This is a genomic window from Chitinophaga oryziterrae, from assembly GCF_009758125.1.
Lineage (GTDB): Bacteria > Bacteroidota > Bacteroidia > Chitinophagales > Chitinophagaceae > Chitinophaga > Chitinophaga oryziterrae.
Window position 1 is genome coordinate 173,014 of record NZ_WRXO01000012.1, and the last position, 57,671, is coordinate 230,684.

The following is a 57,671-nucleotide window of genomic DNA, read 5'->3' on the forward strand; positions in this document are numbered from 1 at the left end:
ATAAGACTAGGGTCTATCTTTCTTTCTGATAAAGGAATTGGATATAAAACATCCGTATTTTGCCAGTTTTCTCCTTTAATAGATTTTAGGATGACAGCAGCTTGATTTGTTCTTTTTAGATCAAACCAGCGATGTCCCAATTCTGCAAAAAATTCAACACGATTCTCTTGAGCAATAGATTTCCGCATCATTTCTTGATTTAATGCAGCAGATAAATCCGTCAAACCTGCTCTTGCACGAATAATATTTAAGTCAGAAACCGCCCCCTCTAAATTATTCTGTTCTGCTTTTGCCTCTGCACGTATAAGATACTGTTCTGAAACTCTTAATAAGGTATAATATTCATTAGTGCTACCGGACGTTCCCTGCCGGATTTTATATTTGGAAGGGTAATAATATGAAGGCGAGCTTCCACTAATACCAACCCAGACCGTAAGCCTTTTATCATCTTTTTCAAATGATCCTAATAATTGACTGGTAATGTAGTAGTTGGGATAAGAAGAGCCTCTGGGAACAAAGTTAAAGGCCTCACGCGTTGCATAAGGAGATCTATCAGCTGATACTTGCAATTGCCAAATAGCCTCATTATTATTCTTTAAAAAGACATCATTTAAATTATCTTGAAGTGCATAAAGATCTGTTTTAGAAATTACTTTATCAGACTCTATCTCAGCATTGTTCCAATTTCCAGTATATAAATAAACCCTCGCCAATAAAGCAGTGGCTGCCCAAGAAGTTGCCCGAATCCTTTCACCATTAGTAATACTATAATCTTGGGGTAACAAAGTTTGCGCCTCTTTTAGATCAATTTCAATCTGACTGTAAATTTTCCCTACAGGCGAACGTTGCAAAAGGTTATTTTTTGCCCAAGCAGTATTAGTGACTAATGGAACATCTCCAAATAAATTGACTAAGTAGAAATAACTAAAGGCTCGCAAAAATAGCGCCTCTCCTCTCAGTTGCAATTTAATTCTACTTGTTAAAGTAGTAGATTCAGAAACCCCTTCCAAAACGGCATTAGCTTCATATACGGTATTGTAAATTGACGACCAGAATTGATTATATACAAATCCATCTGTTTCTAATAGATTATTGGTTTGGAATGGATCTAGGGGATCACTCAACGGGATTAATTCATCTGCAGAACTCCCACACAGAGAAGATAAAGACGTATTTACAAAATTATTCCGTCCCTTGTTGTAACTCAGATTACTATAAACTCCAGTAATAACAGCAATTGCGTTCTCATCTGTACTAAACGCTTCTACCGAAGTAAGACTATCAACGGGTTGCGGAATGTCTACTAACTTATCACAACTATTAAAAAATACAAAAAAAAGTAACAGAATTAACCTTGTAAAGACACTATTACTTTTAATGAATTTCATGAGCAAATAATAAATGCTCTTAAAACCTTTATTATAAATATTTTTATATTTCATTATTACTAGGTTTTAAAAATTAAATTTGATACCCCCAACTATAGTTCTGGCTGGAGGTAGGCCTCCAAAATTCTGAGTTTCAGGGTCTATTCCTTTATACCTTGTTATGACAAATATATTATTAGCATGCAAAAACAAGCTGCATCCTTGCATACTTAGCTTGCTCACATAGAGAAATGGTAGATTATACGATAAAGAAAGATTAGATAATCTAATAAATGACGCGTCAGTATATATACCATCAGACACGCTAGTAAACTGTCCATCAGACAATTGGGGTTGCGTAGTAAATCGAGCAACGTGGGATATATCTCCAGGATTTTGCCAACGGTTTAATACTTCTATGGGTTGATTACTATTTATTGAACCAGGAAAGTTACCAAAAGCAGTACCATTAATGCCAACCTGTTTCTTAAAATTAAAAAACATACTTAGCTGAAAATTTTGATAGCTAAAGTTCATTCCTACCCCTCCAAAAAAATCTGGACTGATCTTCTTAATATAAGCATCATCAGAATTCCCAGAGTAGTCAATACTAATTTGGCCATCTTTATTTTTGTCTTCAAATATATATTCACCGGTTTTAGAATCTACCCCAACATTATGTAGAAGTCTGACAATATTTAACGGCTGCCCTATAACGAATTGTCCAACGTAAGGAGATAATTCAAAATTAGGGTATGAGAGCAATCTATTTTTATTGAGGGAGATATTAAAATTAATAGACCAATTAAACTTTTTGGTTTGAATAATGTTCCCATTTGCCGAAAACTCCCATCCAGAGTTTTCAACTAATGCGAGTGAATTAGCAATGACTTTAGTAAATCCAGTGAATATTGGAGTAGGATAATAAACAAGTTGGTTACCACAGCGATCTCGATAATAAGCAGCTTCAATATTAATACGATTTTTAAAAAATCCCCCGTTAAATGCTGCTTCCATTTTTTTATTAACTTGCCAACGATAATCAGGATTACTATGTTGGATAGGAACGACGCCAGCAACATTACCATATGAAGGGATTCCATTTGGAGAAAATCGTGTCAAGTATTTGTAATCTCCAACTGCATCACTACCTGTAGTCCCATAACTCATTCTCAATTTACCAAAGCTTATAAAGTCAACATTATTCTTAAACCAATCTTCTTCGGTAAAAATCCAAGCGACACCTACTGATCCAAAGTTTCCGTATTGCTTGCCAACTCCAAATCGGGATGAGCCATCTCTACGCCCTGAAATATTGAGCATATATTTATTCTCCCAATTATAATTAATTCTTCCAAATATTCCTGCATAACGATATTGCCCTGAATTTTCCTGACTTGACTGACTAGTGGCATTAGAAAGAGTTTTCATTGCCTGATCACTAGTATATCCATCACTTGAAATATTCAACCCATTAGTCAATGTTTGTTGATTAGAAGCACCCAGTAATATTTGAAACTTTCCCTTATTAATAAATCGCTCGTAAGATAGTTTAGGTTCTATTATCCAATTTCTATTACTATTATATCCCCAACCAGCATCTCCTGTCGATCCATTAAGAGGATCCTTAGATGTAAAAAGATTAAGCTGTTGTTGATTTGCCTGAGCTACATTGTAACCAAAACTTGTAGAAAACATCAGTCCTTTCATAATAGTATAGCTTAATGATAAACTACTATTAAGAAAATTAGTTTTAGCAATATAAGGCTGCTTAAGACCTGCAAATGGGAAAGCATTTCTAGCATCTCCATTTTGCCCTCCCCAGCCATCATAATTCAGGTTCCCGGCAGCATTATAAATGGAAGGCGCATTTGGTGCGTAGGTAATATTGCCAGGAAGATTAATCATATTCGATTGCGTAAGGGAATATGAACTTATTAAAGAAACACTAAACCGTTGATTTAATGATTTGTGGGTCAGATTTAATGAAAGGGCCGCCCGTTGATCAGCTCCACTCACTGTTAATATATTAGTTGTATGATTGTATTCTGTTCCAATTCTGAAGGTAGTATTCGCATCTCCTCCCGAAAGACTTCCTTGCAAATCAATAGTCTTACCAGTTCCCCCATAAAGAGCCCTTTGCCAATCAGTATAACGAGTTGTATCCCATGAAAGATCATAAGCATTCTCAGATGAAGGAACAATATTATCATTTTTGTAAGCTTCCTTTCGCATAGCCAGATATTGCTGTGTATTGAGCATATGATAGAAACGCGTAATACTTGATGTTCCTTCTTGTATATGAAAATCCAACTGTGTCTTACCTGCTTTTCCTTTCTTTGTTGTGATAAGAATAACTCCGTTGGCCCCCCGTGAGCCATAAATAGCAGTTGCATCCGCATCCTTTAACACTTCAATACTCTCAATATCACCAGGATTTATATTAAAAAATGGACTTTGACCGCCAGCCGGGCCAGTTAATCCATTTTGAAGATAACCGACTGAACCATTTTTGTAACTTGATCCCCCATATAAATCAACTATAGTTAATGGTACACCATCAACTATATATAATGGATCAGAAGGGAAATCTCCTATTGTTCCTCTACCCCTTAATTCAATTTTTACGGGCGCACTAGCAAACCCATTTTTCTGATTAATATCTAACCCCGCAATTTTCCCCTGCAACGCAAGTAATGGATTCATCACTGGTTGTCTTTCGATTTCTTCAGCAGTAATTCGTCCAATATTTCCTGTATTTAGTCTACGTGTTGTTGTTCCGTATCCTTGAATGATTGTCGCATCAAGTTCACTAATATTTTTTTTAAGTACTGCGAGTATCTTCTTTTGTCCCTTAATAGATAATTCAATTGTTTCAAAACCTGTGTAACTAATTACGAGGCTGGCATTCTCTGGTATTGCTGCAAGTGAAAAATTGCCCGATTCATCAGTAATCACGCCCCTCTTTGTCATTTTTACGACTATATTAGCAAATGGCAACGCCGTTCCCTTATCATCCGTTACCTTTCCAGAAATAGTTATCAGCGATACCACCGGATCCCCCAAATTAACAGGCTCCTTTACCGGAGCCTCGATAAAAACCCTTACTACATTTCCCTTCTTACTCCACTTCACAGGCTTGTTATAAAACAGTTTATTAAGTACCTCTTCCAACATCATCTCCTTCACATTAATACTCACCTTTTCGTTGTCATCAATCACTGCCAAGTCATACATAATTAGAACATCTGTCTGTTCTTCAATTGCGTGAAAAACATTTTTCAACGTCTTGTTACTCACGTTGAGAGTAATCTTTTGTTCTTGTCTGGAAGCAAGCACAGGAAATGATAAAAGCAGTAGCAGAGTAATAGGAATAAAGAGCTTCCGATAATGAGCCCGTAATAGTAGAATGCATTCCATGTTTAGCAATTAAGTAGTGAATAAACGGAACATGACATAAGGTGTACTTTTAAAGCAATGCCGACACGTTAAATATATTGACACGATTTAAAGAAGGACGCACTATATCCAATCTGCTTTTTTTTACGGCTTAATATTCCGGTAACATTGAACCATAGCAATTCTTAATGAATTGTTAAGCGATTGGGACATGTAAAACAACGCTGCTTAAATGAGTAATATAAGACACACAAAATATTGGCTATTAACCTTGTATTAACCAATTACTCATAACTGTATTGTAAATTAGTACCAACAAATATGAATATCTATTATGACTCCAGATTATAAAGACGATATTCTATTACTTAAACAACTGAAAGCAAAAAACATTCAGGCGTTCAAGTATTTGTATACTCATAATCGTAAATGGCTATACGTACTTGCCGTTTCAATATTGAAAGATAAACGGGAGGCGCAAGAACTTGTACAGGAACTGTTCATAGACTTCTGGCAGGAAGCATTACATCAGCACATCACTTCTTCTATAAAAAGTTATTTATCTAATGCTATAAAAAATAAAGCTTACAATTTTACCAGAAATGATGGCATTCATAAACAAAGAGAAAACGATATCTCTTTATCTAATGAATTTATATTACCCGCTTAAAACCCCAAAAGGAGTTAACTCTCAACTTTCCGAATATCCCTTATCAGGAGCACAAAACTAACGAGCATGAAGACATTAAGAACGACACTAAAAGAAGCCCCATATAGTGCTAGTTTTTAAAAACCGTGTCAATAAGACTGTAAATGACCCAAAAATACGATATTGATTATTTGTTTGCTGGTAAGGTGGCCGGTTCCCTCAACAATGACGAACTTCTTGAGATAGGTATGCTTATTAGTCAGGATGAAGCCATTCGTTTAAGATGGAATGAATTTATCGCATCGCTACCCGAAAACAACGAGCTGGTTCCCCCAAAAGACTGGCTGGACCTGACAACCATGTTTCAGCAGTCAGATAAAGGATGTATGCACAGAACGCTTTTAAAAAAAATGGTGTTAGTGAGCATACTGGCAGTCATTTGCATAACCGTTTATTTATACTCCCCTAAAAAAACAACGACCAACACCATAAAATTACAGCTCGCTAATGGTCAGGTGATAGACCTGAATAAAGTAGAAGACATTAACACCCAACTAAACAACACCAACAATACCTTATCATACAAAGATGGGAGCACAGGTATGAACAGCCTGACAACTCCTGTAGGAATAGATTATAAAATCAGGCTGAACGATGGTACTGAAATATGGCTGAATGCATTGACACAATTAGACTTTCCTTTTGCATTCATAGGGAATACAAGGGAAATCACCATCAATGGAGAGGCTTATCTTAAAATAGCGAAAGACGAAAACAGGCCATTTATCATACATTTGCCACATAATGATATAAAAGTATTAGGCACAGAATTTAATGTAAACTCTTATGATTCTGGAATAGTAAAAGTATCTTTGGTGGAAGGGGCATTGAACTTATTGCAAGGTGAAAAGACCATCTCTGTAAAACCGGGCATGGAAGTAATAGCTGATGGAAAAATCACCTTGCACAATTTTGATGAAAGACAAGTGCTTGGCTGGCGAAAAGGAATGTACTATTTCTATGATGCTGATCTGAAAGAAATTTCCAAAGTACTCCCACGCTGGTTCGGTATAACAGTAGTAATAGATACCCCCACTATTATAAATAGAAAATTCGCAGGCGTAGTTGATAAGAACCAACCCATAGAAGTATTTATCGATAACCTAAAAACGGTCGCCAATATTGATTGTTTCTACGATAAACCGCAAAACACCCTTCATTTCAAATAAGCAGAAAGATAAAACAATCCCACCCCCACAATTGTTATAACAACACTGGAAAATACCAGTCTCAAAAATGTACAAAAAAGACAATATCACTTTTGAAGAAATACCTTTTAGCTTACCCGCACTCATCAGCTCGATAAAATCTTCTTTTGAGAACGTAGCAAAAGAAAAGGGAATACGCTTAAGAGTAAGAAGGGACATAGAAGTGCCGGACCTTGTCATAGGGGATCCTTTAAGGCTGACAGAGGTATTGAATAAGCTGGTCAGTAATGCCATGAAATTTACAGAGGAAGGATCCGTAACAATGGATATATCGCTGAATAACGTCACGCCCGCCCAGGTATATATCGATTTTTCCGTAGAAGATACAGGTATCGGGATCGAGGATTCCCAGAAAGAATACATCTTCAGCGGAAGTTTATCCACTACCAAACAGGTACTCTTATTACAGGACAGTGACATTAGTTTTCATAGTATTCCCGGCACAGGTTCTATATTTTCCTTCTGCCTGCCATTTAAAACCATAGAAATCCCTTCCGTAAAAAGTATGACACCAGATAATTTCGCAGGCAAGAAGGTCCTCCTGGCAGAAGATGACGCTATCAACAGAATGATAGCCACCAAATTTATGCAAAACTGGCTGCTGAAAGTGGATTACGCCGTAACAGGAAAAGAGGCCGTAGCTAAAGTTAAAAAGAACAATTATGATCTGATATTGATGGACCTCCAGATGCCAGGATTAAACGGATATGAAGCCAGTCAGCAGATAAGAGCTTCACAAATAACAACGCCCATCATTGCCCTCACCGCACATGCCGTCTCAGAGATCAAAAGCAAGGCGATACAAGCCGGCATGAACGACTGCCTGGGCAAACCCTTTTTCCCCGATGCGCTGTTCAAAATACTGTCTCAATACCTTATTGAATAAAAATCTCCCGGCAAGACCTGCCGGGAGATACAAATAAATATCAGAAATTTATTTTACCACATCTTCCAGCTCAATATCCCCATCATCAGCATCGCTCTCTATCAGCGCATCCTGAATCTTCACTGTATCTGCCTGTAAATTATGTACCTGCTTTTCTTTGTTCTTATTTACCTGCTGCTTCAATACATCTACGCACTCACTCACCGACGTCTCAAAATAAGTACTATGCTTCTTTACAAACAGATCGTTTCCCGGGATCTCCAGACGAATCTCACAATAGTTATTCTCCGGATCTGATTCAGCACCCTTGAACAGGATCACATTTGCTCTTACAATCTTATCACTTTTCACCGTTTTCAGCTTTTCTGCTATAAAACGCTCAATGGATTCACCTGCCTTAAAGCCCAGTGATTGAATGATTATATCCATAATTATACTTTTATATAGATAGAAACACTAATTATGCCAATATGTTTGTGCCAACACCCGATAATTTCTATCATGATCCTGAACCACATAGAGAAATGACAAAATTACTTCATGAAAAAATTCAATAATATTAGAGTTATTAGTATTTTACAATCGATTGAAAACCCGGAATAGAGAAGACCATAAAAGAGAAACCTTACCCTTAAAATAGAACCATTATGAACAAGCTTTATGCCTTTCTGGCAACCAGCGCTATATGCGTTGCCAGTACCCTTGTGCAGGCTCAGAACAAGCCCTTCCCACAAGCAATTTCCTATCCGAACTGTATCAAGCCCAGCAACGCGACCCAGACAGAGATGAATGCCAGCGTAGCCAGCTACTACACCTACTGGAAAGCCAAGTACCTGAAAAACGACCTGTCCTCTCTCCCCGGTGGCTACTACATCAAAGGAGAGATCAGCGGCGATGCCGAAGGGTACACTCCTCTTGGCACTTCAGAAGGTCACGGTTATGGCATGGTAATCACAGCCCTCATGGCCGGTTACGATCCTAACGCCCATACCATCTACGACGGCTTGTACAAAACGGCCCGCGCCTTCCACAGCTCTATCAACTCCAACCTCATGGGATGGGTAGTGGCTGATGCCAGCAGCGCTCAGGGTCATTTTGATTCTGCGACCGATGGTGATATGGATATCGCTTATTCCCTCATCCTGGCGCATTACCAGTGGGGTTCTGCCGGTACCATCAATTACCTGGCTGAGGCCAAAAAGATGATCACAAACGGCCTTAAAGTGGCAAATGTGACTTCTACCAACCGCCTCAACCTGGGCGACTGGGATACCAAAAGCGCGTTGAACACCCGCCCTTCCGACTGGATGTTAAGCCACATGCGGGCTTTCGGTCAGGAGACAGGGGACGCTACCTGGGAATCCCTCATCAATAACCTGTACACCGTGTACAACCAGTTCAGCACGACCTACTCCCCTTCTACCGGTCTGATCTCCGATTTCGTGGTGAAAAACCCACCGGAACCTGCGCCGGCAGACTTTATCGATGAAGGCCCTCAAACAAATGAGTACAACTACAATGCCTGCCGCGTACCCCTGCGCGTGGTAATGGACTATGCACTGTATGGCTCTTCCAACGCATACACGCTCTCCAATAAAATCGCTTCCTGGATCATCACCAAAAGCGGTGGTAATCCTGCCAATATCAAAGACGGCTACAAATTGAACGGTACCGTGTCCGGTACAGATCCTGAAGCTGTGTTCGTAGCACCTTTTGTTGCGGCTTCCGTGGTAAACAGCAATAACCAGGCATTCCTGAACAGCGGCTGGACCTTCCTCAAAACAAAGAAGTCCGGCTACTACAGCGATACCTACAGCCTGTTATGCCAGCTCTTCATCTCCGGTAACTGGTGGAAACCAGAAGCTGGCGTAGTGACGCCTGCCTGCACCCCGGCTTCTGCCAGCAGCGATGACGGTAACGTAGCTACCAACGTACTCGATAACGACCTTACTACCCGCTGGTCTGCCAGTGGGGACGGTCAGTACATCCAGTTCTGCCTGAACACCGCTACCGCTGTAAACGGTCTTGATATTGCCTTCTATAGCGGAGATACCAGAAAAGCATCATTCGACATCCTCACCAGTACAGACGGTTCCGCCTGGACTACCGTAGCTGCCGGCCTCCAAAGCAGCGGTACTACCACCGCCCTGGAAACCTTCTCCTTCGCGACCACCACCGCTAAATATGTGAGGATCCTCGGACATGGTAACAACGTAAACGCCTGGAACAGTATCACCGAAGTAAAAATTAAGACGGTATCAAACACCGTTCAGACTACACTTACTTCTGTAAAAGATGCGTACGTTAGAAATGGCACTTATGCTGACAGCGCTTATGGCGCCAGCGATCCATTACTGCTTGCTACTAAACTCAATACAGCTGCCACCACTGGCTATGACAGACAAACATACCTCGGGTTCGATCTTAGCAGCATCTCCGGTACAATATCAAGCGTAGTCCTGAAAGTATACGGTAAACTGGAAGATCTCCGCACCACAAATATCCCCGTTGGCGTATACGCTGTATCCAACACTACCTGGACAGAAGCCTCGCTGACATGGAATAACAAACCGGCTGTAGCTGCAACTACATTAAGCACGGTTACACTCACAGATTCACTGTCCCGTTATTACAACTGGGATATCACTGAATACGTGAAAAGTGAAAAAGCAGCCGGCCGAAATGCCATCTCCCTGGCGCTGATTAACCTGGCTATCAGCACACCAAGACTGGTATGGAACTCAAAAGAAACCGGTAATAATACGCCACAACTGGTAGTAACAACTATCCCTGCTGCAGCTAAAACAGCCGTTGCTAAAACCAATGAGACCACTCAGCAACTCAGCGTATATCCAACACCGTTCAACAATAACGCAACTGTTGCATTCACGCTGAAAGATGCGGGTTTAACCACATTGGAAGTATACGATGTAAATGGTAAACAGGTAGCAGTTATAGTAAGAGAAAACCTGGCAGCAGGTAGCTATAACCGTTCCTTCTCCGCCAGCAATATTCCCGCTGGTTTTTATGTGTTGAAACTTACACATAACGGAACACTCACAACTAAAAAAGTAATCAGAAACTAACCACCGAAAGCTCCTGCCACATGAGGCAGGAGCTTTCTTATTCCATTCTAGCACACGCAATCGATGCCGGTAACGATTGCACAAATAATCATCCCCACTTCCATTTTATAATTGAAATTTGACCCTGATAATTATTTTTAACCCTTCGTAAAATTCCCAATGTTATGAAAACTCCTCTGGCGATTATTTTGCTGGCTATTGCTTTTTCCAGTTGCGGAAAGAACAATGTACTTCCCCCCCCAACGTTAAACGAATCACAGGCGATTGCTGCTGCACAGGTAACAGCTGCAGCGACCAGCGTAACAGTCACTACAGAATCTGCTTTAAAGTCTGCTATCTCGGCTGCAGTACCTGGTGATATCATCACCATCAGCGGTACCATCAAATTAACAAGCACTTTGCAACTACTCAACAGCGGCACTTCAAGCGCTAAGATCAATTTCACCGGCGGTACTCTGGACTGCTCCGGTATTTCCTCAGGATGGGGTGTGAAAGTAAACGGCAGCTACTGGAACATTACCAACATGAACATTAAAAATTCGCCCGATGCCGGCCTGGTATTCCAGATCGGTGGTAACAACTACGTGAACAATGTACACGCCAGCGGCAACAAAGATTCCGGTATCCAGGTGTACAATGGCGCTTACAACGTAAGTGTAAATAATTGCACCTCTACCAGCAACAACGATACACAGAATGGCGGCGAAAATGCAGACGGCTTTGCCTGCAAATTATCCGGAGGCGCTGGTAACCAGTTTAACAACTGTACCGCTACCTCTAATGCAGATGATGGATTTGATCTCTATGGACAGACTTATCCCGTGAAATTAACAGGCTGCACGGCTAACAGTAATGGTATAGGTTCCAATGGTGATGGAAATGGATTTAAATTAGGAAGTTCAGGATTGAGCGTGGCCCATACAGTAACCAACTGTGCTGCCAGTAACAACTCTCCGGGATGGGGCTTTACAAGGAATGGCAATGCTAAAGGCGTGATTAAATATAGTGGTCTGACTGGCTCAGGTAATGCAGCAGGCTTTAGCGATCTTTAAGAGAACATTGCAGAATAATATTAAGAGGCACTAAAAAAACCTTGTTTTTAACAAAACATGATAGGCTCCGGAGCCTATCATGTTTTGTTAAAAAATGTGTTACTTCCCTTCCGCTGCTCTCAGCAAATCCGCTACCTCATCCTGCTTCCACTCCACCGCGTTCTGCAATGCAGTTCTCCCTCCATCATCCGTTACACTAAGATCTGCATGATGCGCCAGCAATAACTTTATCATATCAAGTTTCCTGCTTCTGCAGGCTGACTGCAAAGGTGTATCGCAATATTTATTTTTAACATTTACGGCTGCTCCCTGCTCAATTAAATACTCCGCCACCCGGACATTTCCCCTCGAAGCCAATCCCATCAATATCGTCTCATCATCATGTGTTCTTACATTCACATCTGCACCATGCTCTACCAATAACTGAACAATACTCAACCTGTCATTTAACGACGCATATACCAGCGGTGTCAACCCATCCTTACTCACCGCATTCACTTTGGCTTCTTTTGCCAGTAACCGGCGAACGATCCGCTCATCTCCACGGGTAGCGCTATACATCAACGGGGTCACACCATCCCTGTTCACATTATTCACATTTGCACCATGAGCTATGAATGTATCCACCATGGCTTCATACCCTCTGAAAGTAGCAATGGCCAAAGCCGTTTCCCCTAAGTGATTCTTCGCATCCACCAGGGCATCATGATTCAGCAAAAACGTGACTATCTCAGGATACCCCATACTTACCGCCCATATCAGGGGCGTATTACCCTCATCATCCTGTATATCCACACTAATCCCCTTCGCCATTGCCTGCTCTATACCACCAATATCCTTTTGCCGGGTAGCATTGATCATCGGGTTGCCGGCATGTTTATCAACACAGGCACTTAAAAACAGCAAAAGGAAGATGGATAATCGGGTAGACATCGTTATCTGGTTTGGGTTAAACGCCACTAATATACAGCCCTTACATGCGACCATTTTTCAGTGCGCGCTTAACAAACCACAACTATTTCACATCATTAAGCGAACAATCTATACCGAACGGGCTTCCCTTAATCCTGCAAACCAGAGGGAAGTCGGGGTTATTTAATATCCACCATTCCGTCGTTTCATCTTTGGCAGTCACATGTAACATATTCCCTTCACGCTCCTTTAAATTATACACCGTATTATCATATACAAATGCATGCTCCTTCTCCAGTTTCCTGAAAGCATCTGTAGAGATTATCATAAACGTCTCATCATCTTTCAAATTTATAGCGACATCAGGCGAAGGCTGTATAAAATTCATTTTCACAGCATGCTGCAACGCTGCCGGCACCATTATATAAGTGCCCCCGGCAAGGCCGCGGATTTTCCAGCCTAATACCAGCGTATCCGTCAGGTGCAATACGCTGAACTCAATAGGCACTGTCTGCCCATGCAGGGAAAATATATACTTTAAAGTAGTCCCTTGTTTCACAACAGGGGCCTGACTATAACCATGCAGAAAAAACAAACTGAATATCAGTAAACAGGTAACTCTTTTCATCATTAATTTTTAGGTGGTAATACAGTCGTTCCCCAGGCTGAAGGCTTTACATCCATCTCAAATATCAATTCCCCTCCTTTCACAATATCCGCATGCTCTATCCAGGCCTGATCCAGCTTCCTGCCATTCAATGTAACCGACTTCACAAAACGGTTCTGCGCTGAAAGGTCCTTAGCGATGATAATAAAGTCCTTCCCATTTTCCTGGTGCAAAGTCACTGACTTCAACAAAGGAGCATTCAGCAGATAATAAGACTGCCCCGCATTAGGATACAACCCCATCATATGAAAAGCCAGCCAGGAAGACATCGCTCCTGAATCATCATTCCCCGGTAACCCGAAATGAGACGTGTTATAATTTCCACTGATGATCTCACGGATACGCTCACTGCTCAGATCAGGACGGCCGATCCAATGGTACAGGCAAGGCGTCAGGAAAGACGGCTCATTTGCCACATTGTAAAAACGCCTGGTAAACAAGGTATCCAACCGGCGACGAAAAGCATCTGGTCCACCAGACTTTTCAATCAACGCAGGTACCTCATGAGGGATACTCAGAGAATACTCCCAGGAAGTAGCCTCATAAAAGAACGCACACCAGTGACATACATACCAGGGAAATTCCCTGCTCAACGGCCCATATACAAAAGTGGGATGCTGGTTCTTAGCCGTTCCGTAAGGAATCGTATCCAGCCATTTGCCAGCTGCATCCTTAGGCATAATAAAACCTTTCGCACCGTGATCTGTATAATCATCCCGCCAAAGATTCTTCCAGTTGCCCGACTGCTTTATAAAACGATCATAAACGGCAGTTTTATTCAACCCCTTAGCCACCGTAGCAATACAGTAATCATCATAAGCATAATCCAGCGTACGGTTACCTGATCTTGCAAAACTATAAGATACATAGCCCAGCTTGTTATAATCCGTCAATCCGCCACGTCCTTCCTTCTCTTCATTACCACCTGGTGGCACATTGGCATCCTGTAACATCGCTTCAAGGCCAACTGAGTAATCAATCCCCTTTAACCCCTTCACAAATGCATCTGCAATCAATACTTCTGCATTGGAACCACCCTGTGTACGGCCATTAGCATTACCACTCCTGGCATCCGGCATAAAGCCATCACGCTTATAAATATTCAGCAGCGCGTTTACAATCTCCACTTCCCTTGCAGGAGAGATTAAAGTGATGAGCGGATTGGAAGATCTGTAGGTATCCCAGATAGCATAGAAGTCATCATAATACGGCCGATCATTCCATAAAGGGTTCTCTCCCGTTCTGTCAACAGGCATCAGCATCGTATGATATAACGCAGTATAAAATAATTTCTTCTGATCAATAGTAGAAGAACTATCAATGACCACACGTTCAAAGAGATGTTCCCACTTAGCCCTCACCTCATCAACTACTTTCTCAAAACTCCATCCCGGTATCTCAGCAGCAATATTCTCTTTAGCCTTCAAAGAACTGATAAAAGAAATACCCACCTTTACTTTCAGAGAATCTCCACCTCCTTTAAAAGTCAGTAAGGCGCCCGTCTTCTCTCCGGAATCAAACTGCACTCTTTTACCTGCATATACTTCTTTCCCCTTCCATGTATTAACCGATGCCACCGGCTGATCAAACACCGCATCAAAGTAAACAGTATAGGCAGGACCGTTATTCCATCCCCCTCTTATCCTGCTATACCCTCTTACTTCCGTATCTGAAACTACTTCTATTTCAGATCCTACAAACTGCTGTGCTTCCCTTGCATCAGGTACCGGCTGTTCTCCTAAAAAGAACCCGGCATCTATCTGTAATGATTTTTGCTGCTGATAGGTGAACCGGTAAAAACTCACTTTCTCCGCAGTCGTAATTTCCGCCTTTATCCCATCTTTTTTCAGATCAACACTATAATAGCCTAATGTGGCCGTTTCATGCTCACGCAAAGACGACTTGTCCGGAGCAGGAGATGAATAAGGCATAATGAGGATATTCCCATACTTAGGGCCACCACCCGTCCCGCTCACATGTACCTGTCCGAAGCCGGTAACAGGTACCGGGGAAGGCAACCATCCACTGTTAGGGCCCGAAGTACAATCCGGACTGGGTTTAATCATCCCGAAAGGACAGGAAGGGCCGATAAATACACGCCCTAATCCTTCCGATCCGATCATAGGGTCTACATACTGGTAAAGGCGCTCCTGCGCCTTTACTGAAAAACTTAAACAAACCAGGACTAGCGCCGCTCTGAAAGAAAACATAACTTCATCTATTTACTGAATACAGGATCTAACCTGAAATATTTACTATCTCCATCAAAACTGATCACATAATCAGATTTGAAATGTGTACTCTTTTTATAATAGTCCGTTGTAATGATCTGTGCACCTGAATTACATGCCGCTTCAAAACTGGACTTATCATTCTCACGTGCTTCCCTTGTATCAGAATCCGCACGGGTACGGATAATATATCCTTTCTCTACTAAACTTTTCATTTCCGGGAAATGTGGATTATTCCTGATCATCACCGCGGCTTCAGGCGTACCCGGATCCGCATTCACAAACAATACGCGTCCTTTCAAAGAAGGATGTCCTACAATGTATAAATCCCTTTTACGGTTATTATCATCCATCACAAACAAAAACTTGCCACGGGCATCATCCAGTGTAGGCCAGTTATCATGCAATACAGCATCTTCCAGCGTATTATACTTTCCTCTCACCATATCAGGCACGATCAACTGCGCAACACCTAAATCTTCTCTCAGCGTGCTATCCAACTGATCAAAATCACGGGCAGTAAATTTATCGGGTTCAGTCAGCTCATGATTCGGAGCAACGCCATCCTTTGGTTCCAGTGTAATAAATACAGGAGGATGATCAGGATGTTTATCAGACCATGCTTTCAGTTCATGTAAACAACGTCTTAAAGTGAGGCAATCACTACGAAAATCAAGATCAGGGATATGTAATACTTTAAATCCCGGTTCATTCATCACACCGGCAGTATCAAAAAGAGGTTGATTCGGTACCCATTGCAACCCTTTTGGATGTGCATATTTTCCACCTTTGGGATCAGCATATACATCTATCTCCAGATTCAATAACCCCATCTCCAGTTGTTCCGTCAAAGAAACATGTTCATAATCTATCTTGCTCGCAGAAACAGAATCCCGTTGCCGGAACATTTTAAATAATGCAGGATCAATCGCCTTTTTATAACTGTTATGTGATCCTATTACCTGGATCTTATTAATATGTACTTTCCCTTTATCTATAACAGGAAAAATCAACAACAATAAACCTAACAAACTTTTCATGTACAAATGTATTTAAATTAAAACAGGAAGTTCCGGGGGAACTTCCTGCTGAAAAAAAGGAAATTTTATTGGTCATATCCTGGATTCTGTACCAGGTTGCCATTTAGTCTTATTTCGGTGATAGGTACGGGATAGATTCTTCTTCTGATATCCTTATTCATACTCAGCACATCATTTGGCAGCGGATATTCCACTTCAAATTTATCAAATCGGATCAGGTCATTCCTTCTCCATCCTTCCCATGATAATTCACGTGCACGTTCATCTAATAATGTATCCAGTGTAAGATTAGTTACAGCAGGAGCTTTTGCACGTGTACGCAGCAAATTTACCAGGTATTCAGGAGTCTGTAACGCACCATTTACAGTAGTAGCTGCAGCACCACGCATGATAGCCTCTGCCTTCATCAGCAATACATCTGCTAAACGGAATACAGGTACATCATTCCCATTTAAACGGGTAGCCTGGATGATCTGTGGATCAGGGTAGTATTTGATAGAACGTACACCTTCTGACTGGCTCGCAATGGTATTACCAAGGTCCATTGGTTTAGGCGGCACAAGGATCAGATTTGGAGTGATGTTCACCTGTGTAACACCATCAGGCAAATATACAGGTTGACTGGTAAATCCACCGGCACCATCAGGATAATACTGTGGTCCTACCAGCCATGTCTTTGTTCTTACATCACCCGGCAGGTTAAAACGGTTATAGAACTCCGGTGTGGTACTCATCGCAATGCTTAAGCCTACATTGAATCCATAAGCCTGTGCCAGGTAATAGAAGAATCCAAAACGGGTGAACTGGTTACCGGCAATCTGTTGATCGTAAGGAACAGCGAAGATGGTTTCAGTGATCGAAGGACCATTATTCGGTAAAAAGATATCACGGTAATTAGTATTCAGAGAATAATTAGTATTCGCCTGCACACTATCAGCCATGGCTACAACTTCGGGATTACGTGATACGCCTGTATATACTGTTGCATTCAGGTACATCTTTGCCAGCAGCGCAAATGCCATTCCTTTGGTAGGATGACCATATTGCAGCACATTCGTAGCCGCGACGTTAGACTTGGCAGGTAACTTCTTTGTAAGATCCAGCAATTCCGATTCAATAAACTGGAACACTTTTGCCCTTGGTTGTGTGCTGGGCAAAGTATCTACCGGGAAAGTAGTGATCAGCGGTACGTTACCATAAGTATCCATCATAAAAAAGTAATACAAAGCACGCACTCCTCTCACTTCTGCAATATCTGCCGCTTTGGAAACGGAGTCCAGTTTGGATGCGCCCAACAAACTGATCAGACGGTTACAATTGCTGATCCCACCAAAGCCCCATTGCCAGATAGCGGTTACATAAGGATGATCATACGTCCAGGTATGATAATGTTCCTGACGGTACTGGCCACCATCATCAAAGTTACCATCTCTGGCAGGAATGATAGCTTCATCTGTAGAAAGCTCCTGCATACGCCAGTAGTTGATCGCATAGTTTGAAGCAAGGTTGGTATACATAGTTCCCAGTAACGCCGCATAATCCAGCGTTGTATTGGGAAAGTTACCGTTTACATACTGGGAGTCAACAGACACATCCAGTTTTCGGCAGGCGCTAACAGTAACCAATACTATTAGTGCTATTAAATATATTTTTTTCATGACTGTAGTCTTTAACTTAATTAAAATGAAGCATTCACACCAATAATAAACGAGCGCGTTTTAGGATAGAAATTGTTATTATCAATCCCTGGTGTTACACCTCCGATATTCATTTCCGGATCAATACCACGATATTTGGTGATCACGAAAAGGTTATTACCTGATGCATAAAAACGAATACTCTTAATGCTCTGTGTATGAGGTTTAAAAGTATAACCCAGTGTAGCATTGTCCATACGCAGGTATGATCCGCTTTCCAGGAAACGGTCAGAGATCAGGTAAGCATTGATATCACTGTAAGATTCACCTTCTGTAAATTTGGGGATATTCTGAATCTTGGAATCCACAGGATTATTCAATCCTGCCAGTGTAGCATTCAGGATCTTATTACCCATTACGCCACGCACCAGGAAGCCCAGATCGAAGTTCTTATAGTAGAAGTTGTTCGTCCAACCGTAGATGAGTGTAGGTTGTGCGTTACCATTGATCCTTGTATCTGTAGATAATGGTTGAACAGCTGTTGTAGTACCATCTGCCTTCTGATAAGTACTTACACCACTTGCATTTTTACCCAGGTAATGCCATAAGTTGAAAGTACCTAAAGCATAACCCGGCTGTATAATCTGGCTATAGAGGAAACTCTGTCCTTTACCACCCAGCTGTGCTGTCTGGATATAATTAATCTTAAACTTATCGTTGGATAAATTCTCAATTACGTTTTTGTTATGAGCTGCGTTGAAAGATGTTCTCCAGGTAAAAGATTGTGTTCTTACAGGAGTAGCGCTTAACACAACCTCAATACCACTGTTTTTAATACTACCTACGTTTGCTGTATAGGTTGGCACAAAATACTGTGTTGTAGAAACAGGATACTGATCATAAATCAGATCGGATGTTTTCTTGATGTAATAATCTACCGAACCACTGATCCTGTCTTTGAAAATACCGAAGTCAACACCTATGTTAGTTGTAGCAGTACTTTCCCATTTCAGATCAGGATTCTCGTTACGTACGGGGCCAACTGCATTGGTAATATTACCATTGTATAAGAACTTGGAATTAGTAGCAGAAGATCCATAGATCAGCAGTGCAGAGAACGCGTTAAAACCTGCACTATTACCAGAAACACCATAACCCGCCCTTAATTTCAATACGCTGATAGCCTTAATTTTTTCCATGAATTTCTCACTGCTGATATTCCATCCTGCTGAGATAGCAGGGAAATATCCCCAACGGTGATTCACACCAAATGCAGAAGAACCATCATTTCTTAAGGAAGCCTGGAACAGGTATTTTTCGTTATAAGAATACTGTATACGACCATAATAAGAGATCAGTCGCAATGTAGAAATTGGATTGTTATCAAAAGTGATCTGCGAAGTATTAGCCGGGTTGGATAAATACAGGTTGTTATACCCTAATGCATCATTTGAGAAATTCTGGGTGGTAATACCAAATCCATCATTTGTTTTATCCTGCTGATAAGTATAACCTGCCAGTAATTTTACACTGTTCAATCCGAACACCCTGTCGTAATTAAAATATGATTCCAGTACACTACTGGTATTCAGATAGGATTTCCTGGTGGCCAAACCGTTAAAGTTCACGGCCAGACCAGACTTACTATTATAATAGCTGTTGAAATTATTCTCATCACGCTGTGAGCTGACAGATAAAGTATATTTCAGTCCTTTGATAATGTCTACCTGCGCTATACCGTTCACCATTGACTTACTATCATCTGTCACCAGCTTATTATTATCAATCAGGGATAGTGGATTTAAAGTACCGCTACCGGTTCTTGCATAATATTCTTTATAAGAACCATCCGGGTTAAAAGGGCTTACAGTTGGCAGATAGAACAACATATTCGACAATACATTCGATTGCGGAATATCATTGCTCTTAGTATGACTGTTTGTGATAGTAAGACCCAATTTCAACCGATTGTTAAAGAAGCGCTGATTAATATATCCTCTCAGGATAGTACGTTCCAGGGACGTATTTTTAAGGATACCATCATTCTTTAAGTAATTGGCACTCGCACCATAGTCTGTGGTGGCAGTAGCACCACCGTAAGAAATGTTGTGGTTCTGGGAATAACCTTTTCTTTCTACCAGATTTTGCCAGTTGGTATTGGAACCATCATCATTCAGGGTAGGAATTAAGGTTTGTCCGTTTTTCTTCAGGTATGCACGCAGCTCATCACCACTCAGCATATCTATCTTTTTAGACACACTCTCTACGGCACCATAAGCGCTGTAGGAAAGTCTTGCCTGACCAGGTTTTGCTTTCCTGGTAGTAACGATAATTACACCATTCGCAGCACGCGCACCATAAATAGCGGTAGCAGAAGCATCTTTCAGCACATCAATACTTTCGATATCAGCAGGAGCCAGCAGGTCGATAGATGCACCCGGCACACCATCTATTACATAAAAAGGTTCCATAGCACCACCGGTAGTACGGATAGTAGAAGGTCCTCTCAATACAACAGCAGGAGATGCGTTAGGGTCACCGCTTTTAGTAACGTTCAAACCAGCTACTTTACCCTGTAACAATTCAGCAGGAGTTGTTAATACCCCCTGGTTAAATTCTTCAGATTTGATAGTGGTAATAGCACCGGTAACATCCTTTTTGCTGGATGTACCATAACCGATTACAACCACATCCTTTAATTGTTTGGTATCAGTAACAAGCGTTACATTGATCACTTTCTTATCGCCTGCTTTTACCTCTTTAGGCAATTCGCCCATGAGCGTAAAAGAAAGCACATCATCCGGACTATTAACAGTAATGGAGTATACACCATTTGCATTGGTGATAGTACCATTGTTTGTTCCCTTCACGGTAACGGTTACACCAGGCAATGGCACATTGCTTTCATCCGTAACGATACCTTTAATGGTGATGCTTTCTTTTTGTTGTGCATAGGTAGCAGTACCCAACAGCATCAATAGAAGTGTTGCGATACAACAAAAAGGTGTAAGTAATTTGTACATTTCCTTCATGTAATTTAATTGTTAAGGATTGCTGATGAAGTCTGAATCTGAATTGAATCGTCCAATAGGGTATACGTTTGCCATTGCCTTGTCCCCCGGCTCTTAACAATTAGTTCACATAGGACAACAAGACAATATTATAATAAGCAGGAGTTGCTTATTACCTTTCAAAACGTGGTACCTTATAAAATAAAGGATTAAGGGGTAATCATTGATATTGGGCTACAGCTGTCTCCCTCTTTCTGGCGCGGAAATTACGGAATTATTAAATTGATTGATTTGCCTATTTTTGTATGATCCATCATGATAAATAAAATAATAATATTAGCAGCGTTGATACTCCTTACGGCCAATGCCTGTAAGAAAGATCAGGCATCTGTCGCGGTTTCCGGCAACAGATATATCAGCAAAGTATTTAATTATGTACCAGCTCCAGGCCAGTTCATCAATGAAGACAGCGCCGGTACAGTAGCAGGCGCCCAACAACTGGCAGGCAACAAAGACCACCTGGTATCACTGGGCGGTTATGGTGGCTATATTGTATTTGGCTTTGACCATTCCATTGTAAACAGCGAGGGTTACGATATCGCCATTTACGGCAATCCATTGAACACCGGCGTATATGAATGGTCTGAACCCGGCATCGTCCTGGTAAGCCGGGACACGAACGGCAATGGATTACCGGATGATACCTGGTATGAACTGGCTGGTAGTATCTACGACAGTACCGGCATTATCAAAAAATACAGTATCACCTATTATAATCCAAAGGCAATCGCGGACGTTCCCTGGAAAGATAACCAGGGTCGTACCGGTGCGGTGCTGAGCAACATATCCCATAATCATCCCTATTATCCTTCCTTTGCAGCAAATCAGGACTCTATCACCTTCACCGGCACATTACTCCCCAATACATATGGACTGAAAGAAGGTACCGGCATTTACCAGAACCTGGCTTTCTCCTGGGGATATAGCGATAGCTGGTCTGTCAAAGATGATTATCCTGATAACTACTATAACTCTTTTGATATTACCTGGGCAGTAGATGAAAACGGGAATAAGGTAACACTGCCGGCTATAGATTTTGTAAAAGTATACACCGGGCAGAATAATCCCGGTAATTCAATGCTGGGAGAGATCTCCACAGAAGTAAGAGGAGCGGCCGATCTGCACATAAAATAAAATGCCCTTGAACAGTCATAGTGGGAAATTTACACTTAATAGTGTAATATGTGTAATTCTTAGCAACACATGTGTCGCATCTTTGTATCGTCATTAAAGACATACAATATGAGCACATTATCACAGAAAGTAATCTTAGTAACCGGCGCATCAAGAGGTATTGGCGCAACGATAGCACAGAAACTGGCAGCCGCAGGCGCCAAAGTAATTGTTAACTACGCAGCAGGCAAAGAAGCCGCAGAGGAGACAGTTAATACCATTAAACAAAACGGTGGAGAAGCCATTTCCTTACAGGCAGATGTAAGCAAGGCCGATGAAGTAAAAGTAATGTTCGATGCTGCCATCGCACATTATGGAAGGATCGACGTACTGATAAACAACGCAGGTATCATGATCACTAAACTGATCAAAGATACTACGGACGAAGACTTCACCCGTCAGTTCGATATCAATGTACGCGGTACCTTCAATACCATGCGTGAAGCTGCTACCCGCCTGGCCGACAAAGGCAGTATCATCAACTTCTCCACTTCAGTGAACCGTATCATGCTGCCAACCTATGCTACCTATGTTGCCTCCAAAGCAGCGGTAGAACAACTGACACGTGTATTCTCCAAAGAAGTAGGTGCAAGAGGTATCAATGTAAACTCCGTTTCTCCCGGCCCTACCAATACAGAATTATTTACTAAAGGCAAACCACAGGAAGCAATAGACCGCCTGGCTGCACTCTCCCCTTTCAACCGCATCGGTGAACCCGAAGACATTGCACAAATCGTTCTCTTCTTAGCTTCTGATGAAGCAAAATGGATCAATGCACAGAACATTGGTAGTAACGGCGGTATGGCTTAATCAATTAAAATATAATAATCATGAACAGTCTTAAAAATAAAGTAGCAATCATCACAGGATCGGCACGTGGCTTAGGTAAAGCAATCGCTGAACGTTACGCAGCATTAGGCGCAGACATCGTTATCAACTATTCAAGAGACAAAGCTTCTGCAGAAGAAGTAGTGAACAACATCAGAGCTATGGGTGCAAAAGTAATAGCCATACAGGCGGATGTTAGTAAAGTAGCAGATCTCGAAAGACTATTCCAGGAAGCGAAAAAAGCATTCGGTAAAATAGATATCGTAGTAGCCAATGCAGGCATAGAACTGGTAGAAACACCGGTAACAGATTTCACTGAAGAACAATTCGACCGTGTATTCTCTATCAATACAAAAGGTGCTTACTTCACTATGCAACAGGCTGCGAAGAACATAGAAGATAACGGCAGGATCATATACATCGCGTCCAGCACCACTTCTTTTCCTGTACCAGGTATGGCAGTATATGGTGGTAGTAAAACAACGCCAAGGTACATGGTGGAGATTTTATCCAAAGAAATTGGTCACCGTGGTGTAACCGTGAATACGATTATTCCTTTCGCAGTAGATCACTCCGGTATTTTCGCAGAAGCAGGCAGTTACCCCGAGCTGAGAAAACAATTACTGGACAGTTGTCCGATGGGTAGGTTGGCAGAAGTAGAAGATGTTGCCAATGCAGCAGAATTCTTTGCCAGTGATCTTTCTTCTTTTGTAAATGGTCAACACCTGTTAGTAAATGGAGGCGCCACGAATTAATGTCCGTATATTTAAAAAGGGTCATCTGTTTCTCTATGAACCAGATGACCCTTTTTAAATAAGTCCTCAGGTACATTAACGTATCACACTGGCCGAAATAATCCTGTAAGCCCTCAGGTATTTATTCAAACGGGCAACATCCTTTTCCTTCACGACGTCCATACGACGAATATCCATGTTGTCTGTAAGATCATGTAATTTAACTATACACGACAAACGGTTTTGCAGCGTCCGTTGTATAAACGCATCATAATCTTCATTTTCGGATAACTTAGTCACCCCACGCAGAGCCTCCAGGATAACCGGCGACAATCCCTCTGATGCCAGTTGTTCAAACGTAACGTCCGTATCTTCCACAATATCATGCAATACCCCACAAATCTTTTCCTCTTCAGTAATCCCCATATTCATGACCCTCATCACATGGGCTACATAAGGCGCACCGTATTTGTCTACCTGTCCTTTATGACCAGTTGTGGCTATTTCAATGGCTCTTTCCAGTGTCATATATTCCTTCTATATTTTTAATGATAACCGCTTTGTCTGCGCCAGAGTTTGCAAGGGACAAGGCTGTTTTAAAATGTTTCAATGCTTTTTCATTATCAACATCTGTATAAAGATATCCTAATAATGAATAATAGAAATGATTATCAGTGAGCTGTAGTTTCTCCGCTTCAATAATCGCTTTTCCCTTTCCGTTAGCTTTGGCAAGCGCAAACGTTCTGTTTAAAGCAGCAATAGGCGAATATTCTATCTGAAGGAGTTGATTATACAACTGTAAAATATTCTCCCACTTTTCAGTTGTATCTTCTTTATGTGTATGCCAGTAAGCAATCCCGGCTTCAAAATGGTATTTCGATAGTTTATTCCCTTTGGATGCCTGGTTCAGATAATAGATCCCTTTATCAATTAAGTCCTTATTCCATAGGGTCGTGTCCTGATCACTGTATAAAACAGTTTCACCCTCTTCATTTATTCTGGCTTCAAAACGGGATGAATGAAAGCACATCAATGAAAGCAAGGCATTCACAGCCGGCTTATTGGTAGGTTCGTTTTCAGCCAACAGGTAAGTCAGCCGCATTGCTTCCGCACAAAGATCTTTCCTTAAAATAGTATCCTGAGAAGTGGAATAATATCCTTCACTGAATAGCAGATACAGCGTGATTAACACGATATTCAACCTGTCGTCTATCTCTGCAGGTGATGGCTGCTCAATCCGTATCTTCTCAATTTTCAGCTTTTCTTTGGCCCTGTTTAACCTTTTATAAACAACTTCTTTATTAGTCAAAAAAGCGTCTGCTATTTCCTGTATCCCAAATCCGCACAATAAATTCAACGCTAAAGCTATCTGCGATTCTGCGGATATACAGGGATTACAAACCGTAAAGATCATCGCCAGCTGACTATCATTTATACTTTTAACGGACAGGTCAATGTCGATTTCTTCTACGCCGTTACTGCTATATTTTATTTCTGCCGAGAGTTTTTTGGCAAAGAGGGCATGACGTTTAAAATAATTCTTCGTTTTATTTTTGGCAACAGTATACAACCATCCCGTTGGGTTTTCGGGTATGCCTTTCAGACTCCACAATTCAGTGGCAGACAGGAATGTATCACTAACGATGTCTTCTGCTATTTCAATATGTTCTATGCCGAATAAATAACAGAGTACTGAAACAATTTTTCTGTATTCTGTCCTGAATAAACGGGGTATAAGTTCTTTTTCTTCCATGGGTTAAATAAAGTGCCTTTGCAAAGGTACAAAGGCACTTATTATTTTTCAGCTATTGCTTTCGGACACCAGCATACGCACTTCAACGCTTCCGCTCCAGGGCGCTCTTAAAACCGGGCAGTCTTTGGCCATTTCTACGGCCTCATCATAATCCCGGGCCCTTATCACAATGAACCCACCTATCGCCTCTTTAATCTCCGCATAAGGCCCGTTAATAACCATTTTATCTGATTTGATCACTTTTCCGTCAGGACGCAGCCTGTTACCTGAACTTACCAGTTTATTCTGCGCGGCCAGGCTGCCTTTCCAGTCAAGCCATTCTTTAATAGATGCCTGCATATCTTCAGGTGAAGGCTGGTTCTCCTTCGATTCGTGATCTCTCCTGAATATTAACATGAATTCGTCCATTTCCTGTAAGTTTTATTTTAAGCGTATTGACCAATCCGGTAAGTACCAACCGCAGCGCCAAAAGCAATATTAACACGATTATAACTATTAATAGCAATAATCCCTATTGTCAGATCTATCAGTTCTGCGTCAGAAAACTGTTCTTTTGCAGCATTGTAAATCTCATCAGGCACCAGGCTGGAAGTTATCTGTGTAAGCGCTTCTGCATAAGCGAATGCAGCACGTTCTCTATCTGTATAAAAAGGAGCTTCTCTCCATGCATTTAACAGATATAAACGTTGTTCTGTTTCGCCCATTTCCCTTAGCTCTTTAGAATGCATATCCAAACAAAAAGCACAGCCATTTATTTGAGATACTCTAAAATAAATCAATTCCAGGAAAGATTTGGAGAGGGTTGATTTTGACAGATATTTGCCCATACCATATAAGGCGCCCATGGCCTGTAAACCTTCTTTTTGTACATTAATTCTTGGTTCCATTTTTAACTGATTTTATTGTTGATAATTGAAATACACCCCAATAACAATCAGCTTTTAATAATTGGACAAACTGCTCAAAAAAAATTAAACTTATCTACATAAATAAATTAAAACAGATGTAATAATCAGATAATATTATATCTATAATATTTATTAAATTCATTTATTATTTTGTTTAAAACCCTTACACAAATGAAAAGGAACCCTTTATTAATTGTTTGTTGCCTGGCAGCTGTAGCATTCATTTATTCTTGCCAGAAAACATCAGAAAGTATGCCCAATCCCAAACCAACGGGGGGAGAAAAGGCATTGATCCATCTACGCCTTGGTGGAGACATTACTATTAACCAGTCTGCCTTACCCGGCAGCAGGAAAGCACATAATTATGTGTTTGCCAGAACATTACGGGACAGTACAATTTATGCCGTAGATGTGCGAATAGGCAATACGCCTTATGCAGCCGGTGTTTTTAATAATCCGGATTCCATCAGTCTGGAATTGCCTACAAACACCAGCTATACGATTACTGCTGCCGCCTTTAAAAGAGGAAGTGGCGAGGGATTGTATTACGAAGAAAACGCAATTGGCTTGCAGTATTTCTTGAATCCATTAAATAGATCATTAGGAAATAAAATGTACTATACTGCAAATGATTCTAATTTCCTCAGTAACCTCACTTATGCCACCACTTTTGCGGCCGACACTATCAGCCCCTACGGTGGCTTCTTTCCTGAATTGGATAGCTATACAGGCAGCGTTTATTTTAATGCAGACTCTTCTCAGACATTAAACATCCCTATGAGAAGAGTTGTGTTTGGCATTAAGTATAGCGCCGTGAATTTTACCGATGGATACCTGATTGTCAAATACAGTAATTCAATGCAAACTAAATACCTGACACCCAATAATATCGATAACAGTCTTAGTATTTATACAGCTGATGAATTCCGGCACAGAGATGCAATTACCAGTTGGGAGCGTATTCTTTTCACACTGAAATGGGTAAAGTCTGATGGAACCACTATCACTTTAGGAGATAAAGAACTCTTTCCTCCCAACAGAAGTTACATAACAACTGTCAACATTACATTGCCCACAACATCCACCACTACAAATACCGGGATAGGCATTTCCATCACAGATACTGCGTGGACAAGCACAAACGTAATTAACTTCTAATCTCCCCAACTTATTAGCATGAAAACAAGATTCATATTAATCATTCTATCTGTAGTGACTGTTTTTTACTCCTGTAAAAAATCGGACAGCAGTAAACCAACACCAGTAATAACCGGTGAAAAAGTAAAATTGAGTATCCGTCTTGGCGGAGACATCACTACCAGCCAGACTCCCTTTCCCGGAACAAGGTTGAGTAACAAAAATTCTGCATCTGCTAAAGATTTATACGACAGCACCATCTACGCTATAGATGTACGCGGTGCGTACGACGGCTCACTATACGCACAAGGCCTTTTTAACACAACAAACAACATTATGTTAGAAATCCCCAAGGGCATTAACTACAGGATTAAAGTTGCTGCCTTTAAAAAAGGGACCAGCATAGGCTTATGGTGGGGCATAATGTCTCCTGGTTATCAGTATTTTGAGCGCCCATTGTACAGAATGCTGAAAAATGAAATGGTGTACAATTCCAATGTTCCAGGCTCTCCGGAGGCACTCGACTATAGATTCCTGGATACATTGTCTTACATGACTGTTCGTGGAGATATCATCTATGATATCAGGGATGAATTTTTTTACTCAGAACTGGATAGTTATTATGGTACAAAAGATTATATCGCTACAGATTCTTCTGCTTCCATAAACATTGCACTTAAAAGGATCAGCTTCGGTATTAAGTATAACCTGATAAACTTTACTGACGGTATATTAGTAGCTGATTACGATGGTCTCATGAAGACCCGGTATATCTTTTCTTCAACAGACAATCTTGGCATTTATACAGCAGACACCTACCGTTGGTCAGATACATTCTATAGCGGACAGCAGATTCACTTAACACTGAGATGGCAGAAAAACGATGGTACAGAGGTTACACTGGGTGATAAATACCTGTCGCCTTCAAGAAACTCTCTCACTACCGTAAATGTTACAATGCCACAACCCAATGCTGTCAACGCAGTTATTCAGTTAACTGATACAGCATGGATAGGTAATAACAATGTTGATTTTTAATATCAGACTAAAAAAGGATAGCAAATCGCTATCCTTTTTTAGTTTATTAATAATAAGATGAGTTTAATGCACTGTTTGCCTTTTCAGCCTGTTCAATTGGTGTATAATCAGATAAGATAAAGGCCTCCCCTTTTTTAACACAAACATCGTGTTCAAAATGAACCGATGGCTTACCATCCTTTGTTCTGATCGTCCATCCGTCTGTATCGGTATAAACATGCCTGGTACCCAGGTTAATCATAGGCTCAATAGCCAGTACCAGGTTTTCCTTCATTAATATACCGGAACCCCTCTTACCATAATTAGGCACCTGGGGATCTTCATGCATGTCACGTCCCAGGCCATGCCCTACCAGTTCTCTCACTACGCCATAACCCTCGTTCTCATTAAAAACCTGGATAGCATTCGCAATATCCCCTATTCTGTTCCCTGATACCGCATACTTTATCCCTTCATATAAGGACGCTTTGGTAATGCGTACCAGTTTCATTACAGCCGCATTAACTTCCCCTAAAATGAATGTATAGGCATGGTCTCCATGATAGCCGTTTTTATAAACCCCTATATCCACCGTTATGATATCCCCGTCCCGTAGTGGGGTTTTGTTAGGGAAACCATGTACGACCGCATCATTTACGGAAGTGGTGATATTATGCGGATAACCATGATAATTCAGAAAAGAGGGCGTAGCCTGATGATCGGCAATAAACTCAGCAGCTAATTTGTCAAGCTCCAGGGTTGTAAGTCCCGGTTTTAATATCTTAGCTATTTCTGCTAAAGCAGCACTTACCAGTAATGCACTTGTTTGCATCAGTTTGATCTCATCCTCAGTTTTGTACTTAATCATCCCTGCAAATTAATAAATAAAAGATTGTTATAAAGCGCCGGCCTTGTCTGCTACATTACAAACAGGCAGAGCCAGTCGCGCCCGTCCGTAATGGAACGACGGCTTCATTTCACAGAGCAATATAATCACAATACATTCAAAATCAATTATTTATATACTATTTAAGAAGGATTAATAGCATTAATCGTGGAATTGACTTAAAATGACAGGGAAGGGGTATGTATTCTTTTAAAGGATAAAAACTAAATGGTCCCGGGTCTCTGATCATTTAATTTGCTTTGTAAATGATGTGATTTTGAAATTCTCCGACTACTACTTTCCCGTAAATAGTCCTGGTCCAGCCATTCTCAAAACCATGATTATTCGCGATGAGGAATCCTTTATGCGCATCTGTTTTAATAATCTTGTGAGCATCAATATATCGTCCTCTCACTTTAGAGAATACAATATCACCTATTTTGTATTCACTGGCTTTTTCAAAGGTTAAATGGCTGCCGCTCTTCAGAATGGGTAACATCGAGCTGCCAAATGCTTTCATCTTTCCTTTACCCGTTGCTTCCAACTCGCTCTTCAATCTCTCGTACTTGTTCATTTTTTATAGTTTTCATTTGTATATTATTTATACACAAAGCAAGTACTCAGGTGTGCAACCTATCTGCGCAGATGGAAAAAGTCTTACAGTTTACACTGTAAGACCTTGATTTATAATCAGAAAGTTATTTGCTGCAATAAAAAGTCGGTACTCTTAGGAGCCTTAGGATCAAATAGCTCACTCAGTTTGGCATTTAAAACATGATACTTCCCATTTACTAAAACACCTGTTGTAGGAAATGGCAGAATGCTTGCTCTGGAAGTGATAATACTGGCGCTTGTCCAGTTATCCGTTGATTTCATCTGGAATATCCTGGAGGAAGCATTCGATACAGCCACCAATTCATTTTTACCATTTAGTATCAATCCGTCTGCGCCTTTCAGTTCATCCACTTTAATGGTTTTGATATTGGTTGGGTTTTTAATATCAATCTTATATAACAAGCCTTTATTGGATTGAGCCACTATCAGGTAGCCATCGGGATGATAAACAATTCCATTTAAGTTGAAACTTTCCCCTGTCCATTCCTCATTCTGTGCAAAGATGGAAGCATGATGATCTTTATCTACTTTAAAAATGATAGGAGAAAAGCTATTTGTTACGTAGAGGTTACCTTCATTATCCAACGTAAGATCATTGATAAAGTTAGGATGACCAGGATTGAGTGCACCTACATCAACTTTAAATTTACGTTTGCCCGATGTCAGATCATACCCTATAATTTCAGATAATTTATATGCCGTTGCAGCATTGGTTTTAACGGCTACTCCATTATCAACATTGGTAACAAACAGTGTATTACTTTTTTCATCTGCCAGAATACCAACTGTTGCAACCAGCTCAGGGTCCTGTGTGAATGGCGTATAATTGCCTTTGAAATCCAGCTTACCTATCTGGCCGGTATTAATGGAGCTTACAAAGAAAACGTGTTGTTTTTTGCTGTATGCTGTTCCTTCCGGATATAGCTTGTCGGCATGTATTGGAATATTCTGCCCGAAAGTGAAAGAGCTTATGCCCAGAAGCATACTGATTGCGAATGTACTTTTCATCGTTGTTTAATTTTGCGTTAATTGCTAATGCAAAATTTCACAATTACAGCAGGCTGGCGAAGGTCAGTTATCACTTTGATTTTGTGATAAAAGTCACATCAGGAACGGTATAAACGACTTAACGTTTCGCGGGAGACTCCGAGGTAGGACGCTATTAATGATTTAGGAATACGGTTAATCAGGTGAGGATATTGCTGAATAAAATTTTCATAACGTTCTTTTACGCTGCCCATGATCATGAGTTGTAATCTTTTTTGCAGGGAGATATAACCCAGGTTGGCCTTCACGGCTACAAAATGTTCATACTTTCTCATTTCTGTCACCAGCTTCTCCCGGTTTTCCAATGTAATACCAAGTACTTCGCTATCTTCCAGGCAATCAATATTGATAGTAGCGGTTGATTGTTTAAAAAAAGCTTCTCTGTCAGTAATCCACCAGTCTTCCACGCCGAACTGATAAATGAATTCTTTTCCGGTGTTACTGTCAGTCATATAAGCTTTCAAACAGCCTTTCAGTACAAAATACTCATACTTCACGCTATTCCCTTCCTGTACAAGAAAAGCGTGTTTCTTCAGTTTTTTAAATACAAAATGGCTGAGGATATAATCAAATTCTTCATCTGACAATGGGCTGATAGCCCCTATATGTTCTTTAAGTAAATGAGACACAGCGTAAAATTGTTAAAAGAAAAAGGATAGCAAAATTGCTACCCTTTTCTAATTCGGTTTGGGGGAATACTAGACCAGGTTATGTGTATCCTTATTGAAATCGGAACGCAACACCTTATCCCATATGGCAGAACTTACGCCAAATCCTTTTGTAGCATCCTGGTAATGGTGCAGCATGTGATGTTGTTTTACCCTTTTCATAAAGCCACTCTTAAAATTATGATGATGCATGGCATAATGCAGCATATCATAAATCAGGTAGCCTATCAGGAAACCAGGGAAGAAAGCATGTAAAGATGCTTTATCCTTGATAAGCCAGGCAAAAAGGCTGTAAAACAATATGGCAAGCGGGATACTGGCAGAAGGTGGCATTACCAGCCTCATTTTGTCCCGGGGAAAGTCGTGATGTACCCCGTGAAAGATAAAATGCAGTCTTAAAGCCCATTTCTGTTTGGGAATGTAATGAAAAATAAACCTGTGCAGTACGTATTCTGTCGCTGTCCATACAGCCAGCCCCAGCGCCATGTATGCAATAAAGGTCAGGACGCTGATCCCTTCTGAAAAAGATTTATAGATGAAAAAGCCTACTGTAGGCACGTAAATATAAAGGGGTACAGTAAAATGGACCTTCGATAGCCCCTCCAACAGTCCACTTTTAAACATCCTGGTCGATTCTGATGAATTCGAAACATAATTTTTAGCCATTGCTACTGATTTTTATCGTTCCTCCTAAGTTGGTGATTACTGAATTTAGTCCAAAATTCGGCTAAATACGTATATCCTTATCATTTCCCAACATTAAAAATAGATAAAATTGGGGGATTACTTAAGCAGGAGTGTCATGAAAGTGCCAAAAAAACGTCTGAACAGCAAACCCACACTCTTCCGGTGTTTCGAAAATCCCCATTTTATTGATTAAATGTTTTAGTAAAACAAATCTACAATTCAACTGGAAGCTACAATGTTAGCGGCAGTTTTATGGCAATTTGGAAATTAACAAATTAAAGTTGTCAATTACAAGACCAGGCTCGTCTATCATTATATCGTGTCCTGAATTTATGGTTGCGATATGAGTAAAGTCTGTAACACCGTTTTTTAATAGTTCATGGGCATCATACCAATTTTGTTTATCGGCTGATGAATGACTGGAATCTGGTTTCATACTTGTCAAAACAACCACCGGAATATTTGGCAGATTGGGTAAAGTAGCCATATATTGTGCATTTTCAATTAATTCCCTGGCTTCTTTTGTTCCTCCAAAATTTGGACCACTAGCGTTATAAATGGAGTTGTAAAGCGTATCCTCAACTGCCTGTGTAGGATGATTGTAATTTTCGTGTGAAGGGTCAATAAATAATACAGCGGCAATTATACCCGGGTTTTTAATAGCAAAATCCCGGATGATCATACCTCCCAAAGAATGTCCAACTAATATTACTTTTCTATCTTTAGCATATTTATTCACTACTGATTCAAGTTCAATTCTAAGTCTGTTTATATCCCTTGGTGTACTATCAATGGTAGATTTACCATAGCCCGCCCTGTCATAGATCACCACATCCATTTTAGCACTAATGTTTTCGGCAACTTTCTTAGTTTGCCATACAGAATGGTCATTACCAAGCCCCGATTCAAAAACAACCAGGTATTTACTATTTGACTCAATGGAATAAGTTGTCAGTTTGTGTGTACTTAACTGCACAAAACTTTCTTTAAAGGGATCTTTTGATGCGTCATCTTTTTTGCAGGAGATAAAAAAAAACAGGCTTGCTAAAAACAGAATAAGTTTATACATATTATTATTTGTACAAACCTAACCATTATAAACCATCAAATTAACACATATAAAAGAAATGTTCTTAGTTAACGGGCATAAAAAAACGCATCAAAAAGCTGCCTTTGTTATTCTAAATTGAGAGAATAGGTATTTTTTACCTGGATCATTCTGGTTCTTCATCTCCATCATCTCCTCCTGCATTTACTACATCTACAGCAGCTACAGCGTCTCCTTCATCCCCTTCATCCCCTTCATCCCCTTCGTCTCCCTCTCCTCCGTCTTCTACTGCTACTCCTTCTGCAGCAGCTACTACTTCTTCGCCCAACAGTTTATCACCTAATTCTATAAGCGATGCATCTGTAGATACCTCTTCCATTTGGGCGGCTGCGCCTATTTCTTTCGCGGCATCTTCATCCGTCATATAGCCCATTCCAACGGTATGTTCGCTTGTATCGGCTACATGTGCCAGTATATCCTCTGCAGATGCAGGTATATCATTCTCGTCCTCCTCATCACGTTTTATCACTACGTCCCAACGCGCTTTTCCATCTACGTTTTTATATGTATTTGACTGCACTATATATTCATCCTTGTGCGGCACTGTTATTTCCTTCTCATGCGGATTCATACTAATCCCTTTATCACTGATCTCTTTATCCGCCAAATCACCCAAATCCTTCCTGTGATTAACATTTAATCCCAATGGATCAATAAAAGTAGTAACACCACCGATCTTAGCATCGGCTGGCAATAAATCCAATGATGTATAGGCTACGTCTGTATCTGAGAAGGCATGTGTTTGATCAATATCTAATGTAGTACTAATAAGCCCGTTATGTTCTATTTTACGGCCTACTGCCATATCCCCCTGCCATTCATCTTTAGTATGTTTAGCCCCTCTGTATGTTTTCTTTTCGCCATCTTCCGCCGGCGCTATATCAACTGCGTCATATGCGTTATCCAAAACGGCAAACATACTAGCGTTCACAAGCGATCCCGCCGCTATTTCCAGCTCATTCCTTTGCCAGTTTGCACCACTACGCCCCCCAAACCCTTCTCTTAAAACACTGTTTATCAGCATATAGCCTCCACCAGTATAGGCCCACATACCTATTCCCTGTACGGTTTCGGATGGTTCTTCCCCGCTGATCATCGTTCCCAGTTTAGTCCTTACATCCCCGGCTTCCCGTCTCTGAACAACATGGGAAGCCCAATTATCAACTGGTTTGGTTTGAACGATGTTTTGACTTGTTAGTGGGATAAATTGGCTTTTCAACTGATCCGGAACGCCACTTTCATTCGGCTTTAATTGAAATGCTGTTATAGCAGGAAATCCGGATTGATTATTTTTATTATCTACAGGCATTGAGAATGCCTTCATTTCCCGTGGGCTTCCATCGTACATCTGAAATGGGCTCTCTCCTTCACCAGACACTTCCTGAATTGGCAGAACAGCCGGTTTCGACATTGCTGAAGATCTCTGGTTAGGTACTCCCTCCTGAGAAAAGGCCTCTACTGCTCGTACACTTCTGCTTTCATGTGCCATAAATATCGGGACCAGGGATTTATTATAAACCGTAATATAATGTAATAATTCTGTAATATACTCGGGCCAGGATCCTTGTACAATGCTCTAAAGCAGAAGTGCGATACAAGGTCTTGTCCAGGGAACAACGGAAGACGGAGCAGATGAAGGCAATTGTGGGTTATGATATCAAGCCCGAATGTCCGGGTCCCCTCCTTCCGGAACGCCGGTAGGCCGGCTGTATGCACACACTTAATGTAACAGCCCTCTTTGTGTGTTTTTGTCTTTATGTAAAAATATTTCTGTAAAAAAGCTAAGAAAACCGCTGACAAGTGCTTTATCCTATGAACACATCTGTTCAGCATTTTATCTTTTAAACACAAATTATATGAAATTAGGGTTCCTTATCTGCGCAGTAATGGCTCCTGTGGTAGCTTTCTCACAAAAAAAAGACTTTAGTATTACCGGTAAGCTCGGCAAGCTGGATAAACCTGCTAAAATTTACATAGACTATAGTGATGCTCAGGGGCAGGGTAAGGAAGACTCTGCAAACGTGGTAAACGGGGTATTCAGACTGATAGGTTCTGTAGAAGGGTATACGACTGCCCGCATGGCGCTTGATCATGAAGGGAAAGGCAAACAATTTTCCATTTACTCGCCAGGTGCAGATGTGATTTATTTCTATTTCGGGCCTGAGAATATTCAGATAACGTCCGTAGATTCTTTAAGTACAGCTGGTTTTACCGGTTCCACAGTATATGACGAGTTTGCGGCCTACAACTTAAAAATAGGTGGTTCCATTATGGCCCTTAGCGCTGCCTATCAAAAGGCATATGCGGAGGCATCTCAGGAAGATAAAAGGGATCCCGAGTTTCTCGAAGCACTCAATGCAAAACAGCTTGAGTTAAGGAAGCAAAGAGGTCTGAAACAGGTAGAATTTGTCAAAAACCACCCAAACTCCTTTTTTGCCCTGGTAGCACTGTCTGAAGTTGCAGGCACTTATACCGATATGGCTACTGCGCAAACATTGCTCGATGGACTTAACAAAGACTTCCGGGAAACCGATATAGGCAAAGAGCTCAGTCAGCGTATTACCGCCCAACACCTCACCGCTGTCGGCAACCCGGCGCCAGCCTTTACCCAGAACGATGTAAAAGGCAAGCCCTTATCACTCGCCGATCTGAAAGGTAAGGTAGTACTACTCGACTTCTGGGCCAGCTGGTGCAGTCCCTGTCGTGCAGAGAACCCTAACATGCTAAAACAATATAAGATATATAAAGACAAAGGTTTCGAGATCCTTTCTGTATCCCTGGATTCCAAACAGGATGCGTGGGAGAAAGCTATCGCAGACGACGGACTTCCATGGCTGCATGTATCTGATCTGAAAGGCTGGAACAACGCGGTAGGGCGCCTGTATGGTGTAAGAGGCGTGCCAGCCTGTTATCTCATTGACAAAAACGGTAAGATCATTGCAGATAATGTTCGCGGCGAGAAACTGAATGAGAAACTGGCCGAAATCTTTGGTAACTGATTTGTCCCTATTCTATTGCAGCCCGGCAGACGAATCTGCCGGGCTTTATGTTCTTTATATGAAAATATTCAAATTACTGCTTATCACGCTGACCTTCTGCGTTGATGTTTACGGTCAGAATACTGCTATAGAAAAAGCATACCCTGCAACTGTGCGTGTCTGGGCCTATGATACGATTTCCAGACAACAAATGAGCGCCCAGTTCAGTGCAGTAGTGGTAACTCCCCAGGGCGATATCTTCACGGCGGCACATACTACTGTCCCGGGTACTACCTACAAAGTAATGTTCCCGGATGGCACCGCCACTATCGCACTTGCACTTGGCAAAATAGAGCTGGCAGATGATCCAATGGTCCCTGACGTATCTATGATGAAGATCATTACTCCCGGTAACTGGCCTTATGCAGAAATTGGCTATTCCTCCTCGTTAAAGCTCCTTCAACCCTGCATCAGCATTGCCTACCCTGAATCGCTGAATCAGCCACTGCCATGCGTACGTTTTGGCCGTATTACCAGTCTCAGGGATGACCGTGGTTTTTTACAGTCCACTTGTATCATGGAACCCGGCGACTCCGGGGGCCCGCTATTTGATTGCCTGGGACGTGTAATCGGGATTCATAGCGCAATTGGAATACCTGAATCGGAGAACCACGAAATACCTGTAGACCTGTACCGCAAGTACAGAACAGCATTGGGTACTGCAAAAAAGTACAATGCACTGCCGGATATCACTGATACTATCGGCCATGATCCACTGGTAGCTCCAACGCCGCAATATACGCTACCTGAAAGTCTGCCTGCAGCTTGTCAGCTTATCACCAGTAAGATAAAGGATAAGGAAGAAAAGATCTACGGAACAGTATTCACCCATGGTTATATCGTAAGCAAAAGTTCGATGGTCGGCAATGAACCGGAGATTCACTTCAACGGTAAAGTCATTAAAGCTGTTGTTGTGTCCCGCAACCGGGATAAGGATCTTGTACTGTTAAAAGTACATGGAAAGCTGCCAGAAGGCGTTATTCCCTCCAAATCAGTTTTACTGCAACGTGGCCAGTTCCTCATAAGCACAAACATAGATACCGCTAACATTATCAGCGTAGTGGGATCATTACCACTGGACCTGCCAGGGATCAGCAGTACAGGTTTTTTAGGGGCATCCATTGCGTATAAAGATGGTCCGTTGTTGCTTACGTTCGTCCGCAGGAACTCTCCTGCTGATGAGAATAATCTTAAAGAAGGTGATGAGTTGATCAGTATAAATGGGGTTACCATTGACAAAGCAGAGAAGTACTATGCTGAGTTACAAAAGTACTGGCCGGATGATACAATTACCGTACAGCTCAAACGACAGGGCGCTCTCTATACTAAACAGATCGTGTTAGCATCTAAACCAGTTATAGCAGCGACTCATCCTGCGGAAATGTTTCCAGGTGGTAAAAGCATACGCAGAGATGGATTTACAGGTGTGTTCGTACATGATGCCGTATTGACACCAAACCGCTGTGGTGGACCTGTATTTGATATGGCGGGGAACTTCAGGGGGATTAATATCGCCAGGTATAGTCGTACGGCTACGATAGTAATGCCCGCGGATATTGTATATGAGTTTCTGAAGAAATAAGCAGTTTCAGAATATATATCATACGATTGGGAATAAAAGAATTCAACCTGATCCCTAAATTGTATGCTTAAAAATATCTAATCCTCCAGGAACACCGATGAGTCTGTTGGCCAGCAATTGTAACGCCACAGCTTTGTTGCGTGGACTAAATCTACCAATTCCATGATAAGTATTAGTATCTGTATTGATATGCCTCATTGGATAGCATTGTATAATAAACGTTATTTAAAAAAAGATTTTATGGAAAAGAAACCTGTAAAACCATCTGAAATTCCGGTTCCGTCAAATCCGGAAATTGTACCGAACATATTACCTGAGGAGCCACTATTGCCTGGTACACCGGAGATCTTTCCTGAGAAAGACCCTACAGAGCCTGCACCTCCGACAGAAATACCGCAACCTGAACAATAAAATTTAAAGTGATTTGGGGGCTTAAACTGCAAGGTTTCAGATCACAAACTCTTTCCCATCAGCAGCCACATCAAGTCTAATACTATCGTCACCCAATGCGGCGATCTTCTCTTTGCCTGCTGACGGATCTTTTACGAACCAGGCCCCAAAATGCATGAAAATCAGGTGGTTGGTATATTTTCTGAACAAATAAATAAGATCGGGAACACCTGTGTGACCAAACAGGCGGCCATCTATATTTTTTCTAACAATCCCGCCCCGCCTGAGATGGCTGGCTTCTGTTATCACAACGTCCAGTCCTTTTAGATAGTGGTGATATGTTTCGGGAATACTGATCATATCCCCCGTATAAAGAAGTCGTTTATTTTTTCTTTCTATCAGGTAGCCTTGCGATTTAACGTTTATACTATGAATGGTAGGAATGGGGGTTATCTTATAGCCGCTTTGAATGAAAGGAGCAGACACTACTCTGATATTTTTTGACTCTCCCCACGTCTCTGGTGCAAAAACAGGGATTGGGAAATTCAAATCCTTTTTTTCTTTGATAAAATATGCATGATCAGGATGCAGATGAGTAAGGAGTACAAACGAGGGAGCGTTCAACAAGTATTCTTTCTCTCCCATGTCGCAAAGGATTTTGCTGTCAATCAAAATACCGGAATGTTTTCGGTATCCCGGATTGTTTACTTTGATCTGGCCTATTGCCCCTAATATTTTGATCCTCATAATGTGAATTTAGTTCCAGTATTCCTGAAAAGGAAAAAATAAGTAACGGAGCCAGATGCCAACACTTGAATGAAATATCAAACCTTCCATCATGCCTCACAAGATTCCTTGCTGAAGAGTAAAGGTATGTGTGTTAAACAGTCTATCAGAAAATTCTTAGTCTTCTCTTGCAACGCTATCCAGAAAAGCATGGGCAATCTGATTTGAAAGTATTTTTTTTATCAGGAGGTCTGCCCCATAGTGTGTTACATGATGATCATCAAGCATATAAGGAGTACCTGTTGCAGATATACCAGGTAACGAATCCGAATTATAAATATCTATATATTGTGACGGTAGCTTGTATTTTAAAAAGTCATTCACTAAAGCGGATCTTGGCTTAACATATTTTCTGGCCAGCTTAATGTTCAGTTGATATTCCCAGGCAGCAATATATGGATATGGCATTGTATAAGTTTCATTTTGACCAATTATAATGGCTTTTATATGGTATTTATCCAGAAGCTGAAGAGTAGCCTTAATGTTATTTACCAAAGTAGCATTATCGTCATGACTATCTATCCAATTGGCACAAATAATAACACCGTTTATTTGAGAAGCATGTTTGGAAATGTAATCATAATACACATAGTTAATAACATCTTTACAGCGACTTTGGCCGCTAATAGGCAGGATAGGCAGACACCCGCTGGCAGTAGCCTGACTTAGTTGGATATTCATGCCGGAAAATACTTCCCGAAGGGAAGAGGATAATTGTGCTGCATGACTGTCTCCAATGAGCAGTATGTTTTTAATGCTATCACTTAGGCACAAACAAGGTGCTGACCTGAATTTTCTGGCATCCTCATTTGTATTGACAAAACATTTCCCTGTGCTAAACTGAGCGTCCATTTCCTTTTTATGATCACGTGCATAGTTTGAAAGTTCCACGCTTTTAGTCTTGAACACAAGCGCATTTGCATTGGTGATCATTAATAATAAGGTAAGCATTAAAATTCCACCTGAATATTTGAATATCTTCCTGGAGCTGTATGTACGTGATTCTACATACCTATAGGAAAGAAAGGCTAATCCAATGGAGAGTATCATAAGAGAGGGAAGCACAATAATGTTTTTTGACATTCCAATAAGCCCAACATATTTTGCTATTACAAATACAGGCCAATGCCATAAATATAAGGAATAGGATATCTTTCCGAAAAACCGGGAAACAGGAGTTTTTATTATGCCCCAATCGTTCCAATCAGCAATAATGACCATACAGGTCCCTAATGTAGGAATCAGGGTATGAACACCCGGCCAGGCTACCCGGTTGTCCATTCTCAGTATGCAATAAAAGATCAGCGCGTACCCTATCAATGCTATTGTAATGCGCAATTTCAAATTCTTAATACGATTTTCACCGTAAAATGCAAGCCCCCCGATCATCATTTCCCAGGCTCTTGTTGGCAGCAAATAAAATGAAGCTGTAGGATTATAGTAGGTAACTGCAATGGATACAATACAGAGAATCAATGTTAAAGCTATGTAAATCGATAAGTACCTATTTTTATCCTTCATCCATTTATTCAGCCATACAAGCACAATAGGATATATGATATAGAATTGCCATTCTACGGATAACGACCAGGTATGCAGTAGTATGTTTGAATCAGAAGCAGGTGCGAAGTAATCCGAGTTTTGCCAGTATAAGATATTAGAAACAAACAGGAGGCTTGATATTGAATTTTCACCCATTGCTTTAAAGTCAATTGGAAAATATATAAAGAAGCCCACAAAAGTAATGATCGCTACAAGCGCTGCTAGTGCCGGAATGATCCTTTTAACTCTTTTACTATAGAAATCTCTTAATGAGAACCCGTTCTCATTGAACGAAGTAATGATTATGCGGGTCATTAGATAACCGGAGATCACAAAAAATACATCTACACCGGAAAAACCACCATTAAAATATTGGGCTTTATAATGGAACAACAGCACTGCCATAACGGCAATCCCCCTTAAAGCATTGATATCATAACGAAACCTCATAAAATAAATAAGAGTTTTTGTATAGAATATTTAGAATCTTAGCTGGTATTAAATTTATGAAACCATTCCTGCCAACAGAAAGACCTGCTTTTACGGCCAGTTCATTAACAATCATCCCCGATATTATAATAATCTTTATTCCAGGTTGCAAACCCGCATGTTCCAATCCTCTTCGAGAGATCCACGGAGCACCCAATAGGCATCATAAACAACAAGTAAGTAGTCTTTCTCAAATAAAGCCCCTGGTTTACGATTTTCAGTTCTCAAAATGATGGCTTCCCTGCAATCCATCAGAGTTCTTCCCCAGCGATCAGGTGAATAACCCATAAACAGGGCAAAATTCGGCTTATTGTTATAGAGGGATGACCAGCGGGTCAGGATTCAGATCATGGGAATTCCCTTTTTTACTTACCCCCATTCCAAGCTCTCAAATGATAGTATATTCAAAATTTACTATAATTAAAAGGCCTTCAAATCTTACGACTTGAAGGCCTTTTTAATTTTTCGGTCGGGGCGGCAAGATTCGAACTTGCGACCTCCTGCTCCCAAAGCAGGCGCGATAACCGGGCTACGCTACGCCCCGAACCCGTATACCATCTTTCGATGTTGGGATTGCAAAAGTAGAACTTTTCTGGAATATTCCAAAAGTCTTTCAAAAAAATATTCGAAACAACCTCAGAAAAGTTACTACATTTATTTCCGAACACAGCCATAGCAGAGAAAAGCAAGCGAATATGAAGATCCATAAAATATTTTTTCTCAGTTGCCTCTTAACCACCTTCAACACATTCGCTCAAACAAAACTGTTTGACGATAACTGGAAATTCCTGAAAGAAAAAGACAGTATGACCGGGGTTGAACTCCCTGGCTTCCAGGACAAAAACTGGCGAAAAGTACATCTCCCCCACGACTGGGCCATCGAAGACCTTCCCAACCAAAACGACAGCACCATCATCGGGCCTTTCAATAAATACAGCCCCGCCAAAGAACAAGGCGGATACGTAATGGGCGGCATCGCCTGGTACAGAAAAACCTTTACACTCAAAAACCAGGAAGAAACAAGCATCCGGTTCGACGGTGTATACATGGACAGCGACGTATGGCTGAACGGTCATCACCTGGGCAATCACCCTTACGGCTATACCCCGTTCACCTATGACCTCACTCCTTACCTTGCCCCGGCCGGTAAAATGAACGTTCTTGCCGTAAGAGTAAAAAACACCGGCACCAATACCCGCTGGTATAGCGGCGCAGGTATCTACCGCCACGTATATCTCATCAACAGGCCCAAAATACACCTGGGGGAAATCTTCGTCACCACGCCGGTAGTGAATAAAGAAAAGGCCACCATACTAATAACAGAATCAGGTAATGCCGCCATCAGCGTACGCATCACCGATTCAACAGGCAAAGTGGTGGCAGAAGGAAAACAAACGACTATCAATCACCCGTCACTCTGGTCACCGGCACATCCATACCTCTATAAAGCTGAAATAAGCCTCATTAACGCAGGTAAAGTAACTGATCAGGTAGTTATACCCTTAGGTATCAGAAACATCCATATAGATGCTGAAACAGGTCTTACTATCAATGGAGAACGGATATTCCTCAAAGGTGGTTGCGTGCATCACGATAACGGACTATTAGGCGCTGCCGCATTCGACCGGGCAGAAGAAAGAAAAGTAGCACTCCTGAAAGCCGCAGGCTTCAATGCGATCCGTACCAGTCACAACCCTCCCTCCGGGAAATTCCTCGAAACCTGCGACCGCCTGGGTATGCTGGTAATAGACGAAGCTTTCGACATGTGGTCCGAAAAAAAGAACCCGGAAGACTATCACCGCTTCTTCCGCGACTGGTGGCAGCGCGATCTCGAATCCATGATACTGAGAGACCGTAATCACCCCTCCGTCATCATGTGGAGCATCGGTAATGAAATACCCGAACGCGCAGACAGCCTCGGCATCACCAGACAATTAGTAAACACAATAAAAAAACTGGATAACTCCCGCCCCATCACCGAAGCAGAAAACGATTTCCGGGAACGCCCCTACAAATGGGAAGCTACCGACAAATCCTTCGCTTTGCTGGACGTTGCCGGCTACAACTACCAATGGAGCCGCTACGCGGTAGACCAAAGACGTGTTCCCGGACGCATCGTATTCGGCTCCGAAACAGTTCCCGCCGAACTATACCAGGCATGGATACAGGTACAGGGCCTCCCTTATGTTATCGGCGACTTCGTATGGACTGCCATGGATTACCTCGGGGAAGCGGGACTCGGTCACAGTATCTATGATTCCAAAGAATCACAACGTCTCACTTTCCCCTGGTTCAACGCCTACTGCGGAGATATCGACCTCATAGGAAATAAAAAAGCTCAATCCCTCTACCGCGATGTGGTATGGAATAACAGCCCCATCGAAGTAGTCGTACACTCACCCAAACCTCCAGGGACCAAAGAAATCATAAGCCGGTGGGGATGGCCGGACGAATCCCCTTCCTGGACATGGCCGGATTATATAGATACCCTCATGCACATCAGGGTATTCACCCGCAGTAAAACAGTAAGACTGACACTCAACGATGTCACACTGGCCATCAAACAAGTGCCGGACAGCACCCCGCTTACCGTAACGTTCGACGTACCTTATGCACCTGGTGTATTAGCAGCCTTCGCCATGAATAACGGGAAAGAAGAAGGGGTTAAAACACTCGTTACGGCCAGCAAACCAGCTGCTATCCGCCTTACAGCAGACCGTAAGACAATCGGTCTTCAGGACCTGGCCTACGTTAACATAGAAATTATTGATGCGCAAGACAATGTAGTACCTGATGCGGATATCCCCCTGCAACTGGAAATAAGCGGAGCCGGAACACTGGCTGCTGCAGGCAGCGCCTGTCCCAACAGACCTGCAAGTTTCCAGCAACCGGCCTGTACCACTTTTAAAGGAAAGGCATTGGCAATATTAAGATCAAACGACAATAAAGGAATTATCAAACTAAAAGTAAAAGCAGATGGCCTGAAAACAGCCGGAGTAATTATAAAAAGTCAGCGCCTGTAGTAATACTCCAGGTGCTGATAATATTTCCCGTCCTGATAATATTGCACCATTTTTTTCAACCCATTCTCATCTAAGATGGTCACTTCTCTTTTCACCGGTATCCCAAAAATCACCTTCTCCGCACCTTTTACCTGAGAGATCAAAACACCATTGTTATAAGTAAACTCTCCTTCATCAGAAGTTTGTACAATCACGTCCCCTCGTGTCACCTTCTTTCCATGGTCCTGGTACTCCGTTTTTTCTACCAATACCGAGTCTCTATACATCTCTTCTGTTGCCAGCCGCCCCTTAGCATCATATGTCCGTAAAACATGCACATCCTTGCCAATGTCAACCCTGTTTTTCCCATAACGGATCTTCTTATCTGTCACGACCTCACCATTATTATTCCGGTATACCTTTTCAGATATCACCCTGTTCTCTCCATCATAACCAATTGAATCAGTTAACCAGGGCTGCCCGTTCACATCATAACTCACAGATTTCACCAGCTTTCCCGCACGATTATACGTATACCGTTTGTCCTCATAATCATTCTCTTTAAACAGATTATAATCACGACGAAAAACCAGTACCCCATCTTCGTTGTATACGCAGCTATCTACTAACTGCTTGGTATCATTTGAATGATGAAACAGCCATGAAACAGAAGACTTAAACTGTTGCCCATAGGAGAACAAGGGCAATAACAGCAACAGCAGGCATATATTTTTCATAGGACTACGAAGATAAACAAACTTCCTTTTGCTTACCTTTAATGCTTTTTCATGCCGCTTCCTGTGCACTGACAGATAGACAATACGACTATGCAAGAAGAAATGCCAACTAAGAAATACTTCTTTTTAATTTTGATTTTAGGGACACTCACTGCGCTGGGCCCCTTTTCTATTGACATGTACCTGCCCGGATTTGAGGCTATTGCCCTGGACCTGCATACCACCTCCATCAAAATAGGATTCTCTTTGTCAAGCTATTTCATCGGGATCTCCGCGGGGCAACTGCTCTACGGCCCGCTATTAGATCGCTTCGGCAGAAAGAAGCCGCTTTACATTGGACTAACACTATACATCCTGGCCTCCATAGGTTGCATTACCGCAAGAACACTTGACGCACTGGTAATACTTCGTTTCTTCCAGGCAATAGGCAGTTGCGCAGCTGCTGTTGCTTCCGTTGCTATGGTACGCGACCTCTTCCCGGTAAAAGATTCAGCCAAGGTGTTTTCCCTGCTGATGCTGGTAGTTGGTGCTTCTCCCATGATAGCTCCTACAGTTGGCGGATACGTCACCACCGCTTTCGGCTGGCAGACGGTATTCGTCATCCTGGCAGTGATGGGCATATTAATCTTACTGGCCAGTATCTTTTTCCTGCCGGAAAGTTATCAGCCGGACGTACACATGTCCTTAAAGCCCGGCCCCATCATAATGAACTTCCTTGCCGTCATCCGTGAGCCACAGTTTTACACGTATGCGCTAACAGGAGCGCTGGCATTCTCCGGCTTGTTCGCCTATGTATCAGGTTCTCCTGTCATGTTCATGGATATCTTCCATCTGAGCAAAAACGCCTATGGCTGGATCTTCGCAGGACTATCTGTGGGCTTCATCGGCTCCAGTCAGTTAAACAGCCTGGTATTGCGCAGGTACAGCAGCGACCAGATCATCATCGTAGGCCTCATCTGCCAGGCTATCACAGGCATCATCTTCCTGATAGGAACCTACTTAAACTGGTACGGCTTACCCGCTACCATCGTCATGTTGTTCATCTTCCTCTGCTGCCTTGGCTTTGTTAATCCAAATGCCTCCGCCCTATCAATAGCGCCTTTTAAAAAGAACGCCGGTAGTGCTGCTGCCCTGATGGGCGCATTACAAATGAGCATTGGTGCGCTGGCATCTGTAGGAGTGAGTCTCTTTAATACCAATTCCGCTCTTCCTATGGTCAGTATTATGGCCGGATCTGCCATATTGGGAGTTTTAACACTGGTAGCTGGTCGTAAACAGACAGGACATCCTGTACTTATGCAGGAAAAAGGCGATAACGTTGTTATGCATTAAAAAAAGTACCCCAAAAAGTCAGACACTTTTTGGGGCATTTCCCTTAAGGAGTTCTTTTATTATATTATAATGATTTGATGATCGCCATCATATCTTCATCTCCCACCCCCTTTCTTAAAGCCACCTGAAGGCTCTCTGCCAGTGCATTGCCCAAAGGAGTACTCAGACCTTGCTCCTTTGCCAGGAGGATATCCTTATTCAGGAGATTTAATGAAAACGCAGCCGGGAAACTATTACTAATGATACCCGGAGATTTTATTTTTGTAAACCCGCTGCCAACTGCACTACTGTTAATAATCGGCAACAGCGCTTCAGCAGTTATCCCGTTCTTCCGTGCAAAGATCACCGTTTCTGCCAGTGCCTGCACTGTAATTCCTAAAAATGTATTCACAGCCAGCTTGGTATAATTACCGCTTCCATTTTCTCCCATGAAGTGGGCGACTTTACCCAGGCAGTCAAATATAGGCTTCGCCTTTTCAAAGTCCTGTTCATGCCCGCCGGCCATAATGATCAACTGTGCATTTTCCGCAGGTTTCACACTTCCGGAAACAGGGGCATCCAGGTAACCAATACCTTTTTCCCTGCACAGGGCAGCGATCTGCTTTGTAGTATCAGGAGAAACTGTACTCATATCTATCGCCAGCAGATTGGCAGGTATATTCCCGGATAATAATCCGTCGGGCGACTGATAAATAGCTTTTAGTGCATTATCATCAGCTACCATCGTAATAATGAAATCAACGTTTTTGATCAGTTCACGGGGAGTCGTGACTACACGCACACCCGTTTCAACCTTTAATGTATTAGCTTTCCCAACAGTACGGTTATATACTGTAACATCAAATCCGGCACGCACAAGATTCTTAACCATAGGAATTCCCATGTTGCCTAATCCGGCCCAACCTATTCTGATCGTATTCATGACTTAAATTTATGACGCTTTCGTCAGTTACGTAGAATTAAATAAAAACCGGGATACTATTTTGCTATTCCAAGTGAAGTATTCTGCAGGGGTACTATTTTATAATCCTGAGTATCTGATAAAGATATAAGGTTCACAATATCTTTGACTACTAAGCTTTGTATACTAATAAAACAATCTTCATGACCGCGCTTCGTAGTTTCAATGATATAGAAGTAACTTCTGATATTATCAAATGATCTTAATAACAGGGCAGACATTTTTACATCTTTCTTCTGTTTCGCATTAGTGATATGTTTCCTTGTTAATATAGAGGCAGCTTCCATCAGTAAAAGCCGTAGTTCAAATAAGCTATCGGCATTTATATACTTCAGTCCTTCCAGCTGCTTCTTTATTTGTAATAACTCCAACATATATATAAAAATTAAGATTAATTCAAATATCAAACCAACCAAGATCCAGATATCAGATTAACATTAATGATCATAAAATAACAGGAATTAGATAAAATAATATAAGCACAGAGAATACCAGAGGGAATAGATTTCTACAATTGTAGAAAGAGAGGAAACAGGGGCCACAAAAACCCCTGTTTATATAATTTTATTATTTCAGATAAGCGCGGATCATCCAGGCCCATTGCTCATGCTGTTTCAGCACACCAGTCAGGAAATCAGCTGTACCGATATCATTATGGTCATCTTCTACCTTGGAAATATGACCACGGATCCCACGGATAATAGTTTCATGATCGTCCAGCAGATTCTTCAACTGCGTTTTCTGGTCGTTAGTGTATTCGCCTTCTTCCAGGTTAGCCAGCTTCAGATAATCTTTCAGACGGCCTTCTGCATAATGACCGATTTTACGCACACGTTCAGCAATTTCATCTATTGTTTCTGCCAGTTCAGTGTATTGTGCTTCGTAGAATTTGTGCAATTCCATGAAACTTGGACTCTCAATATTCCAGTGATAATTGCGTGTTTTGGCAAATAACACCTGTTCATCGGAAATAAGCTGATTGAGGATTAATGCAACAGCTTTTGAATTTGCTTCGCTGATACCAATGTTTGCTTTCATATAAAAGGATGTTTTATTTCATTTTAAGTTTTCCCAGCATGGCAGTGGAAAGTGAATCCGAATAAGCACCGTAGGAAGTTACCAGTATACCTTTTAAACCGGAGGTAGACTCAATCGCATATACCGCTGCTTCATCAGACGGATCAGAATTACCTTCATAACGGTACACATCAACGATATTAAAATCATTTACATGTATCTTACCTGAATGACTTAACAGATAATCCCCTTCCAGATTAAAATCAATTGTAAATCCTTCTTTTCTTAAAGCCTCAATAGCGTTTGATACCGTATCATAATGAGAATGTCGTTCCATATTTGGGTCACTCATGTGCTGTAAATTTAATGGTAAAAAATAAATAGGGGAATAATAATGCAATATAAGAAGATCAGACTGAATGTTTTCTTGTGATACCCAACTTTTTCATTTTAGAAGCTAATGTAGTTGGGGGCAAATTGAGTAACTCTGCGGCACCACCTGGTCCCGCAATCTTATTATTACACATCTTTAAAACAGAAAGTATATGATCGCGTTCCAATTCAGTAATTGTTTTAATCTGCCCTGATAACGCATTTTCTGAAACAAGCTCCATTACAGAAGGTAAATCTATCTTTCTTATCACACCATCTTTTGCCAGCAGTATACTTCTTTCTATCAGGTGTTGCAGTTCCCGTACATTTCCAGGCCAGTGATAAGCAGTGATGTCGTGCATGATAGCCGGAGATATGTCAGTGATCGTTTTACTGGTCCTGGCTGCATACATCTGTATAAAGTGAGATACCAGCAAAGGGATATCTTCTTTACGGTCCCTCAGTGGTGGCATCTGTATAGGGAAAACATGCAACCTGTAATAAAGATCAAGCCGGAAATTACCATTGGCAATTTCCTTTTCCAGGTTCCGGCTGGTAGCTGCAATAACCCGGACATTCACCTTTACAGGCCCCTTTCCTCCAATCCGTTCAATCTCTCTTTCCTGTAATACCCGCAATAACTTCACCTGCAAATCCACAGGCATCTCCCCTATCTCATCCAGGAAGATAGTACCACCGTCTGCCTGTTCAAACTTCCCTATCCTTTTATCTACAGCCCCTGTAAAAGCTCCTTTCTCGTGCCCGAACAATTCTGATTCTATTAACTGGGCCGGCAATGCAGCACAATTCACTTTTACAAATGCTTTCGTCTTCCTCTCTGATAACTGGTGAATGGCATTCGCTATACCTTCCTTACCCGTACCGGTTTCTCCCAATATCAACACAGATGTATCCATTGGAGCTACCTGCCTTACCAGGTGAAAGATATGCTGCATCACCTGGCTGTTCCCGATAATTCCCTGAAAGTGAGGGATCATTGGCTGTACAGATGTGGGTCTTGTAACGACTATAGTACTATTTGATTTCAGCTCCTGATGATGCTCATGACGGTAACGGGCAATGTCCAGGGTCACAAGCAGGTCTTTCTCCCTGAAAGGCTTTACCAGGAAACCATAAGGCTGGGTCAGCTTGGCAGCGTCCAGTACCTGGCTATTGCAATTTGCCGAAAGGTAAATAAACGGTATCTTCTGCTGGTTCAGCTCTGCTGCCAGGTCTATTCCCGTAAGATCGCCTTTCAGATAAATATCAAGTAACACAATATCCGGTCTCACTGTTTTAAGGATCTCCTGGGCTCTGTACACAGAACGGGCGATACCACAAATACGGTAACCAGCACGTTCAAGTGTTAAACGAAGATCACTTGCGACAATCAATTCATCTTCTACAATTAGAATTTGTTCATTCATTGCAATACTTATAATTTATTACGGTTTATTTGCCATACGCGCTGTCTATGTTCTACTGTCAGTTACAATATCAGGTTCCTTCTTAATAATTTTATTTACTATAACAGCATTGGGATGGATATGGCTTTGGTTGGCTCAATAAAATATACGACAATTTCGATGATTTGACTAAGGCTTTTCTTGATTTTCAACAAAAATGAATGATTTTCCTTAATAAAAAAATCCTAATAGATTAATTCTATAAGTATCTGAAGTAATATAATATAGATATATGCATTATTTTTGACATTCACATGAAGTATTTACGCTATTTCTTATACGTTTCATGGCATTGGGGAATCGACCTGGCTATTTTCATAATAATACATGAAATCAGGGGAGAGAAACGATATGGCATCAGTACAATCGGACTTGATAGCCTGTCGGATATTGTATCCAAAGAAGACCGTCTGCATGTAAGCACTTACGAACCTGTAAATTATTATACAGCGGGATGGCTGCTGGATCAGCTGAAAACCACAGATACTACCTTTCTGGATGTGGGATGTGGCAGGGGCCGTGTATTGGTAATGGCGACCGCTTACGGATTTAAGGATATCATTGGCATTGATTTCTCTCAGCGCTTATGCGATCAGGCCACCGGTGTCTGTAAAGACCTCCCTGTTACAATCACGTGTGCAGATGCCCGCATGTATGAAATCCCCGACACCGTAGGTGTTATCTTTCTCTTCAATCCCTTTGATGCAGCTATAATGAGTGAATTTATACTAAGGGTATCTGAAAGCCTGTCCAGGAAAAAGCGTCCATTAAAAATACTATATGCAAATCCACAGTGTAAAGATCTTTGGTTAGATGCCGGCTTCACCGAAACAGCTTCTTTCGTAAAGAAAACATACCTGAAAGGAAGTGTACTGGAAAAAAACACCTGATCTGTTCCTTTTTGTAAATAATATCCAAATGAAACTAGCGCTTTACCAGGTAGATGCATTCACCGACAAAATCTTTGGCGGAAATCCCGCCTGTGTGGTGCCTCTTGAACAATGGTTACCAGATGACCTCCTGCTTAAAATCGCCGGGGAAAATGCAGTAGCAGAAACTGCCTTTTTCGTAGATAACGGTGATAAGATCCATCTCAGATGGTTCACGCCCGAAATAGAAATGGACCTATGCGGGCATGCTACCCTGGCTACCGCCCATGTCCTTACAAGTATTCTCGGCTATACTTCAGACACTATTATCTTCCATACATTAAGCGGAGACCTCACCGTCACCGTCGATAATGACCTTTACACATTAGATTTCCCCTCCCGGAAACCAACCAATGCCCTATTGCCTGAAATCATAAAGAATGCTCTCAGCAAACAACCAATAGCCGTTTTAAAATCCAGGGATTTCGTATTAGTCTATGAACAGGAATCCGACATCAGGAATATTACCATCAACCGGCAGATACTCGACCAGATCAACCTCGATCCCGGTGGCGTGATCATCACCGCCAAAGGCGACAACTGCGACTTTGTATCCCGCTTCTTCACGCCCCAGGCATCCATCCTGGAAGATCCTGTAACTGGTTCCGCACACTGCTCACTGATACCTTACTGGAGTGAACAACTAGGTAAAACAGAAATGCTGGCATTGCAGTTGTCAGACCGCGTTGGTACATTGTTCTGCATAAATAGAGGAGACAGGGTACTAATAAAAGGGAAAGCAAAAACGTATTCTACAGGTTTCTTATACACAGACTGAAGAAGTTAATCAACCAAAATTAATGACAAACTCCGTTTGCCTTTCCGCGACTGTTTTCAACGAAAACTCAAATCCATGATTCACTAATATCTCACGTACCAGCATTAACCCAATGCCCTGTCCGTCTTTTTTAGTACTGAAAAAAGGCGTAAACAATAACTCCTGCTGAGGAGTAGTGATGCCTTTGCCAGTATCCGTAATAATAAGCTGACGGCCATTGAGTGTAAATGTCACACGACCTTTCTCTTCCACTGCTTCTATCGCATTCTTTACTATGTTGATCAGTGCCTGCTCCAGCTGCTGCTCATCCGCAGAAATATAAAACGGTTTCTCGGGGATAGCGATGATCAACTCAACTTCATGCTCTTCCGATTTCATCTTCATCAATATACATACATCCTTCACGAGCTTATGCAGGTCTACCTGTTTCTTATTTACCTGCGGTAATTTCACCAGGTCCGCAAAATTCCGCATAAACAGGTTGAGGTTCTGATTACGGTCCAGCGCCACCTGCAATGCATCTTTCAATGGTATAGACAGTGGCACTGCCTGCAATGTAGATTGTATAATAGAGTTTACCGGGCCAATCGTATTATTCACCTCATGCGCCATCATCCTGATGACCTTCCCATACACATGCTTCTCCGCCGCCAGGATCTCCGCTGTCAGCTCCTCTATCATAATAAAGTGACGCGGGAAACCTCTATCTATAAAGTGTGATTTTTGCAGTTTATAAGTATTCACTCCATCCGGCTTCACTGTAATCGTCTCTCCGGATTTTAAAAGATATATATATTGAGATAAGGCATTACTCAGTGGCAGATCATGTACCCCTGCATCTACAGCTAATAACTGCTTTGCTTTAGGATTGATCTGCTGTATATGCCCATTATAATCCAGGATAATGATCCCTGTAGGTGAAGTATGGATCAGCTTTTCCAGGAAGAAATGCTGCTGCTCCTGACGGGTACGTTCCTTCCGCAATTCGTCGATCATATGGTTATATACCCTGATCAGCTCATCCATCTCATGCTTACCCGTAAACAGGAATTTCACATTAAAATCCCTGTCGCGGATAGCATCCACTCCCTGCATTAACAGTTTTAACGGGCGGATCAACTGCCGGTAAAGCTGTATGGAAACAACAATAGAGATAATGACAAAAACCTCTGAGATGATAAAAAAGATCTTATTGGCACTGAAAATAAAATAACTGAGAACAAGCGTTACCAGGTGCAGTGTGACTACAAAAAATATGTATTTAGTCCTCAGCTTCATCATAGGGTATTTGATATTTCTCCAGTCGCCGGTACAACGCACTACGTGTAAGCCCAAGTGACGCCGCCGCTCTTGCAATCTTATTCTTATGGTGATCCATTGCCCGCTTAATCATCTCAATCTCCATTTCCTCCAGCGTAATCATACCCACACCAGGGAACTGCACACTACCCATCTTCGCAGGCGACAACTCCAGTTGTGAACGGAAATCATCTGTCTCCAGGATATCCTTTTTGCTTACCAGTATAGACCGTTCCACCAGGTTCTTCAACTGACGGATATTACCGGGTAAAGGTAACTGCTGTAACCATTTCATAGCAGTTGGGGATACCGTCAGAGAAGGCCGGTTATAAATCTCTTTCAGATTATTGATAAAGAAATTTACCAGCAAAGAAATATCCTTTGGCCGTTCCCGCAAAGCAGGCAGATGAATGGTGATCAGGTTGATACGATATAGCAGGTCTTCCCGGAAACTGTTACGGGATACCATCTCATTAAGATCTTTATTCGTAGCACAGACAATGCGTACATCCACGGTTTTCGTACGACTGCTACCCAGTACTTCATAAGTCCTGTCCTGCAATACCCGCAGCAGCTTCACCTGGCTCCCTGCATCCAGGTCGCCTATCTCATCTAAAAATATAGTACCCTTATGGGCAGTCTCAAAACGACCTGTACGATCAAAGCGGGCATCTGTAAAAGCGCCTCTTACATGTCCGAACATCTCACTTTCAAACAATGAAGTGGATATCCCTCCAAGATTCACCTTAATAAATGGTTTGTTACGGCGCACACTATTCTGATGCACCGCCTCGGCTATCAGCTCCTTACCCGTACCACTCTCTCCCATTATCAGCACAGAAGCGTCCGTAGCAGCAACCCTGCCAATCGTGTCCAGGATGTTTAACATCCTGGCATCTTCCCCAATGATATGCTGGAAATGATAGATCTTATCCAGCTCTTTCCTCGTATGACTTTCAGATGTATACTCCTGTAAATCCAGCAGGGTTTTAACGGACTGCAGCAGGTGTTCGTTATTCCAGGGCTTATTAATAAAATCATTGGCCCCGGCTTTCATACCACTTACCGCCAGTTCAATACTTCCCCAACCGGTTATTAAAATAACAGGGACGGTCGGATTGATTTGCCGGATCTTACTTAACAGGAACAATCCTTCTTCTCCCGATGTTTCTATCGTAAAATTAAGATCGAGGATAATCAGATCAGGTTTATCCTGACTGATTACCCTCAATGCCATTTCAGGGCCTTCTGCAACAGTTACGTCGTATTTATTGCTGTTTAACAGCAACTGTAGCGAAACCCTTACCGCAATATCATCATCAATGATCAGTATCATATATTATTCTTCATGTAACGCAACCGCAGGATAAATAGCGGCGGCTTGTCTGCCCGGGTAAAAAGCACATACCAGTACCAAAAGATAAATAAATATTATTGACAATACCAGCGCTGTCATATAAACACCCGTAGATAAATCAAATACATTTAACAAGGGGAATTGTACCGCAAAAAATGCCCCTATGATCAGTGAAAAGGTAGCCAGGATCATCGTCTCTATCACCAGTTGACTGGCAACCGATCTTCCCGTAGCTCCTATTGCCCTGCGCAGCCCTATCTCACCTCTCCGCCTGTTGATATTATACCAAAGTACACCAAATAAACCTAATGCTACATTGATGATCAGGAAACAGCTTACAATTGAAAGCACGATCATGGGTACTAATGCAAAGTAATTAATACTTTTCCGTTTATTGATCAGGTGTTCGATCTCCACATTCGAATTTTCTATATAACCCGCTATCTTTTTATACAACCGGCCTTCAAAAGCAGGCCCTGCATCAGCAGTTACACGTATCAGCATTTTTCCCATCCAATGGATACTGCTGCTATCTATTCTGGAAAAAGATGCCATACCCGATGCCTCATAATCTCCTTTAAACTTGGTATCAGCCACTACACCAATGATCTGCTTCTTAGCTTTATCATCACCAATGATCTTTCCTACTACCTGTTCTTTACCAAATACCTCTTCTTTAAGACTGCTATTAATAACAATAGGTACTGTATTGGTCACAGCATCTGTTTTATTAAACCAACGCCCCTCCAGCATTTTCATTTGCAATACATTTTCATAGCTATCATCTACCTGATAGGTATTGACATTATTTGTCTCTTTACCTTTATAGAAAAATCCGTTCTGTATCATAGATTGGGTAAGCGGAACATTACTGCTGGACAAACTGATATCCTTCACTTCCGGCATAGCCCGGATCTCCCGCTTCAGCGTTTCATAAAACAGTTTTAGCGAATCTCCGTTATGAATTTTGTCACCGTTGCTGTAATTGACCAACCATACATTTTTATACTCAAATCCCATTGGTTTTTTATAGTTCTGATAGTAATATACCAACAGTGTAAATACTGCAAACAGAACCAGGAAGGAAACCAGCATTTCCGACATCAATAAAAAATTCTGCTTCCTTTTATTCCAGATCAGCTTAAATAAATGCCTGTACATAATATTCGTTATTTTGCTTTTAAAGCGTTTACCACATTCAGTTTAGACATGCGCCACGCAGGATATACACCGGACAACAATCCGAAGAACAGACACACCAGTAAACCACAAAGCAATACAGTAAAGTTGATGGTAAGCTCCAGGTTCGCAATCAAATTAAGTTCATTAATAAAATAGAGTGCAAGGAGAGATAATATCATTCCTATTACTCCTCCTAATAAGGTGAGAATGATATTTTCAACTATGAACTGGTACACCAATGTTCTGGAAGAAGCGCCGAAAGCCTTACGTACACCAATCTCTGAAGAACGTTCCATAATACGGGTGATGTTAATATTCACCAGGTTCAGCGTAGGCAGTAACATAAACAAAAAAACAAATGATCCTATAGCAGTAAGTACGTAAACAACCCCCGATTTTTTTTCATTACCAGTATCTACATAACTGGCAACGTATGAACTGGCATGACTGATGATCTGATCAAACTCGGTACTTTCCATAGGGACCTTACTAACAAGCTGTTCGTATTCGTTATGTATCTTAGACAGATCTCCTTTTGAACGGGCCAGCAAGATGGCCATATAATCGCCTCTGTAGGACTTATCTTTATAGTCTGATTTTGAAATGGTATAAGGCAGATAGATATCACTGTACAACATGTAAGAAGTAACCGGTAAGTTTTTCACCACACCACTAACCCTGTACTGCACATTATCCGCTTCAATATATTTCCCTACTACAGAAGGAATATTACCGAAGTATTCTTTTTTCATATCGGCGGATATGACCGCCACCTTCTCCCGGTTGTCCAGTTGTTGTTGGGTAAAGGGTTTTCCTTCCAGGAACTGGTATTCCAGTATATCCCAGTAATTTGCATCCGTATATTTATAGTTGATCGCTATTTTTTTATTATTTACATAGGTATTCGTACCATTATACCTGGAGAATATAGTCATTTTTTCAGGCGTCTTTAAACTACCTGCGTAATGATCCAGAAAAGAAAAAGAAGGTGTAGTCGAGCTGTGCCCGCTCTTTCCAACTTCCTCCATTCTTACGATATATAAAGAACGATCTCTTTTTCTATCAGGATAATCATCCCCTATTACCTTATCAATAAAGGCTGTTAATACGATTAGTATAGTCAATGTAAAGCTGATACCAAACAGACTGATAAAGGTGAAGAACTTCCGGCGTTTGAGTACAGCAATCGCTATTTTAAAATAATTCTTTAACATGATATTGATTTAAAAGTGATCACTGCACCTGTGCCCCGTCGAACAGTCTTACTAAACGATGCGTTTTATTTGCCATATTCTCATCGTGAGTAACCATCACGATGGTAGTTTTATCTACCTTATTCAACTGTATCAGTATTTCCATGATCTCACTTCCCATCGCACTGTCCAGGTTACCGGTAGGCTCATCTGCCAGAATGATTTCCGGTCTTCCTACTATTGCCCGGGCAATGGCTACACGTTGTCTTTGTCCACCGGAAAGTTGTGTAGGAAAATGCTTGATCCTGTTAGATAATCCAACCTTCTCCAAGGCTTCTGTGGCTAGTTGCTTCCTTTCTTTTGCAGTAGTATTACGATATAATAAAGGCAGCT

General features: G+C 41.5%; 50 protein-coding genes and 1 tRNA gene (2 of these 51 only partly in view). 17 read left to right on the forward strand and 34 right to left on the reverse strand.

The window, feature by feature from the left end; all coding sequences use genetic code 11:
• Together GO495_RS29315 and GO495_RS29320 are read right to left on the reverse strand one after the other, a co-directional pair.
• Positions 1-1,442, reverse strand: the 5' portion of a protein-coding gene (locus GO495_RS29315; RefSeq protein WP_157303512.1) for a RagB/SusD family nutrient uptake outer membrane protein. Its footprint begins 19 nt before the window's first position; 1,442 of the gene's 1,461 nt are visible here — the first part of the coding sequence; its start codon is at positions 1,440-1,442; the stop codon falls past the left edge of the window.
• A 12-nt stretch (positions 1,443-1,454) separates the two neighbouring features.
• The gene (locus GO495_RS29320) at positions 1,455-4,787 is read right to left on the reverse strand and encodes a SusC/RagA family TonB-linked outer membrane protein (protein WP_157303513.1); all 3,333 of its coding nucleotides are present in this window, start codon (positions 4,785-4,787) and stop codon (positions 1,455-1,457) included.
• Positions 4,788-5,100: 313 nt separating this feature from the next.
• On the opposite strand from GO495_RS29320, the gene GO495_RS29325 reads away from it, so the two are divergent.
• From GO495_RS29325 to GO495_RS29335, 3 genes are all read left to right on the forward strand, one after another.
• A complete protein-coding gene (locus GO495_RS29325) occupies positions 5,101-5,436 on the forward strand; it encodes an RNA polymerase sigma factor (RefSeq protein WP_157303514.1) in 336 nt (111 codons plus the stop codon).
• Positions 5,437-5,579: 143 nt separating this feature from the next.
• Positions 5,580-6,644, forward strand: a complete 1,065-nt coding sequence (locus tag GO495_RS29330) for a FecR family protein (protein WP_157303515.1) — start codon at positions 5,580-5,582, stop codon at positions 6,642-6,644.
• 67 nt (positions 6,645-6,711) lie between these two features.
• Entirely contained in the window at positions 6,712-7,569 is an 858-nt protein-coding gene (locus tag GO495_RS29335) for a response regulator (protein WP_157303516.1), read from the forward strand.
• 48 nt (positions 7,570-7,617) lie between these two features.
• Here GO495_RS29335 and GO495_RS29340 read toward each other — a convergent pair whose 3' ends face one another.
• Positions 7,618-7,998 carry an HPF/RaiA family ribosome-associated protein gene (locus tag GO495_RS29340; protein ID WP_157303517.1) on the reverse strand — a complete coding sequence of 127 codons (381 nt, stop codon included), beginning with the start codon at positions 7,996-7,998 and terminating at the stop codon, positions 7,618-7,620.
• 218 nt (positions 7,999-8,216) lie between these two features.
• On the opposite strand from GO495_RS29340, the gene GO495_RS29345 reads away from it, so the two are divergent.
• Positions 8,217-10,655, forward strand: a complete 2,439-nt coding sequence (locus GO495_RS29345; protein ID WP_157303518.1) for a glycosyl hydrolase family 8 — start codon at positions 8,217-8,219, stop codon at positions 10,653-10,655.
• A 164-nt stretch (positions 10,656-10,819) separates the two neighbouring features.
• Positions 10,820-11,707, forward strand: a complete 888-nt coding sequence (locus GO495_RS29350) for a right-handed parallel beta-helix repeat-containing protein (RefSeq protein WP_157303519.1) — start codon at positions 10,820-10,822, stop codon at positions 11,705-11,707.
• Positions 11,708-11,806: 99 nt separating this feature from the next.
• On the opposite strand, the gene GO495_RS29355 is transcribed toward GO495_RS29350, so the two are convergent.
• The 6 genes from GO495_RS29355 to GO495_RS29380 form a co-directional block, all read right to left on the reverse strand.
• A complete protein-coding gene (locus GO495_RS29355; RefSeq protein WP_157303520.1) occupies positions 11,807-12,640 on the reverse strand; it encodes an ankyrin repeat domain-containing protein in 834 nt (277 codons plus the stop codon).
• An 82-nt stretch (positions 12,641-12,722) separates the two neighbouring features.
• Complete coding sequence (locus tag GO495_RS29360; protein WP_170302744.1) at positions 12,723-13,247, reverse strand: hypothetical protein; 525 nt, start codon at positions 13,245-13,247, stop codon at positions 12,723-12,725.
• A 2-nt stretch (positions 13,248-13,249) separates the two neighbouring features.
• Positions 13,250-15,496 (reverse strand): GH92 family glycosyl hydrolase, encoded by a 2,247-nt coding sequence (locus GO495_RS29365; RefSeq protein ID WP_157303522.1) that lies wholly within the window; start codon positions 15,494-15,496, stop codon positions 13,250-13,252.
• A gap of 8 nt (positions 15,497-15,504) precedes the next feature.
• Positions 15,505-16,557, reverse strand: a complete 1,053-nt coding sequence (locus GO495_RS29370) for a phosphatidylinositol-specific phospholipase C1-like protein (RefSeq protein ID WP_157303523.1) — start codon at positions 16,555-16,557, stop codon at positions 15,505-15,507.
• A gap of 65 nt (positions 16,558-16,622) precedes the next feature.
• Positions 16,623-18,215, reverse strand: coding sequence for a RagB/SusD family nutrient uptake outer membrane protein (locus tag GO495_RS29375; protein ID WP_157303524.1), 1,593 nt, complete (start codon positions 18,213-18,215; stop codon positions 16,623-16,625).
• 20 nt (positions 18,216-18,235) lie between these two features.
• The gene (locus GO495_RS29380; protein ID WP_205691346.1) at positions 18,236-21,217 is read right to left on the reverse strand and encodes a SusC/RagA family TonB-linked outer membrane protein; all 2,982 of its coding nucleotides are present in this window, start codon (positions 21,215-21,217) and stop codon (positions 18,236-18,238) included.
• A 303-nt stretch (positions 21,218-21,520) separates the two neighbouring features.
• Here GO495_RS29380 and GO495_RS29385 point away from each other — a divergent pair, with 303 nt between their 5' ends.
• The 3 genes from GO495_RS29385 to GO495_RS29395 all read left to right on the forward strand — a co-directional run bounded on the left by GO495_RS29385 (position 21,521) and on the right by GO495_RS29395 (position 24,021).
• A complete protein-coding gene (locus tag GO495_RS29385) occupies positions 21,521-22,399 on the forward strand; it encodes a PKD domain-containing protein (RefSeq protein ID WP_157303526.1) in 879 nt (292 codons plus the stop codon).
• Between the two features lie 108 nt (positions 22,400-22,507).
• Positions 22,508-23,248, forward strand: coding sequence for an SDR family oxidoreductase (locus tag GO495_RS29390; protein WP_157303527.1), 741 nt, complete (start codon positions 22,508-22,510; stop codon positions 23,246-23,248).
• Positions 23,249-23,268: 20 nt separating this feature from the next.
• Positions 23,269-24,021, forward strand: coding sequence for a glucose 1-dehydrogenase (locus tag GO495_RS29395; RefSeq protein ID WP_157303528.1), 753 nt, complete (start codon positions 23,269-23,271; stop codon positions 24,019-24,021).
• A gap of 75 nt (positions 24,022-24,096) precedes the next feature.
• Here the strand turns inward: GO495_RS29395 and GO495_RS29400 are convergent, their stop codons facing one another.
• Genes GO495_RS29400 through GO495_RS29415 form a run of 4 tightly spaced genes read right to left on the reverse strand, consistent with a single transcriptional unit; the run spans position 24,097 to position 26,640 of the window.
• Positions 24,097-24,528 carry an HD domain-containing protein gene (locus tag GO495_RS29400; RefSeq protein ID WP_157303529.1) on the reverse strand — a complete coding sequence of 144 codons (432 nt, stop codon included), beginning with the start codon at positions 24,526-24,528 and terminating at the stop codon, positions 24,097-24,099.
• Complete coding sequence (locus GO495_RS29405) at positions 24,506-25,753, reverse strand: RNA polymerase sigma factor (RefSeq protein ID WP_157303530.1); 1,248 nt, start codon at positions 25,751-25,753, stop codon at positions 24,506-24,508. Before GO495_RS29405 ends, GO495_RS29400 begins: the two co-directional genes overlap by 23 nt.
• A gap of 48 nt (positions 25,754-25,801) precedes the next feature.
• Complete coding sequence (locus GO495_RS29410) at positions 25,802-26,161, reverse strand: YciI family protein (RefSeq protein WP_157303531.1); 360 nt, start codon at positions 26,159-26,161, stop codon at positions 25,802-25,804.
• 17 nt (positions 26,162-26,178) lie between these two features.
• The gene (locus tag GO495_RS29415; RefSeq protein WP_157303532.1) at positions 26,179-26,640 is read right to left on the reverse strand and encodes a carboxymuconolactone decarboxylase family protein; all 462 of its coding nucleotides are present in this window, start codon (positions 26,638-26,640) and stop codon (positions 26,179-26,181) included.
• Between the two features lie 192 nt (positions 26,641-26,832).
• Between GO495_RS29415 and GO495_RS29420 the strand changes: the two genes are divergently transcribed.
• Both GO495_RS29420 and GO495_RS29425 read left to right on the forward strand, forming a co-directional pair.
• Positions 26,833-27,819, forward strand: coding sequence for a hypothetical protein (locus GO495_RS29420; protein WP_157303533.1), 987 nt, complete (start codon positions 26,833-26,835; stop codon positions 27,817-27,819).
• 18 nt (positions 27,820-27,837) lie between these two features.
• The gene (locus GO495_RS29425; RefSeq protein ID WP_157303534.1) at positions 27,838-28,836 is read left to right on the forward strand and encodes a hypothetical protein; all 999 of its coding nucleotides are present in this window, start codon (positions 27,838-27,840) and stop codon (positions 28,834-28,836) included.
• 46 nt (positions 28,837-28,882) lie between these two features.
• Here the strand turns inward: GO495_RS29425 and map are convergent, their stop codons facing one another.
• From map to GO495_RS29460, 7 genes are all read right to left on the reverse strand, one after another.
• Entirely contained in the window at positions 28,883-29,683 is an 801-nt protein-coding gene (map, locus tag GO495_RS29430) for a type I methionyl aminopeptidase (protein ID WP_157303535.1), read from the reverse strand.
• A 268-nt stretch (positions 29,684-29,951) separates the two neighbouring features.
• A complete protein-coding gene (locus GO495_RS29435; protein WP_157303536.1) occupies positions 29,952-30,275 on the reverse strand; it encodes a S24 family peptidase in 324 nt (107 codons plus the stop codon).
• Positions 30,276-30,391: 116 nt separating this feature from the next.
• Positions 30,392-31,324, reverse strand: coding sequence for a hypothetical protein (locus GO495_RS29440; RefSeq protein WP_157303537.1), 933 nt, complete (start codon positions 31,322-31,324; stop codon positions 30,392-30,394).
• A 98-nt stretch (positions 31,325-31,422) separates the two neighbouring features.
• Entirely contained in the window at positions 31,423-31,992 is a 570-nt protein-coding gene (locus GO495_RS29445) for a Crp/Fnr family transcriptional regulator (protein ID WP_338075483.1), read from the reverse strand.
• A 69-nt stretch (positions 31,993-32,061) separates the two neighbouring features.
• Positions 32,062-32,697, reverse strand: a complete 636-nt coding sequence (locus GO495_RS29450) for a sterol desaturase family protein (protein ID WP_157303538.1) — start codon at positions 32,695-32,697, stop codon at positions 32,062-32,064.
• A gap of 271 nt (positions 32,698-32,968) precedes the next feature.
• Positions 32,969-33,787 carry an alpha/beta fold hydrolase gene (locus GO495_RS29455; protein ID WP_157303539.1) on the reverse strand — a complete coding sequence of 273 codons (819 nt, stop codon included), beginning with the start codon at positions 33,785-33,787 and terminating at the stop codon, positions 32,969-32,971.
• Between the two features lie 145 nt (positions 33,788-33,932).
• Positions 33,933-35,237: a hypothetical protein gene (locus GO495_RS29460; protein WP_157303540.1), complete on the reverse strand. Its 1,305-nt coding sequence runs from the start codon at positions 35,235-35,237 to the stop codon at positions 33,933-33,935.
• Between the two features lie 445 nt (positions 35,238-35,682).
• Here GO495_RS29460 and GO495_RS29465 point away from each other — a divergent pair, with 445 nt between their 5' ends.
• The 3 genes from GO495_RS29465 (at position 35,683) to GO495_RS29475 (ending at position 38,857) form a co-directional block, all read left to right on the forward strand.
• Positions 35,683-36,825: a TlpA disulfide reductase family protein gene (locus tag GO495_RS29465; protein ID WP_157303541.1), complete on the forward strand. Its 1,143-nt coding sequence runs from the start codon at positions 35,683-35,685 to the stop codon at positions 36,823-36,825.
• A 58-nt stretch (positions 36,826-36,883) separates the two neighbouring features.
• Positions 36,884-38,446, forward strand: a complete 1,563-nt coding sequence (locus GO495_RS29470) for a trypsin-like peptidase domain-containing protein (protein ID WP_170302745.1) — start codon at positions 36,884-36,886, stop codon at positions 38,444-38,446.
• Positions 38,447-38,686: 240 nt separating this feature from the next.
• Positions 38,687-38,857, forward strand: a complete 171-nt coding sequence (locus GO495_RS29475; protein WP_157303543.1) for a hypothetical protein — start codon at positions 38,687-38,689, stop codon at positions 38,855-38,857.
• 36 nt (positions 38,858-38,893) lie between these two features.
• Here GO495_RS29475 and GO495_RS29480 read toward each other — a convergent pair whose 3' ends face one another.
• The 3 genes from GO495_RS29480 to GO495_RS29490 form a co-directional block, all read right to left on the reverse strand.
• Positions 38,894-39,583, reverse strand: coding sequence for an MBL fold metallo-hydrolase (locus GO495_RS29480; RefSeq protein WP_157303544.1), 690 nt, complete (start codon positions 39,581-39,583; stop codon positions 38,894-38,896).
• A gap of 156 nt (positions 39,584-39,739) precedes the next feature.
• Entirely contained in the window at positions 39,740-41,614 is a 1,875-nt protein-coding gene (locus tag GO495_RS29485) for an acyltransferase family protein (RefSeq protein ID WP_157303545.1), read from the reverse strand.
• Positions 41,615-42,122: 508 nt separating this feature from the next.
• Positions 42,123-42,197, reverse strand: a tRNA-Pro gene (locus tag GO495_RS29490).
• 151 nt (positions 42,198-42,348) lie between these two features.
• Between GO495_RS29490 and GO495_RS29495 the strand changes: the two genes are divergently transcribed.
• Complete coding sequence (locus GO495_RS29495) at positions 42,349-44,676, forward strand: glycoside hydrolase family 2 TIM barrel-domain containing protein (RefSeq protein WP_157303546.1); 2,328 nt, start codon at positions 42,349-42,351, stop codon at positions 44,674-44,676.
• Here GO495_RS29495 and GO495_RS29500 read toward each other — a convergent pair.
• On the reverse strand, positions 44,664-45,392 hold the full coding sequence (locus tag GO495_RS29500) for a hypothetical protein (RefSeq protein WP_157303547.1): 729 nt from the start codon (positions 45,390-45,392) through the stop codon (positions 44,664-44,666). The genes GO495_RS29495 and GO495_RS29500 overlap by 13 nt on opposite strands.
• A gap of 90 nt (positions 45,393-45,482) precedes the next feature.
• Here GO495_RS29500 and GO495_RS29505 point away from each other — a divergent pair, with 90 nt between their 5' ends.
• Entirely contained in the window at positions 45,483-46,724 is a 1,242-nt protein-coding gene (locus GO495_RS29505) for a multidrug effflux MFS transporter (RefSeq protein ID WP_240915370.1), read from the forward strand.
• Between the two features lie 64 nt (positions 46,725-46,788).
• Here GO495_RS29505 and GO495_RS29510 read toward each other — a convergent pair whose 3' ends face one another.
• The 5 genes from GO495_RS29510 to GO495_RS29530 all read right to left on the reverse strand — a co-directional run bounded on the left by GO495_RS29510 (position 46,789) and on the right by GO495_RS29530 (position 50,501).
• Positions 46,789-47,646, reverse strand: coding sequence for an NAD(P)-dependent oxidoreductase (locus GO495_RS29510; protein ID WP_157303549.1), 858 nt, complete (start codon positions 47,644-47,646; stop codon positions 46,789-46,791).
• A gap of 56 nt (positions 47,647-47,702) precedes the next feature.
• Positions 47,703-48,059 (reverse strand): hypothetical protein, encoded by a 357-nt coding sequence (locus GO495_RS29515; protein WP_157303550.1) that lies wholly within the window; start codon positions 48,057-48,059, stop codon positions 47,703-47,705.
• Positions 48,060-48,252: 193 nt separating this feature from the next.
• On the reverse strand, positions 48,253-48,723 hold the full coding sequence (locus tag GO495_RS29520) for a Dps family protein (protein ID WP_157303551.1): 471 nt from the start codon (positions 48,721-48,723) through the stop codon (positions 48,253-48,255).
• Positions 48,724-48,736: 13 nt separating this feature from the next.
• Positions 48,737-49,054: a hypothetical protein gene (locus GO495_RS29525; RefSeq protein ID WP_240915371.1), complete on the reverse strand. Its 318-nt coding sequence runs from the start codon at positions 49,052-49,054 to the stop codon at positions 48,737-48,739.
• Positions 49,055-49,112: 58 nt separating this feature from the next.
• Positions 49,113-50,501 (reverse strand): sigma-54-dependent transcriptional regulator, encoded by a 1,389-nt coding sequence (locus GO495_RS29530; protein ID WP_157303552.1) that lies wholly within the window; start codon positions 50,499-50,501, stop codon positions 49,113-49,115.
• Between the two features lie 293 nt (positions 50,502-50,794).
• Here GO495_RS29530 and GO495_RS29535 point away from each other — a divergent pair, with 293 nt between their 5' ends.
• Both GO495_RS29535 and GO495_RS29540 read left to right on the forward strand, forming a co-directional pair.
• Complete coding sequence (locus tag GO495_RS29535; protein WP_157303553.1) at positions 50,795-51,430, forward strand: class I SAM-dependent methyltransferase; 636 nt, start codon at positions 50,795-50,797, stop codon at positions 51,428-51,430.
• Between the two features lie 28 nt (positions 51,431-51,458).
• Entirely contained in the window at positions 51,459-52,247 is a 789-nt protein-coding gene (locus GO495_RS29540; RefSeq protein WP_157303554.1) for a PhzF family phenazine biosynthesis protein, read from the forward strand.
• 9 nt (positions 52,248-52,256) lie between these two features.
• Here GO495_RS29540 and GO495_RS29545 read toward each other — a convergent pair whose 3' ends face one another.
• The 5 genes in view from GO495_RS29545 to GO495_RS29565 are tightly spaced (at most 19 nt apart) and all read right to left on the reverse strand, a layout consistent with a single transcriptional unit that may run on beyond the window.
• Positions 52,257-53,528, reverse strand: coding sequence for a sensor histidine kinase (locus GO495_RS29545; protein WP_240915372.1), 1,272 nt, complete (start codon positions 53,526-53,528; stop codon positions 52,257-52,259).
• Positions 53,509-54,882, reverse strand: coding sequence for a sigma-54-dependent transcriptional regulator (locus tag GO495_RS29550; protein ID WP_157303555.1), 1,374 nt, complete (start codon positions 54,880-54,882; stop codon positions 53,509-53,511). Before GO495_RS29550 ends, GO495_RS29545 begins: the two co-directional genes overlap by 20 nt.
• Before the next feature lie 3 nt (positions 54,883-54,885).
• Positions 54,886-56,064, reverse strand: a complete 1,179-nt coding sequence (locus GO495_RS29555; protein WP_157303556.1) for an ABC transporter permease — start codon at positions 56,062-56,064, stop codon at positions 54,886-54,888.
• 8 nt (positions 56,065-56,072) lie between these two features.
• Entirely contained in the window at positions 56,073-57,299 is a 1,227-nt protein-coding gene (locus GO495_RS29560; RefSeq protein WP_157303557.1) for an ABC transporter permease, read from the reverse strand.
• A 19-nt stretch (positions 57,300-57,318) separates the two neighbouring features.
• A protein-coding gene (locus GO495_RS29565) for an ABC transporter ATP-binding protein (RefSeq protein WP_157303558.1) crosses the window boundary here: on the reverse strand, positions 57,319-57,671 show its 3' portion. 313 nt of this gene lie beyond the right edge of the window; the window shows 353 of its 666 coding nt (coding positions 314-666); its start codon lies off the right edge, out of view; the stop codon is at positions 57,319-57,321.

Coding starts and splice junctions, on each gene's coding strand:
- GO495_RS29320 (WP_157303513.1), bottom strand. CDS start 4,787: ATGGAATGCATTCTACTATTACGGGCTCATTATCGGAAGCTCTTTATT.
- GO495_RS29325 (WP_157303514.1), top strand. CDS start 5,101: ATGACTCCAGATTATAAAGACGATATTCTATTACTTAAACAACTGAAA.
- GO495_RS29330 (WP_157303515.1), top strand. CDS start 5,580: ATGACCCAAAAATACGATATTGATTATTTGTTTGCTGGTAAGGTGGCC.
- GO495_RS29335 (WP_157303516.1), top strand. CDS start 6,712: ATGTACAAAAAAGACAATATCACTTTTGAAGAAATACCTTTTAGCTTA.
- GO495_RS29340 (WP_157303517.1), bottom strand. CDS start 7,998: ATGGATATAATCATTCAATCACTGGGCTTTAAGGCAGGTGAATCCATT.
- GO495_RS29345 (WP_157303518.1), top strand. CDS start 8,217: ATGAACAAGCTTTATGCCTTTCTGGCAACCAGCGCTATATGCGTTGCC.
- GO495_RS29350 (WP_157303519.1), top strand. CDS start 10,820: ATGAAAACTCCTCTGGCGATTATTTTGCTGGCTATTGCTTTTTCCAGT.
- GO495_RS29355 (WP_157303520.1), bottom strand. CDS start 12,640: ATGTCTACCCGATTATCCATCTTCCTTTTGCTGTTTTTAAGTGCCTGT.
- GO495_RS29360 (WP_170302744.1), bottom strand. CDS start 13,247: ATGAAAAGAGTTACCTGTTTACTGATATTCAGTTTGTTTTTTCTGCAT.
- GO495_RS29365 (WP_157303522.1), bottom strand. CDS start 15,496: ATGTTTTCTTTCAGAGCGGCGCTAGTCCTGGTTTGTTTAAGTTTTTCA.
- GO495_RS29370 (WP_157303523.1), bottom strand. CDS start 16,557: ATGAAAAGTTTGTTAGGTTTATTGTTGTTGATTTTTCCTGTTATAGAT.
- GO495_RS29375 (WP_157303524.1), bottom strand. CDS start 18,215: ATGAAAAAAATATATTTAATAGCACTAATAGTATTGGTTACTGTTAGC.
- GO495_RS29380 (WP_205691346.1), bottom strand. CDS start 21,217: ATGTACAAATTACTTACACCTTTTTGTTGTATCGCAACACTTCTATTG.
- GO495_RS29385 (WP_157303526.1), top strand. CDS start 21,521: ATGATAAATAAAATAATAATATTAGCAGCGTTGATACTCCTTACGGCC.
- GO495_RS29390 (WP_157303527.1), top strand. CDS start 22,508: ATGAGCACATTATCACAGAAAGTAATCTTAGTAACCGGCGCATCAAGA.
- GO495_RS29395 (WP_157303528.1), top strand. CDS start 23,269: ATGAACAGTCTTAAAAATAAAGTAGCAATCATCACAGGATCGGCACGT.
- GO495_RS29400 (WP_157303529.1), bottom strand. CDS start 24,528: ATGACACTGGAAAGAGCCATTGAAATAGCCACAACTGGTCATAAAGGA.
- GO495_RS29405 (WP_157303530.1), bottom strand. CDS start 25,753: ATGGAAGAAAAAGAACTTATACCCCGTTTATTCAGGACAGAATACAGA.
- GO495_RS29410 (WP_157303531.1), bottom strand. CDS start 26,161: ATGGACGAATTCATGTTAATATTCAGGAGAGATCACGAATCGAAGGAG.
- GO495_RS29415 (WP_157303532.1), bottom strand. CDS start 26,640: ATGGAACCAAGAATTAATGTACAAAAAGAAGGTTTACAGGCCATGGGC.
- GO495_RS29420 (WP_157303533.1), top strand. CDS start 26,833: ATGAAAAGGAACCCTTTATTAATTGTTTGTTGCCTGGCAGCTGTAGCA.
- GO495_RS29425 (WP_157303534.1), top strand. CDS start 27,838: ATGAAAACAAGATTCATATTAATCATTCTATCTGTAGTGACTGTTTTT.
- map (WP_157303535.1), bottom strand. CDS start 29,683: ATGATTAAGTACAAAACTGAGGATGAGATCAAACTGATGCAAACAAGT.
- GO495_RS29435 (WP_157303536.1), bottom strand. CDS start 30,275: ATGAACAAGTACGAGAGATTGAAGAGCGAGTTGGAAGCAACGGGTAAA.
- GO495_RS29440 (WP_157303537.1), bottom strand. CDS start 31,324: ATGAAAAGTACATTCGCAATCAGTATGCTTCTGGGCATAAGCTCTTTC.
- GO495_RS29450 (WP_157303538.1), bottom strand. CDS start 32,697: ATGGCTAAAAATTATGTTTCGAATTCATCAGAATCGACCAGGATGTTT.
- GO495_RS29455 (WP_157303539.1), bottom strand. CDS start 33,787: ATGTATAAACTTATTCTGTTTTTAGCAAGCCTGTTTTTTTTTATCTCC.
- GO495_RS29460 (WP_157303540.1), bottom strand. CDS start 35,237: ATGTCGAAACCGGCTGTTCTGCCAATTCAGGAAGTGTCTGGTGAAGGA.
- GO495_RS29465 (WP_157303541.1), top strand. CDS start 35,683: ATGAAATTAGGGTTCCTTATCTGCGCAGTAATGGCTCCTGTGGTAGCT.
- GO495_RS29470 (WP_170302745.1), top strand. CDS start 36,884: ATGAAAATATTCAAATTACTGCTTATCACGCTGACCTTCTGCGTTGAT.
- GO495_RS29475 (WP_157303543.1), top strand. CDS start 38,687: ATGGAAAAGAAACCTGTAAAACCATCTGAAATTCCGGTTCCGTCAAAT.
- GO495_RS29480 (WP_157303544.1), bottom strand. CDS start 39,583: ATGAGGATCAAAATATTAGGGGCAATAGGCCAGATCAAAGTAAACAAT.
- GO495_RS29485 (WP_157303545.1), bottom strand. CDS start 41,614: ATGAGGTTTCGTTATGATATCAATGCTTTAAGGGGGATTGCCGTTATG.
- GO495_RS29495 (WP_157303546.1), top strand. CDS start 42,349: ATGAAGATCCATAAAATATTTTTTCTCAGTTGCCTCTTAACCACCTTC.
- GO495_RS29500 (WP_157303547.1), bottom strand. CDS start 45,392: ATGAAAAATATATGCCTGCTGTTGCTGTTATTGCCCTTGTTCTCCTAT.
- GO495_RS29505 (WP_240915370.1), top strand. CDS start 45,483: ATGCAAGAAGAAATGCCAACTAAGAAATACTTCTTTTTAATTTTGATT.
- GO495_RS29510 (WP_157303549.1), bottom strand. CDS start 47,646: ATGAATACGATCAGAATAGGTTGGGCCGGATTAGGCAACATGGGAATT.
- GO495_RS29515 (WP_157303550.1), bottom strand. CDS start 48,059: ATGTTGGAGTTATTACAAATAAAGAAGCAGCTGGAAGGACTGAAGTAT.
- GO495_RS29520 (WP_157303551.1), bottom strand. CDS start 48,723: ATGAAAGCAAACATTGGTATCAGCGAAGCAAATTCAAAAGCTGTTGCA.
- GO495_RS29525 (WP_240915371.1), bottom strand. CDS start 49,054: ATGAGTGACCCAAATATGGAACGACATTCTCATTATGATACGGTATCA.
- GO495_RS29530 (WP_157303552.1), bottom strand. CDS start 50,501: ATGAATGAACAAATTCTAATTGTAGAAGATGAATTGATTGTCGCAAGT.
- GO495_RS29535 (WP_157303553.1), top strand. CDS start 50,795: ATGAAGTATTTACGCTATTTCTTATACGTTTCATGGCATTGGGGAATC.
- GO495_RS29540 (WP_157303554.1), top strand. CDS start 51,459: ATGAAACTAGCGCTTTACCAGGTAGATGCATTCACCGACAAAATCTTT.
- GO495_RS29545 (WP_240915372.1), bottom strand. CDS start 53,528: ATGATGAAGCTGAGGACTAAATACATATTTTTTGTAGTCACACTGCAC.
- GO495_RS29550 (WP_157303555.1), bottom strand. CDS start 54,882: ATGATACTGATCATTGATGATGATATTGCGGTAAGGGTTTCGCTACAG.
- GO495_RS29555 (WP_157303556.1), bottom strand. CDS start 56,064: ATGTACAGGCATTTATTTAAGCTGATCTGGAATAAAAGGAAGCAGAAT.
- GO495_RS29560 (WP_157303557.1), bottom strand. CDS start 57,299: ATGTTAAAGAATTATTTTAAAATAGCGATTGCTGTACTCAAACGCCGG.